Origin of the sequence: Aureimonas sp. ME7 (assembly GCF_903970965.1) — a bacterium.
GTDB lineage: Bacteria > Pseudomonadota > Alphaproteobacteria > Rhizobiales > Rhizobiaceae > Aureimonas.
The window spans coordinates 1-57,324 of sequence record NZ_CAJCKW010000006.1; the positions used below are offsets into that span (position 1 = coordinate 1).

At 65.4% G+C, this 57,324-nt stretch carries 52 protein-coding genes, 1 tRNA gene and 1 pseudogene; 34 read left to right on the forward strand and 20 right to left on the reverse strand.

From position 1 onward, the window contains the following. Positions 1–2,400: family 16 glycosylhydrolase (locus tag H7A85_RS11690; protein ID WP_182086129.1), on the forward strand; the 2,400-nt coding region annotated here is incomplete at its 5' end. A gap of 591 nt (positions 2,401–2,991) precedes the next feature. Here H7A85_RS11690 and H7A85_RS11695 read toward each other — a convergent pair. After that, positions 2,992–3,294, reverse strand: coding sequence for a hypothetical protein (locus tag H7A85_RS11695; protein ID WP_182086130.1), 303 nt, complete (start codon positions 3,292–3,294; stop codon positions 2,992–2,994). A 228-nt stretch (positions 3,295–3,522) separates the two neighbouring features. On the opposite strand from H7A85_RS11695, the gene H7A85_RS11700 reads away from it, so the two are divergent. Then, entirely contained in the window at positions 3,523–3,894 is a 372-nt protein-coding gene (locus H7A85_RS11700) for a hypothetical protein (protein WP_182086131.1), read from the forward strand. Between the two features lie 365 nt (positions 3,895–4,259). Next, on the forward strand, positions 4,260–4,430 hold the full coding sequence (locus H7A85_RS11705) for a hypothetical protein (RefSeq protein ID WP_182086132.1): 171 nt from the start codon (positions 4,260–4,262) through the stop codon (positions 4,428–4,430). A gap of 24 nt (positions 4,431–4,454) precedes the next feature. On the opposite strand, the gene H7A85_RS11710 is transcribed toward H7A85_RS11705, so the two are convergent. After that, positions 4,455–5,054 (reverse strand): hypothetical protein, encoded by a 600-nt coding sequence (locus H7A85_RS11710; RefSeq protein WP_182086133.1) that lies wholly within the window; start codon positions 5,052–5,054, stop codon positions 4,455–4,457. 139 nt (positions 5,055–5,193) lie between these two features. Beyond that, positions 5,194–5,484 carry a YggT family protein gene (locus H7A85_RS11715; RefSeq protein WP_182086134.1) on the reverse strand — a complete coding sequence of 97 codons (291 nt, stop codon included), beginning with the start codon at positions 5,482–5,484 and terminating at the stop codon, positions 5,194–5,196. Positions 5,485–5,887: 403 nt separating this feature from the next. On the opposite strand from H7A85_RS11715, the gene H7A85_RS11720 reads away from it, so the two are divergent. Both H7A85_RS11720 and H7A85_RS11725 read left to right on the forward strand, forming a co-directional pair. After that, a tRNA-Ala gene (locus H7A85_RS11720) sits at positions 5,888–5,963 on the forward strand. A 66-nt stretch (positions 5,964–6,029) separates the two neighbouring features. Further along, entirely contained in the window at positions 6,030–7,688 is a 1,659-nt protein-coding gene (locus tag H7A85_RS11725) for a site-specific integrase (protein WP_182086135.1), read from the forward strand. A 196-nt stretch (positions 7,689–7,884) separates the two neighbouring features. Here H7A85_RS11725 and H7A85_RS11730 read toward each other — a convergent pair whose 3' ends face one another. From H7A85_RS11730 to H7A85_RS11745, 4 genes and pseudogenes are all read right to left on the reverse strand, one after another. Then, positions 7,885–8,154: a hypothetical protein gene (locus H7A85_RS11730; protein WP_182086136.1), complete on the reverse strand. Its 270-nt coding sequence runs from the start codon at positions 8,152–8,154 to the stop codon at positions 7,885–7,887. A 278-nt stretch (positions 8,155–8,432) separates the two neighbouring features. Further along, entirely contained in the window at positions 8,433–9,068 is a 636-nt protein-coding gene (locus H7A85_RS11735; protein WP_182086137.1) for a recombinase family protein, read from the reverse strand. Between the two features lie 774 nt (positions 9,069–9,842). Further along, positions 9,843–12,275 carry a protein kinase gene (locus tag H7A85_RS11740; RefSeq protein ID WP_182086138.1) on the reverse strand — a complete coding sequence of 811 codons (2,433 nt, stop codon included), beginning with the start codon at positions 12,273–12,275 and terminating at the stop codon, positions 9,843–9,845. Between the two features lie 457 nt (positions 12,276–12,732). Then, positions 12,733–13,476, reverse strand: a pseudogene (locus H7A85_RS11745) (SDR family oxidoreductase). Positions 13,477–13,610: 134 nt separating this feature from the next. Here H7A85_RS11745 and H7A85_RS11750 point away from each other — a divergent pair. Then, on the forward strand, positions 13,611–14,486 hold the full coding sequence (locus tag H7A85_RS11750) for an AraC family transcriptional regulator (protein WP_182086139.1): 876 nt from the start codon (positions 13,611–13,613) through the stop codon (positions 14,484–14,486). A gap of 205 nt (positions 14,487–14,691) precedes the next feature. Here H7A85_RS11750 and H7A85_RS11755 read toward each other — a convergent pair whose 3' ends face one another. Then, positions 14,692–15,585: a helix-turn-helix domain-containing protein gene (locus H7A85_RS11755; protein ID WP_182086362.1), complete on the reverse strand. Its 894-nt coding sequence runs from the start codon at positions 15,583–15,585 to the stop codon at positions 14,692–14,694. A 100-nt stretch (positions 15,586–15,685) separates the two neighbouring features. Here H7A85_RS11755 and H7A85_RS11760 point away from each other — a divergent pair, with 100 nt between their 5' ends. The 17 genes from H7A85_RS11760 (at position 15,686) to H7A85_RS11840 (ending at position 36,297) form a co-directional block, all read left to right on the forward strand. Beyond that, on the forward strand, positions 15,686–17,002 hold the full coding sequence (locus H7A85_RS11760; protein ID WP_182086140.1) for an alpha-glucosidase/alpha-galactosidase: 1,317 nt from the start codon (positions 15,686–15,688) through the stop codon (positions 17,000–17,002). A gap of 182 nt (positions 17,003–17,184) precedes the next feature. Further along, positions 17,185–17,979: a DeoR/GlpR family DNA-binding transcription regulator gene (locus H7A85_RS11765; RefSeq protein ID WP_182086141.1), complete on the forward strand. Its 795-nt coding sequence runs from the start codon at positions 17,185–17,187 to the stop codon at positions 17,977–17,979. Continuing rightward, complete coding sequence (locus tag H7A85_RS11770; protein WP_182086142.1) at positions 17,976–18,962, forward strand: BadF/BadG/BcrA/BcrD ATPase family protein; 987 nt, start codon at positions 17,976–17,978, stop codon at positions 18,960–18,962. Before H7A85_RS11765 ends, H7A85_RS11770 begins: the two co-directional genes overlap by 4 nt. Positions 18,963–18,966: 4 nt before the next feature. Then, the gene (locus H7A85_RS11775; protein ID WP_182086143.1) at positions 18,967–20,223 is read left to right on the forward strand and encodes a sugar ABC transporter substrate-binding protein; all 1,257 of its coding nucleotides are present in this window, start codon (positions 18,967–18,969) and stop codon (positions 20,221–20,223) included. After that, positions 20,220–21,137, forward strand: coding sequence for a sugar ABC transporter permease (locus H7A85_RS11780; protein ID WP_182086144.1), 918 nt, complete (start codon positions 20,220–20,222; stop codon positions 21,135–21,137). Before H7A85_RS11775 ends, H7A85_RS11780 begins: the two co-directional genes overlap by 4 nt. Continuing rightward, positions 21,137–21,994, forward strand: coding sequence for a carbohydrate ABC transporter permease (locus tag H7A85_RS11785; RefSeq protein WP_182086145.1), 858 nt, complete (start codon positions 21,137–21,139; stop codon positions 21,992–21,994). The genes H7A85_RS11780 and H7A85_RS11785 overlap by 1 nt, the downstream gene beginning before the upstream one ends. Before the next feature lie 12 nt (positions 21,995–22,006). Then, positions 22,007–22,960, forward strand: coding sequence for an SIS domain-containing protein (locus H7A85_RS11790; RefSeq protein ID WP_182086146.1), 954 nt, complete (start codon positions 22,007–22,009; stop codon positions 22,958–22,960). Next, the gene (locus H7A85_RS11795; RefSeq protein WP_182086147.1) at positions 22,957–24,261 is read left to right on the forward strand and encodes a D-tagatose-bisphosphate aldolase, class II, non-catalytic subunit; all 1,305 of its coding nucleotides are present in this window, start codon (positions 22,957–22,959) and stop codon (positions 24,259–24,261) included. Before H7A85_RS11790 ends, H7A85_RS11795 begins: the two co-directional genes overlap by 4 nt. A gap of 58 nt (positions 24,262–24,319) precedes the next feature. After that, complete coding sequence (gene ugpC, locus H7A85_RS11800) at positions 24,320–25,390, forward strand: sn-glycerol-3-phosphate ABC transporter ATP-binding protein UgpC (RefSeq protein ID WP_182086363.1); 1,071 nt, start codon at positions 24,320–24,322, stop codon at positions 25,388–25,390. An 844-nt stretch (positions 25,391–26,234) separates the two neighbouring features. Further along, positions 26,235–27,794, forward strand: coding sequence for an ABC transporter substrate-binding protein (locus tag H7A85_RS11805; RefSeq protein WP_182086148.1), 1,560 nt, complete (start codon positions 26,235–26,237; stop codon positions 27,792–27,794). Between the two features lie 5 nt (positions 27,795–27,799). Beyond that, the gene (locus H7A85_RS11810) at positions 27,800–28,861 is read left to right on the forward strand and encodes an ABC transporter permease (RefSeq protein ID WP_182086149.1); all 1,062 of its coding nucleotides are present in this window, start codon (positions 27,800–27,802) and stop codon (positions 28,859–28,861) included. Beyond that, complete coding sequence (locus H7A85_RS11815) at positions 28,858–29,808, forward strand: ABC transporter permease (protein ID WP_182086150.1); 951 nt, start codon at positions 28,858–28,860, stop codon at positions 29,806–29,808. The genes H7A85_RS11810 and H7A85_RS11815 overlap by 4 nt, the downstream gene beginning before the upstream one ends. Then, positions 29,808–31,532, forward strand: a complete 1,725-nt coding sequence (locus tag H7A85_RS11820) for an ABC transporter ATP-binding protein (protein ID WP_182086151.1) — start codon at positions 29,808–29,810, stop codon at positions 31,530–31,532. Before H7A85_RS11815 ends, H7A85_RS11820 begins: the two co-directional genes overlap by 1 nt. Continuing rightward, positions 31,529–32,737, forward strand: a complete 1,209-nt coding sequence (locus H7A85_RS11825) for an acyl-CoA dehydrogenase (RefSeq protein WP_182086152.1) — start codon at positions 31,529–31,531, stop codon at positions 32,735–32,737. The genes H7A85_RS11820 and H7A85_RS11825 overlap by 4 nt, the downstream gene beginning before the upstream one ends. 64 nt (positions 32,738–32,801) lie before the next feature. Continuing rightward, positions 32,802–34,052, forward strand: coding sequence for an acyl-CoA dehydrogenase (locus tag H7A85_RS11830; protein ID WP_182086153.1), 1,251 nt, complete (start codon positions 32,802–32,804; stop codon positions 34,050–34,052). A gap of 14 nt (positions 34,053–34,066) precedes the next feature. After that, complete coding sequence (locus tag H7A85_RS11835) at positions 34,067–34,906, forward strand: isocitrate lyase/phosphoenolpyruvate mutase family protein (RefSeq protein WP_182086154.1); 840 nt, start codon at positions 34,067–34,069, stop codon at positions 34,904–34,906. A 23-nt stretch (positions 34,907–34,929) separates the two neighbouring features. After that, complete coding sequence (locus H7A85_RS11840) at positions 34,930–36,297, forward strand: NtaA/DmoA family FMN-dependent monooxygenase (RefSeq protein ID WP_182086155.1); 1,368 nt, start codon at positions 34,930–34,932, stop codon at positions 36,295–36,297. Between the two features lie 142 nt (positions 36,298–36,439). On the opposite strand, the gene H7A85_RS11845 is transcribed toward H7A85_RS11840, so the two are convergent. After that, the gene (locus H7A85_RS11845) at positions 36,440–37,033 is read right to left on the reverse strand and encodes a TetR/AcrR family transcriptional regulator (RefSeq protein ID WP_182086156.1); all 594 of its coding nucleotides are present in this window, start codon (positions 37,031–37,033) and stop codon (positions 36,440–36,442) included. Positions 37,034–37,106: 73 nt separating this feature from the next. Here H7A85_RS11845 and bdcA point away from each other — a divergent pair, with 73 nt between their 5' ends. Beyond that, a complete protein-coding gene (gene bdcA / locus H7A85_RS11850) occupies positions 37,107–37,820 on the forward strand; it encodes an SDR family oxidoreductase (RefSeq protein ID WP_182086157.1) in 714 nt (237 codons plus the stop codon). 189 nt (positions 37,821–38,009) lie between these two features. Here bdcA and H7A85_RS11855 read toward each other — a convergent pair whose 3' ends face one another. Then, entirely contained in the window at positions 38,010–38,843 is an 834-nt protein-coding gene (locus H7A85_RS11855; RefSeq protein ID WP_244631149.1) for an alpha/beta hydrolase, read from the reverse strand. A gap of 195 nt (positions 38,844–39,038) precedes the next feature. Between H7A85_RS11855 and H7A85_RS11860 the strand changes: the two genes are divergently transcribed. Next, a complete protein-coding gene (locus H7A85_RS11860) occupies positions 39,039–39,629 on the forward strand; it encodes a TetR/AcrR family transcriptional regulator (RefSeq protein ID WP_244631178.1) in 591 nt (196 codons plus the stop codon). A gap of 234 nt (positions 39,630–39,863) precedes the next feature. Here the strand turns inward: H7A85_RS11860 and H7A85_RS11865 are convergent, their stop codons facing one another. Beyond that, complete coding sequence (locus tag H7A85_RS11865; protein ID WP_182086159.1) at positions 39,864–40,979, reverse strand: NADH:flavin oxidoreductase; 1,116 nt, start codon at positions 40,977–40,979, stop codon at positions 39,864–39,866. Between the two features lie 98 nt (positions 40,980–41,077). On the opposite strand from H7A85_RS11865, the gene H7A85_RS11870 reads away from it, so the two are divergent. Then, on the forward strand, positions 41,078–41,443 hold the full coding sequence (locus H7A85_RS11870; protein WP_182086160.1) for a helix-turn-helix domain-containing protein: 366 nt from the start codon (positions 41,078–41,080) through the stop codon (positions 41,441–41,443). Positions 41,444–41,725: 282 nt separating this feature from the next. On the opposite strand, the gene H7A85_RS11875 is transcribed toward H7A85_RS11870, so the two are convergent. Continuing rightward, positions 41,726–42,223 carry a helix-turn-helix transcriptional regulator gene (locus tag H7A85_RS11875; RefSeq protein ID WP_210270249.1) on the reverse strand — a complete coding sequence of 166 codons (498 nt, stop codon included), beginning with the start codon at positions 42,221–42,223 and terminating at the stop codon, positions 41,726–41,728. 70 nt (positions 42,224–42,293) lie between these two features. Then, positions 42,294–42,485, reverse strand: coding sequence for a hypothetical protein (locus H7A85_RS11880; protein WP_182086161.1), 192 nt, complete (start codon positions 42,483–42,485; stop codon positions 42,294–42,296). A gap of 522 nt (positions 42,486–43,007) precedes the next feature. Here H7A85_RS11880 and H7A85_RS11885 point away from each other — a divergent pair. Continuing rightward, positions 43,008–44,270: an MFS transporter gene (locus tag H7A85_RS11885; RefSeq protein ID WP_182086162.1), complete on the forward strand. Its 1,263-nt coding sequence runs from the start codon at positions 43,008–43,010 to the stop codon at positions 44,268–44,270. Positions 44,271–44,274: 4 nt separating this feature from the next. Here H7A85_RS11885 and sthA read toward each other — a convergent pair whose 3' ends face one another. The 7 genes from sthA to hemC all read right to left on the reverse strand — a co-directional run bounded on the left by sthA (position 44,275) and on the right by hemC (position 52,196). After that, a complete protein-coding gene (gene sthA, locus H7A85_RS11890) occupies positions 44,275–45,687 on the reverse strand; it encodes a Si-specific NAD(P)(+) transhydrogenase (protein ID WP_182086163.1) in 1,413 nt (470 codons plus the stop codon). 124 nt (positions 45,688–45,811) lie between these two features. Next, positions 45,812–46,573, reverse strand: coding sequence for a glutamine amidotransferase (locus tag H7A85_RS11895; protein ID WP_182086366.1), 762 nt, complete (start codon positions 46,571–46,573; stop codon positions 45,812–45,814). Between the two features lie 5 nt (positions 46,574–46,578). After that, positions 46,579–47,043 carry a TerB family tellurite resistance protein gene (locus tag H7A85_RS11900; RefSeq protein WP_182086164.1) on the reverse strand — a complete coding sequence of 155 codons (465 nt, stop codon included), beginning with the start codon at positions 47,041–47,043 and terminating at the stop codon, positions 46,579–46,581. Positions 47,044–47,225: 182 nt separating this feature from the next. Then, positions 47,226–48,653 (reverse strand): heme biosynthesis HemY N-terminal domain-containing protein, encoded by a 1,428-nt coding sequence (locus H7A85_RS11905; protein ID WP_182086165.1) that lies wholly within the window; start codon positions 48,651–48,653, stop codon positions 47,226–47,228. 1 nt (position 48,654) lies between these two features. Further along, on the reverse strand, positions 48,655–50,352 hold the full coding sequence (locus tag H7A85_RS11910; protein WP_182086166.1) for a hypothetical protein: 1,698 nt from the start codon (positions 50,350–50,352) through the stop codon (positions 48,655–48,657). Between the two features lie 212 nt (positions 50,353–50,564). Then, positions 50,565–51,254 (reverse strand): uroporphyrinogen-III synthase, encoded by a 690-nt coding sequence (locus tag H7A85_RS11915; protein WP_182086167.1) that lies wholly within the window; start codon positions 51,252–51,254, stop codon positions 50,565–50,567. Between the two features lie 9 nt (positions 51,255–51,263). After that, complete coding sequence (gene hemC / locus H7A85_RS11920) at positions 51,264–52,196, reverse strand: hydroxymethylbilane synthase (RefSeq protein ID WP_182086168.1); 933 nt, start codon at positions 52,194–52,196, stop codon at positions 51,264–51,266. A gap of 139 nt (positions 52,197–52,335) precedes the next feature. On the opposite strand from hemC, the gene tsaD reads away from it, so the two are divergent. From tsaD to H7A85_RS11955, 7 genes are all read left to right on the forward strand, one after another. Continuing rightward, positions 52,336–53,457: a tRNA (adenosine(37)-N6)-threonylcarbamoyltransferase complex transferase subunit TsaD gene (gene tsaD / locus H7A85_RS11925; RefSeq protein WP_182086169.1), complete on the forward strand. Its 1,122-nt coding sequence runs from the start codon at positions 52,336–52,338 to the stop codon at positions 53,455–53,457. Further along, on the forward strand, positions 53,454–54,437 hold the full coding sequence (locus H7A85_RS11930) for an NAD(P)H-dependent glycerol-3-phosphate dehydrogenase (RefSeq protein ID WP_182086170.1): 984 nt from the start codon (positions 53,454–53,456) through the stop codon (positions 54,435–54,437). Before tsaD ends, H7A85_RS11930 begins: the two co-directional genes overlap by 4 nt. A 46-nt stretch (positions 54,438–54,483) precedes the next feature. Beyond that, entirely contained in the window at positions 54,484–54,774 is a 291-nt protein-coding gene (locus H7A85_RS11935) for a YciI-like protein (RefSeq protein ID WP_182086171.1), read from the forward strand. A gap of 5 nt (positions 54,775–54,779) precedes the next feature. After that, on the forward strand, positions 54,780–55,217 hold the full coding sequence (locus H7A85_RS11940) for an EVE domain-containing protein (RefSeq protein WP_182086172.1): 438 nt from the start codon (positions 54,780–54,782) through the stop codon (positions 55,215–55,217). 49 nt (positions 55,218–55,266) lie between these two features. Continuing rightward, positions 55,267–55,488 (forward strand): DUF3072 domain-containing protein, encoded by a 222-nt coding sequence (locus H7A85_RS11945; protein ID WP_182086173.1) that lies wholly within the window; start codon positions 55,267–55,269, stop codon positions 55,486–55,488. A gap of 257 nt (positions 55,489–55,745) precedes the next feature. Then, on the forward strand, positions 55,746–56,405 hold the full coding sequence (locus tag H7A85_RS11950; RefSeq protein WP_182086174.1) for a methyltransferase: 660 nt from the start codon (positions 55,746–55,748) through the stop codon (positions 56,403–56,405). Between the two features lie 95 nt (positions 56,406–56,500). After that, a complete protein-coding gene (locus H7A85_RS11955) occupies positions 56,501–57,310 on the forward strand; it encodes a TIM barrel protein (protein ID WP_182086175.1) in 810 nt (269 codons plus the stop codon). Positions 57,311–57,324 lie beyond the last annotated feature (14 nt).

Here is a 57,324-nt window from a genome sequence, read left to right on the forward strand (position 1 = left end):
CACGACGGCGCGGGCGGGCGCACCCACGACGTCCATGCCGAGCTCCAGTACTACATGGAGGAAGGCCACGGCGGATACGGGGTCAACCCGTTCAAGGTCGAGAACGGCGTTCTGACCATCCACGGTGCGAAGGCCGATCCGACGGTCGCCTCGGGCACGGGCTACGACTACACGTCCGGCATGCTGTCGAGCCGAGGGGAGTTCTCGCAGCAATACGGGTATTTCGAGATCCGCGCCGAAGTTCCGGCCCAGACCGGCACCTGGCCGGCCTTCTGGCTGATGCCGGCGCACGGCGAGGGTGGGCAGGAACTCGACGTGTTCGAGCAGATCGGCTCCAACGCCGGCAAGGTCTACACGACCATGCATACGTCCAGCACCGGCGCCCCGACCAAGAGCGGTATTTCGTCCTGGGTCGGCGATGCGGGCGCGGGCATGCATACCTACGGTCTCCTTTGGACCAAGACCGAACTGGTGTGGTACGTCGACGGCGCCGAGGTCTACCGCCTGGCCACGCCCGCCGACATGCACCAGCCGATGTACATGGTCACCAACCTGGCGATCGGCGGAGATTGGCCGGGAAGCCCGGACGCCGGTTTCGTGGGCGCCGACTACAAGATCGACTACATCCGCGCCTATCAGTTCGAAGGCCAACTCGTGAACGAGGCGCATCGCAATACCATCGCCGGCGAGAAGTGGTCGATGACGCTGGACGCGAGCGCCGACGACATCGTCCTGAAGGGCTCGGCCCACATCAACGCCACCGGCAACGCCAAGGACAACGTCCTGACTGGCAACGATGGCAACAACACGCTGGACGGGCGCGAAGGCGCCGACACGATGTCGGGCGGCAAGGGCGACGATACCTACATTGTCGACAATGCCGGCGACGTCGTCATCGAGAAGCCCGGCGAGGGCACCGACCGCGTGATGGCGAGCGTTTCCTACAAGCTGACCGACAATGTGGAGAACCTGATCCTCACCGGCACCGCCGACATCAACGGCACCGGCAACGCACTCGCCAACGTGATCAACGGCAATGCGGGCAACAACGTCATCGACGGGGGTCTGGGCGCCGACACCATGGCCGGCGGCAAGGGCGACGACATCTACTATGTCGACAATGCCGGCGACGTCGTCATCGAATGGTCGGGCGAAGGGACGGACACGGTCTACGCGTCGATCTCCCACGCACTCGCGTCCCAGGTCGAGAACCTCGTCCTCACCGGCAAGGCCGATCTGAACGGCACGGGCAACTGGCTCGACAACAGGATCACCGGCAACGACGGCAACAACGTCCTGAACGGCGGCTCGGGCGCCGACACGATGATCGGCGGCAAGGGCGACGACATCTACTATGTCGACAATGTCGGCGACGTGGTGGTGGAGAAGGCCGGCGAGGGCATCGACACCGTCTACACCAATCTCAGCAATTACCGGCTGGGCCTCAACGTGGAGAATCTCGTCTTCACCGGCGCTTGGGGCACGACGCTCACCGGCAACGAACTGGCCAACAGCCTGACCGGCGGCATCGGCAGCGACACGCTGGACGGAGGGCTGGGCGCCGACACGATGATGGGGGGTATCGGCAACGACACCTACGTCGTCGATCATATCGGCGATCTCGTCATCGAGAAGGCGAACGAAGGCATCGACCGGGTCAATGCCAGCATTTCCTACAAGCTCACCGACAATGTCGAGAATCTCACCCTGACCGGCACCGCCCATATCAACGGCACCGGCAACGCGCTCGCCAACGCGATCAACGGCAATGCGGGCAACAACATCATCGACGGGGGTCTGGGTGCCGACACCATGGCCGGCGGCAAGGGCGACGACATCTACTATGTCGACCATGCCGGCGACGTCGTCATCGAATGGTCGGGCGAAGGAACGGATACGGTCTATGCCAGCGTTTCCCATACGCTCGGCAACCAGGTCGAGAACCTCTTCCTCACCGGCAAGGCCGATCTCAACGGCACCGGCAACTGGCAGGACAATCACATCACCGGCAACGACGGCAACAACGTCCTCGTCGGAGACGGTGGCAACGACACGCTGGAAGGCGGGCTCGGCGCCGACACGCTCTTCGGCGGCATCGGCAACGACGTCTTCGTCTTCCGCTCGATCGCCGACTCCCGCCCCGACGCGTTCGACACGATCAAGGATTTTTCCGCCGGCGATCGGATCGACCTGTCCCAGCTCTACGACGGCACCCTGAGCTTTCTCCACAGTGCTGCCTTCACGGGACACGCCGGCGAGGTGCATCTTGCGGCGGTGAAGGGCGGCGGCGTGATGATCGAGATCGACGTCAACGGCGATGCGGTCAGCGACAGCAGCATCTTCGTCGCCAATGCGAGCCTGTCGAGCTTCGCCAAGGATGGAAGCGCCTTCCTGCTCTGAGAGCGAGCGCCGGGGGTTTTGCCGGGCCACGGCGCCCGGCGGACCAACTCGGGTGACGAGGCAGGGGCCCGCCGAAACGAGGCGGGCCCCATGCATTTCAGCCGGACGGCGCGCGAAGGAAGAGTTCGATCAGCGGCGGCGCCCTTGGAGAACGAGGCGCAATCCGATCCCTGTCGCTCCGGTGAGCACGATCCGGGCACCGTCGGCATCGAGCCCTGTCAGCGGTACGTGGGCGCTGGCCGAAGTGGCACGCGCCGCCCCCAAACCAACGCCGCAGCCCCATGCGCTGATAAGGCCGCAGCCGATCCCCGGCATCAGGCTAGCCCCCCGAGGGTATCGGTCCCGCCATGCCGGCCGGAACCCACGGCGGAGCGGACGGGAAATCGATGATGCTCGGATAGGCCGACCACGATGTGGCCGCTGGGGTGTCGGACTGTCATGGGCGTCTCCTTTCGAGGCACCCGATGGTAGCGACCCGGTCGATCGGCGCGGACAAGTTCGGGACAACGGCGAAGCGGCCTTTCCGCGCTTCGCCGCGTCTCCGCAAGACACGGGGCCCCGCCGATCCGACGAATTCCCGCCCCCTCCCCTTTACTGCGTGACCACGACGCTGGAGCGGTTGGTCTTGGGCATGATGGGCGTGCTGCGCAGGCTGCCGACCGCGTTGTTGCGCTGGCGTAGGAGGATGCGCCTCCGGGCTTCGAGGTCGCTGTTGTAGCGCTCGATGTTGCGCTCGCCCGCCGTTCGCCGCTGGTCCGAGCGGTCCGCATCCAGACGCTGGCGCAGCGTCTGGCCGGAATCGGGGGTCGAGGTCGCCGTCTGCGCATGGGCCGAAAGCGAGGCGCCGCCCAGCATCGCCGCCCCGAGGGCGACCCGAAGAAACATCTTGCGCATGCAGCCTCCTGGCGGTTCGTTGTTCGACGATAGCACGATTACCCCCTTCCCCGCATCACGCATGCGGGACGGGCACGATGCGGTGCGTCAACCTCGGCGAAAAAGCCCACCCCCTGCCAAGTTTGGTCTTGTCATCCGGGCGTGCTAGGGAGGGCACCACCCCCAACGAAGCTGCGAGGCTTTGGCGACATGCATTCGTCCCGTTCGGCGTGGCGGGATCGCGCGGCGATGTCCGCGTCCGCCCTCGTCCTCACCGTTCTGGCGGCCATGTCGGGCGCGCCGGCACAAGCACGCGACCGCCAGGTCGAAGTGCACAACACGACGAGTTTCCCCGTCTACACCTTCTACGGCTGGCCCCAGGATTTTCTGCCGGGAACCATCAACCTCGCGCCCCTGGCCATCCAGCCGAACGAGCGGCGGACGATCGAGATCGACGACCCTTACGACAAGTGCATGTTCAGCTTCATCGCCGAGTTCCAGAAGCCGCGTGACAAGCAGCGCATTCTTCCCCGGTTGAAGCCGCGCAAGGTTCCCAATCCCACCTGGGTCCGTGGTTTCAACGTGTGCGCTGCGCAAAAACCGGTCGTAGAGGTCAAGTAACGTAGGCCCCAGTCATTGCCAGGGCGAACGACGGGCGCCGGGACGGGCGAACGGGAGCGCACCCGCGGTTCCGTCGCCTCCAGAACTTGCGGTCGATCTTCCCCTTCCCGGCCAGCCCACGAAACTCCCCTTCGATCATCCGCACCCCGCCGTGGGACGGGCATGCCGGACATCGTCCAAATCGCAGCCCGTTCGCCGTGAGGACTGGTGCGTCTCGCGTATCGACCGAGAATCGGACCCAAAGGCCTCTTCGCTCCCCGACCGCCCAAGGTTCCGACCCGGCGATGGCAACACAACGTGAAGTCGCAATAGCTTTACGTAAGCCTTATTATGACCAATATCATGGGTGGATCGGAGGAGACCTCATGTGGATCAGTACGGACGCTGCGAGACGGGCGGCTGAAGCCGCTGAAAGTGCCGTTCGCGACAGGCTGCCGGTACGCGAGGAGATGCGCCCGGCACGCGGTCTTCTGATTGGTCTGACGCTTTCGGTGGTGTTCTGGCTTGCACTTCTCGTGGTCTGGCTGGCGCTCTAGTCCCATGCCCTGGACGCGTATCGACTAGCGTGCCGGCTGGTTCGAACTGGCGCTCAGCTGTTCCACCCAGGCCGCCAAAGCCTGCCCCGCCTGGCTTGACGCGCTTCCCATGAGGCTTGGCGCATCCGTCCCGCAACGAAACGATACGGCGCGCCGATCCGCATAGCTCGCCGCTGCCTCGAGCCCGTCGCCCGGGATCTGGCGCAGGACACCCACCACGCAGCCCGGTCGCGCGTCCCGGCCCGGTTTGATGACGACGAGATAGCGTGTCCCGCCCTCGCTCCCCTCCGGCAGTTCGTAGCCGACGATCCCCGCGATCGGACGGCCTTCGAGAATCCGCCAGGTCACGCTCCGGCCCAGAACGCTTCGACCCGGTGGATCAGCCTGGAAGACCGGGGTGCCGAGAGCCACCGCCCGCGCGTCGGCGCCGCCCAGGAACACGTCGGTTCCCACCAATCCGGCGCAGCGCAGAACGCCCCGGCCCGCGTTCGGCTCGTCGACGCAAAGCTTGGGCAGGAGGGGGGAAGCGGCCGAGGAGATGTCCGGTGGCGGATCGGTTCGACCGGCGCCATCCCCTCCGGTTGCCGCAGCCAATCCCAGAAACAGCATCAGAGCCGAGTGCATGAGAGCTTCCCAACCCGTTCCGTTCGACGAGAGCCGACCGCGTGTTGCCGGAGGTCGGGTATGCGAGCCTTATCTGGGACACGTCGTGCCATCGGGGCAAGGGATGGTGGGCCAGATCGGCGAGCGTCGCAACGCCCGTTCAGCGCAGGAGGTAGGGTCCGTACTGGTAGATCAGCTGCTGCAGGAAGAAGATGATGACGAGCACCACGAGCGGCGAAAGGTCGATGCCGCCCAGATTGGGTAACACGCGGCGCAAGGGCCGGTACATCGGCTCCGTCAGACGATAAAGGGCATCGGCCACGGTTCGCACGAAGTTGTTCCGGTAGTCGAGAATGTTGAAGGCGAGAAGCCACGAAAGAATGGCCGACACCACCACGATCCACCAGACGATGTTGAGGACGAAAACCAGCGTGTTGAGGATGGCGAGCATATGCGGCGGCGGCCTTTCGTTGAACGCGAAGCCGAGGGCACGGATTCGTGGGGGCACTTTCGCAGGACGAGATGGGGATTTTCCTAACGGATGCCAGCCGGCCGCGATCAACACATCGTTCTCCGGCCTCCGGCACAGGATCGCAGAGAAGGCGTGCTCCAAATCGGCATCGGCCGAGGCGAACGGACTTCAAGGCGAAGGCCGTGCGCGCTGGAGTTCGAACACGGGCCGCCCCATCGCGCGATCGGGGATCGGGCACCTCCCCTGAAGCCTAGGATTTCTCGGTTGCCGGATGGTACGAGACGCGCCCTCGTGGCGCCCTGCGCACGACCCACGATCGGCATCCTCACAACACACTTGACACCCCACCCGCCCCCATCCTAAATGCCGCCCACCGGTGGACGGGGCTGTAGCTCAGTTGGGAGAGCGCGTCGTTCGCAATGACGAGGTCAGCGGTTCGATCCCGCTCAGCTCCACCAGTCCGTTTCAGAACAAGCACTTAGCCGTTGGTTTCCCTTGGTGGGACAACCGAGTGAGACATTCGCTTGTTCAATCCGACCTATCTTCAGCTATCCCGCCACGGCATCTTCTATTTTCGCTGGCGCATCCCGACCGAATCAAAGGGCCTCACTGGAAGCCTTCGGGTCTCTCTCAGGACTAGGGAGCCCCGCCAAGCGTTGCAGTTGGCCATGCCGCTCAGCTATCTGGCGAGGACCGTGACGGTACAGGGCCTACGGAGCAGCATGGATCACAAGCAGCTTAGGATCGTACTCAGAGAGCACTTCGATCGCTTCCTCACTCAGAAGAAAGCGGCGATTGACGCAGACGGGCCTTTGTCACCATCGGAGCAAGAGCTGCTGCGCAATACGGCAGCGCTGGCAGAACTCCAGCTCAGAGACGGCCCTATCGATGCCGATGAATGCGAGGCCGAGACAACCGCATTCAACAATCTGTACGGGCTCGGCATTGAACCGCGAACTTCGAAATTCGAAGCGCTGAAGCGCTCGCTGCTTCAGGCTCAACGAGACTTCGCGCATGCGTCCCTTGATTACAGTGCTCAATCTGAAACCTTCGACTACTCAGAGAGGGGGGCTTCACATCCCATCCCCAAGGCGACGAAGCAGACCGGCCTCACCCTATGTGCCCTGGTTGCCGAGTATCAGAAGGTCGTAGAGCGGGAAGGCCGCTGGGCAGAGAAGACCGGGCAGGAACGCCTTGAGCACCTGAATCTTCTCTATGAGCGGATCGGGAAGGACATTCCAGTTCACGCTGTTGGACGCGAACAAGCGAATGACATACGCGATGTGCTCATGTCTTATCCTGTCAATAGACATAAATCGGCGCGGACGAGGGGCAAGCCACTTGAGGCTGTGATTTCAGACCAAAGCTTGAAAAAGCTTCACAATCGTACGGTCAATAAGTACCTGAATACCTACAACGGCCTTTTCAATTGGGGTTGTAGGTCTGGGCATTGCCAGATGAACCCTTTCGAAGGTTTGTCATTGCGACCGGACAAGAAAGAAAAGGAAGCGCCTCGCCTTCCATTTCAGCCTAACCAGTTGGAGCGCATCACTTCAGCTCTTTTAGATGAAACGGTAGATCGGCACCCCCATCACAAGTGGGGCACGCTTCTAGCAATCTACTCGGGAGCAAGACTTAACGAGATTGCCCAGCTTCACCTTACTGATATCCGCGATGTTGACGGAATATGGTGCATCGATATCAACGAAGACAAAGGCACTCTGAAGAAACTTAAGAACCGAGCCTCCAAACGTGTTGTTCCGATACATCCGAAGTTAATATCCTATGGCTTCCTGCAGTACGTTGATTCGATAAAATCGAACCCACAGGAGGATCGGCTATTTCCGAAATTAACCTACAGCAAGTCTGACGGATACGGTCGCAATCTCGGACGTTGGGTGAACGAGACGCTTCTCCCCGGTCTACAGATCAAGACCAAGCAGCTAACCTTTCATAGCTTCCGGCACACCGTTGTCGGAGCATTATTCAACGCGAACGTTTCAGAGCCTCACGTAATGGCTATCGTTGGCCATGAGCCAGGCACCACCACACTGAAAACCTACAACCGCAATGGGTTCGCGATGCACATTCTGCTGAGCGCTATCCAACGTATTTTTGATGACAAAGCCGAACCAATGACGCTCGGCCACCCAGCCTCCAACGTTGACATATCCCTTTCCTGAGCTGAGATAGCGGTTAGAGCCGTACGTGCGGCTTCGGGGCGTGGAAACCCCTAATGGATCGGTACAGGTGCCCACCGGAAGGGCGCCCACTCCTTGACCTATGGTCGGGGAGCCTGTGGCGTATGCAACAGGTTCTCTGAACTAAAGGCTACAGGGACCGTATCCATTCGGTTTTCCAACTCCCCGATCACCAAGATCAAGGGCCTTCGCGGGGACGCACCGCGACAACAGCCCGCAGTTGGAGTGACATGCCGTGGGAACGATCCTTTTCCTTCTGGCTGCCGGTTTCGGCATCTACAAGCTCGTAGCTTTCAACACTCGGAATGGACGCGAGACCGTCCGAGCCTTCATGTACCTTCGCATGCTGCACAACGGCGTCGAGGCCGAGCAGGCACAGGCAATGGTCGATGTCGGCATTGAGGATGTCAGCCCGGATGTCGTACGCAGTGCGAGGGCTTTCGTTCAATCCAAATTCGGGGGACGGCAGTTGCCGCTGATCCGACTTGCATACGAGAACGGAATGTCAGCTCGCCTTTCGGGCTGGCAACGTCTTCTCGTATCTCGTGCATAGCTAAGGCCAGAAACCTCATACAGATACGCGCACAAGTCCGAGGCGGGAGATAGCGAAAACCGCCTCGGAGGACTCTGGGCGGCCGGAAGCTGCCCACCAGCCCAGACTAAGCCGGATGGCGATGGATCGCCTCAGCGGGGCGCTACGGCCGATTGTGGACCTACCTCCCCTGCCTACATACCCCAGCTCGCCAGCACGCGCTCAGCCTCTTGTGGTGCATCGCGAATCCGTAGCACCGTTTGGCGCGTAAGGCCTGTTGCTCGTGCAATGGCGCTCGTACCGGCTTGCTGCGTAAGCATGTCCTGCACGAGCCGAAATTCCGCGCGGCTGTAGCTGGGCTTTCGTCCTCGATATCTGCCGTCCTCTGCCGTCCGGGCATAGGCAATCCCAGCCTTCTGCGCTTCCTTCGACGCCTCAGCTTGTGCCTGAGCGGTAGCAGCCATGAAAGCTATGAGGGCGTCCCGAACTGCCTTCTGTATCGGGTCACTCGTTGATCCATCGAACGTCATCCCGTTGATGACCGTCCTGATTGTGACGCCCCGGTCAAGGAAATGCCGGATGGCATCGCACACATCCTGATAGTTCCTGCCGAGCCGATCCACCCATCGAACGACGAGCGTATCACCGGAGCGAAGGAGATCGTACAGCCGCCTTCCATTCGGCCGGTCAGTCAAGCGGACATTTAAGCCCGATACGCCGTGATCCTCGATAACCGTATCAATGTGGAAGCCAGCAGCCTCAGCCTGCCGCCTCTGATGATCAAGCGTTTGGTCAGAGGTCGATACGCGTGCATACAGGATCGTAGCCATAGGAGCCCATTCAGATTGTACGTAAAGGTGATGACCATACAAATACCTGTACGTACGACTGTGTCAACCCTTATGGACACCCTAATGGCTATAGATATCACTGACCGCTAGGCTATACCTATACGGTCATATACAGCTATCCTAATAGCTCATTGGAATTTAATATATTACCTAGGGATGCATGTGTTGATCATGTATCCATCCTGTCTCCAACCTGCAAAACTGATACAGTGATCCGCATCAGCAGGTTGGAAACACGATCTAAATGAGCCGTTCGTCTGCATTACCTGAGGGCATGCATCGCGCGATCATCGTAGTGCCATCCTATCTCCATATAAGCAGGGCGCTCCCCTCCCCCTCGCCATCGTCCCAGCCGGTGTAAGCCATCGACTTTGCACTGCATTACGCTTCAACACGAACATGTAGAAAGGCAGGGGGGGGTATGGGGGGCAACGGTAGCCCTGGTATGATTAGATAGGTCCGCATAATTTTTTGCCGATTTTTTCGATCAGCCTGCGGCGCCGAAATTAGCCAACGAGATGATGGATTCGACGGACCGAAGCTACCACCAAAATTTTTCGAACGGATTTCAAACAACCTATAAATTATTGTACAAACTAAACCATTTTCAACATGCCTCGATCCTAAATCACAGATTACCTAAATTAAAAATCAAACATATCCCAATCTTTGATATTGGAATACATATCACTCCTCAATACAACTCTAGCCAATTCCGTACTCACATTTGTTAGCAGAGATAAAAAATACCAACTACTCGATCTGGCGAAGATAGCTCACTGATGTCTGCATAGCTCTACAGACAATTCCAACATTCTCGACCGTAGGGGTTTTCTCTACAAGAACCGAACTTTCGAACGAGCCGTGATACACGTTTAGCCTATTCAATCCGAACGACTCGGCCGCACATGTCTTTTCGAGAGCACGTCTCGACTGACCAATCAACTCATTTCGACGTTGATACTGCTTCGCACCAGGATCTTGGTAAGATATATCTATGCGAGCACCGAGAGTTTCCTCATCAACAGATACGGCAATACGAACACCGCCAACCAGAATGAAGTGCCCCTTATCTTCAACATCGTCCCATTCGTAAGGCCGACCTTCCGCCAAGGTCGCTAAAATCTCTTCACAGAATACATCGTGTTCTAGAACCGTTGAGGCACTTGAAATAGTAGAACGAATCTTTTCTATACGGACATAGAATGACGAAAAAGCTATACGATCGTGTTGATGATGCTGGGTTGCATCAACGATTAGCCTTGCCAAACGGTTTGGCAGACAAATCCATTTTAGATTATAACCTTGCCTCGTCGCAAAGTATACCGATTTAGCGTAATCACTTGCCAACGACATATTTGATATTGGATGCTTTGACTTTAATAGCGCGAGTGTCGTCATTCCCAGGCCGAATGAATCAACCTTCGTAGAACGCGATGTATCAACGAGCGACGCATCCGTTTGCTCGGGCGCTAGGTATCCAAAATCATCCCGCGATTCAAACACTACATCTTTCTCGCTTGATCCTTTGTGCCATGACATGTCAAAGTCGAGAAGCGTTACTGACTCGTACTCGTAAGTATCGTAGTCCAACCCACTTACCATAATGTTCGAGGGTTTCAGATCACGATGTAGGACTATTTCCTCCAAATTATGGCATCCGTAGACGACCCGCGCTACCTCAGCAATTATCTCAATCTTCCGTACCCAAGGGATCAAACTTGATACTGAGAACAATTCCTGCAGACTGTTCCCATGCACAAAGTTCATAACAATCGTCGGTGGCATTTCATAGGATTTTTTAACAGGAACGATTCCCGAGACCTTTTGAGCCGTAAGAATATCCATGGAACGACTACCCCTTCGGAAGCCACCCACCATTTCCGGTATCTGTAATATGTTATTGTGCATGACTTTGATGGCAACCTCATCCCCGCCATCACTCCTGGCATGATAGACTGTTCCGAAGTTTCCCATGCCAAGCGCAGGGAATGTAAGCTCATAGCCAAAGAACTGCCGATTTCCCTCTTTTGGACCGCGATAAAACGACCTCGTCTGTATAGGGTAGTCGTACTCAGCCACGATTTGATTGAATTTGCTGTACTTGTCTGTTTCAGGAACCAATGAAAGTTCATGATTGACAAGACGATCAAGGTACGTACGTACCTCCTCAGGTTTTTTAACTGCCAACTCTTCTGGATCGATACGGTCGATTAGGAGCGTGCCGGCACCCGACGGATCAACCTTCGGAGCTATTTTCAACTGGTCGGAAGATTTATATCCGGTTATGTCATCCACTAAAGCATTGAGGGCAGACGCATGTGTTTTCCCATCAGCAGCAGAATACGTAATTAACTGGACAGAACACTGCTTAGCCCACTCTTTCGTGTCGGCATCCGTTCGCGACGTAAACCAAAATACGCGGTTCACGTCTATTTGCGAGTTTTTAAGAGAAATCAAAGGTGATGATATCGAAAGGTCATCAGCGCTTATACCAACGAATAGCACCGTATGATTCACAAATAGGGAGGTCAGAAAAAGAGAATGAGCTTGACTTCTCGTCAGCGCATCCAATTCATCCTGACCTAGGACCCATGTATGAGGCTCACTTACATGACCGTGCATGTATACAAGAAAGCGCTTTTCGTCTGAGATCAGCTTCCATTTCTGATTCAGATCAAAGCCATAGATCGGAATAACCATCGAACCAGGATTGTATTCACTGAATACATTTCCAGCTATCGGATCTAAGTTTAGGGTCACGACTCCCTTTGGGCTCAACTTCAGTAGTTGACGAAGTCCAAGCCCACTTTCAGTGCCTTCGCCTTTAGCATTGCTTCTGTTTCCCAGAATATTGCTTATTATATGATTATATGTAGGCCTGGTTAGAGACTCCTTCGCATCTCTGAAAAAGTGCCAGTAGTCACGCTGCCCAATAGCATTCTCGATTGTACTAACATCTGCTTTAGGATCAGCATCCAGTTCAGCGATCCGCTTTTGTCGCAGTGCGGTCTCTACCTCACTACGAAGACCTTTCCAGTCCGGGTAGCCGTCTGAGCGACTCAAACCAGACCCGACCACGACAACGAGCGGAGCTACGTCTTCGCTTATCGCTTTCCGAAGATACTTATATGCTGGATGCTCAAGGAACCCAAAGTTTGAAGCGACGCCGTCGTTACGCGACATGCTAATATCCTACTGTCGTAGTCACCTTCTCAAATTGGAGGTTAAAGGCGCGGATTGCACGCATCAAGAGCGGATTGCTCAAATGCGATCAAACGCGACAAGCAATTGCACTTTCTACAGCTTTTGACGTAAGAGGCTGTGAAGTGGGACATTCCGTCCCTGCTTTCCAACTAAGGTACCGCGGGTGCAGCGCTTCGAAACGCTGGTGGACGCCCCGCTCAGCTCCACCAGTACCCTTCTCAAACAGTCGTCGATGCTTCCACACCCTCGTGTGGCCACGGGATACGATCTTCCACGCCGAAGCCTTTGAGATCGGAATGCCCTGTCAGCCCCTGCCCTTCGTCGCAGGCAAGGCGATCGGGAATGCCAAGGACTGGGAAGCACCCGATCGCAAAAGCGGATCGGGTGCTCGATGTCGGCGAGGATCAGGAAACCGTGGATCAGGCCTGAGCGGCGCTCAGACCACGTATCCGCCGGAGACCTCGATCGTCTGGGCGTTGACCCAGCGATGGTCGTCGGACAGGAGACCCGCGATCAGGGAACCGACATCGTCCGGCTCGCCGATCCGGCCGAGGGCGGTCTGTCCGGCCAGCAGCGTCTCGAACTCCCGGTTGAGGCCGCCGCCGAGCTCGGTGCGGATCGCGCCCGGCGCGATGGCGTTGGCGCGGATGCGACGTTCGCCGAACTCCTTCGCCATGTAGCGGGTCATCACCTAGAGCGCGCCCTTGAAGGCGGCGTAAGGCGCGACGCCGGGGGTTGCGACGCGGGCCGTCGCGCTCGCGACGTTCAGGATCTGCCCTCCGTCGGCGATCAGCGGCAGCAACGCCTGCGTCAGGAAAAACGGCCCCTTGAGATGAACGCGGTAAAGGCCGTCGAACTCGTCCTCGCTCACCTTTTCGATGGGTCGAAAGAGACCGTAGCCGGCATTGTTGACGAGGGCATTGAAGCGCTCGCACCCCCAGGTCTCGGCAAGCGCCGAGCGCAACGTCTCGCGGAACGCTGGGAAGGACGCGCTTTCGGCAACATCGAGCTTCAGCGCGACCGCCTTGCCACCGCCGGCCCGGATCGTCCGCACGATCCCGGCGGCGGCATCCGGGTTATTGTTGTAGGTGAGAATGACGCCCATGCCACGCCGGGCGCATTGGATAGCGGCACTGGCGCCAAGGCCCCGGCTGCCGCCGGTGATGATGACGATACTCATTGCAGAACTCCTTCGATCTCGATGACCGAGGAGTAGGCAAACGCTGGGAGGGGCGCTCGCCCGATCCTCCTCGCTTCTTGCCCATTCGTACTTTGCGCTTGTTCCCCAGCCGTGATCCGTAGATCCCTTTGTTGATGGACGAACAGCTTCATGAACTCCGCATGTTGGCGTCGCGGGCCGAGAACCGCCGCACGGAAACGGGTATCCCTCGCATCGCGATGGTGCGGGGTGCCATCCCCGAGCACCAACTCGCCGCCGTCTACGATCCGATGGTCAACCTGATCCTGACGGGATCGAAGACGATGACGGTCGGGAATCGGACGCTGCACTACGATCCGGCCACCTACTTCGTGATGTCGGTGGATCTGCCGGCCGTCGGCGCGGTGCACCCGGCGCCGAGCGGCGAGCCCTATCTCGCGATCAGCCTGACGCTGACGCCGGCCATCGTCGCCAACCTTCTGGCCGACCTTCCCCGGCCGACCGGCGGCGCGCTCTACGCCCTCGGTTTCTCGGTCGCCCCGGTGACGCGCGAACTCCTCGACGCTTGGGTCCGCATGATGCGCCTCACCGAACGACCGGACGAGGTCGCCGCACTTGCCCCCGTCTTCGAGCGCGAGATCCTGTTCCGCGTTCTTCAGGGGCCGATGGGATGGATGCTGCGCGACATCGGGATGCCCGATACGGCACTCTCCCGGATCGGAGTTGCCATCCGCTGGATCCGGGAGAACTTCGCCCAGCCTCTGCGTGTCGAAGCGCTGGCGGAGATGGCAGCGTTGAGCCTGTCCGCCTTCCACCGTCACTTCAAAGCGGTGACGGCGCTCAGCCCGCTACAATACCAGAAGAACGTTCGCCTGCTGCATGCTCGCTCGCTTCTCGTCGCCGGAAACGGCAACGCCACGACCGTCGCGCTCAGCGTCGGCTACGAGAGCCCGACCCAATTCAGTCGCGAATACGCCCGCCAGTTCGGTTTGCCACCATCGCGCGATGCGGCGAGGTTGCGCCAAGGGTGATGGCCGCCCGCTGCCGATGGCTCAACCCACTCTGCAGGGCAAGCCGCGATCGCGGCGTCCGAAACCAAGAGCGCGAAAGCCGGCCGACTGCTTTTCTGCATCGACCATGCCAGTTTCTTGTTGGGTCACGGGGCGCAGCTCTGGGCGGGATGCCGAAACGCGGAACGATCGCCGAGGATGACGTCGCGGTCCGGCGTTCCCTCCCTCATTCCCTATGCAGTTTTCTGCTGTCGCCAGTTTTCGGAGGCTTGATCGAGCCGATGGACTCGCGAAACTGGCGTGGCGTCGTCCCGGTCTGGGACTTGAAGACATCATAGAAGCGACTGCTCGAGCCGAATCCGCAGTCGAAGCCGATCGTCATGACGGCCGTATCGCTATCGGTCAGAAGCTGCATCGCCCGGGCAACCCGGTAGCGCGTCAGATACTGATTGACCGACAAGCCGAGAACGTTCCGGAAAGCCGTATTCGCCGTGCTGGGATGGATCGACGCGAGATTGGCCAGATCGGTGACGTTGAGGGGCTCCGCGTAACGATCGCTGATCAGCTCGGTCAGCGCTTCGACGTGGCGGATCGCGGCTCCAACCGACGGGGCGACGGATGTCGATGGCGCCATCTGTTCCGTCTCGGCATGGTCTATGATGAGACGCCGTACGCGCAGCCGGATTTCCTCCACGACCAGCCGCCGCCGCGCGGCGCTGCCGGATCGCCATTCCCGCTCCCAACGAGGCACCTGTGTCGCGTCCTGCGCCTCCGTCGCGATCTCGGTCAGGAATTGCCCCTGCATGATCGACTGCCGGTCCTGTTTTTCGAGCGGCAGGGCGAGAAAATCGGCCAGCGGCAGGTAGATGCACACCAGCGGGGCCGGCCCGGTCACCTCGATCGTCTGGTGCGGGATGGCGGCCCAGAACAGAACGAGGCGTCCCGCCTCGACCGCTTCCCGCCTGCCGTTGAACAGATAGGTCATCCGCCCTTCCAGCAGCAGATTGACCTCGACGTGATCATGCCAGTGGGCGGAGGCCATGGCCGTCGCCGCGTGCCGTTCGATCAGGAACGTGCCCGTCGGCCCGGCCCATTCGTCGCCTCCGTGCTCTCTTTGCATCGTTACCATCACTCGGATCCGGGAATGAATAGTCGATGACCCGGAGGAAAATCTGATTTGGAAGACGTATCCATCCGGTATCAACCGATGGGAGATTGCAATGGCGAAGATTTGCCTCGTGGGTGCGGGGAGCACGGTGTTCGCGCAAAATATCCTGGGAGACGTCCTGTCGTCGCGCAGCGGCTGCGACTATGTCATCAGCCTTTTCGACATCGATCCCGAGCGCCTGAAGACGTCGGAGATCGTCGCGCGTCGGATCTGCGAGACCCTGGGCCTCGTCCGCGTCCGCATCGAGGCGACGCTCGACCGACGGGAGGCGCTGCGCGGCTCGGACTTCGTAATCCTGATGATGCAGGTCGGCGGCTACAAGCCGGCAACGGTGACGGACTTCGAGATCCCCAAACGCTACGGCTTGCGCCAGACGATCGCCGACACGCTTGGCATCGGCGGCATCTTCCGCGGCCTGCGCACCATTCCCGTGCTGGAATCGATCTGCCGCGACATGGAGGAGGTCTGCCCGCGAGCGATCCTCATGCAGTACGTCAACCCGATGGCGATCAACTGCTGGGCGATCAAGGAGCTGGCGCCCGCGATTCGAACCGTTGGCCTGTGCCACAGCGTCCAGCATACCGCCGCCCATCTGGCGGCCTGTCTCGGCGAAAACGTCGCCGACGTGAACTACGTTTCGGCCGGCATCAACCACGTCGCCTTCTTCCTGACCTACGAAAAGATCCATGCCGATGGACGGCGCGAGGACCTTTATCCGAGGTTGAAAGCGCTTGCCGCGGAAGGCCGTGCGCCGGCGGACGATCGGATTCGCTTCGACGCGCTGAAGCGGCTCGGCCATTTCGTCACCGAATCGAGCGAGCACTTTTCGGAGTACACCGCCTGGTACATCAAGGAGGGCCGGGAAGACCTCGCGCGCCAGCTCAATATCCCGCTCGACGAATACATCCGGCGCTGCGAGGTGCAGATTTCCGAATGGCATGCGCTGCGCCAGGATCTTGAGGGCGGCAAGCCGATCGAGGTGTGCCGCAGCAACGAATACGCCGCGGGCATCATTCATGCCGTCGTCTCTGGCCAGCCGGCGCTGATCTACGGGAATGTGCCGAACGAAGGCCTGATCGAGAATCTGCCGAGAGAATGCGTCGTCGAGGTGCCTTGCCACGTCGACCGGAACGGCATCCAGCCGACGCGCATCGGTCGCATTCCCTCGCAGCTGGCGGCGGTCATGAACCTCAGCATCAACGTGCAGCAGCTCACCGTCGAGGCGGCGCTGACCAGGAGCCGCGAACGGATCTACCAAGCCGCGCTGCTCGATCCTCACACATCGGCCGAGCTGTCGCCGGACCAGGTGTGGGGCCTCGTCGACGACCTGATCGAAGCGCACGGCGACCTCCTGCCGACCTATCGCTGAACCCCGCGCACATCCGAGAGGATGGTGGGTCTGATGAGAAAGGCGGCACCCTTGCGATGCCGCCTTTTTGACAATCACGCTCCCGCATTAAATCATCAAATCGTCATCAATATGATTGACCTTAATCTTATCAGATGAAATTATGATCATAGTTTGAAGATTCGCGGAAGGGAGGTGGGCTGGTGAAGGAGTTGTTGGGAGCCAAGGTCGAACGTCTCGATGCGATCCGCAGCCACCTCTACGCCCATGGATTCTCGACCAGTCAGGCCATTGCCGACGCCGTCGGAACCTCGCTCGCCACGATCCGGCGCGATCTTCTGATCCTGGAGCAGAACGGTGCGATCGACCGCGTGCATGGCGGCGCGCGGATCGCCGACGGATCTTCGGTCGAAATGGCGTTCCAGGAGCGGGAAAAGCGCCATCTGGCGGAGAAGCGGGCGATCGCAACGGCGGCCTACGATCTCCTGCGCCCACGCTCGGCGATCTTTCTGGATGCGGGAACGACGGTCCTCCAGCTGGCCCGGCTGATCCGCATCAACCCCATGCCGCTGCGGATCTTCACCAACGGGCTGACGGTCGCGCAGGAATTCCTGAACATCGCTCACATGGAAATCACGCTTCTGGGCGGCCAGTTGCGCAACGAGAACGCCTCCATCGTCGGGCCGCAGGCGGAAGCCATGCTCAACACCCTATGGTTCGATCAGCTGTTCCTGGGCGCCAGCGCGATCGGTGCGGACGGGGCGATCTACAGCGTCGATAGCGCCGAGGCGAGCGTCAACCGATGCATGCTGGCTCGCTCGGCCAATCGTTTCGTCCTGGTGGATTCGTCGAAGTTCGGAACGATGGCGACCCACAAGGTGGCGCCCTTGAACAGCGCGCGGGTGGTGACCGATGCCAGACTGACGCCTCACTGGCGCAAGGAGCTCGGCAATCTCGGCGTCGACGCCGTCCTGGCCCCTATGGAGGGGAAGACGTGAACGAGGAGCTGATCCTCGGCATCGACGGCGGCGGCAGCAAGGTGCTGGTGGCGCTGGCCGACCGCAGCGGCCGGATCCGGCGCACCGCACGCGGCGGCGGCGTCAACCCGATGGACAATCCCGGCTGGCGGGACGAACTGGAGCGGCATCTTCTGCCGTTTCGAGACGAGCCGAACCTTTCGGCAGTCGCTGCGGCGCTGCCGGCCTATGGCGAGGTTGCCCGGCTGTCGGCGCTGCAGCGCGACGCGATCGCGCAACTGTTTCCCAAGGTCCGCCACGCAGTTCTCAACGACGTCGAAGGCGCGCATCTCGGCGCTTTCGCTGGCCAGCCGGGGATCCTCGTCCTGTCGGGAACGGGCTCGATGTCCTGGGCCCGAGACGCCGCCGGCGTTTCGGCTCGGGCCGGTGGCTGGGGACACATCCTCGGCGACGAGGGCAGCAGTCACTGGATCGGGCAGAAGGCGCTGAACCTCGTCGGCCAGAGCCTCGACGCCCGCGCGCCCGAAACGGCGCTGGCGTCGATCCTGTTCGATCGGCTGGGGCTCGACCGGAGCGATCCGATCAACGCGCTGGGGGACTGGGTCACCACGCTCGGCAATCCGCGTGCCGAGATCGCGGCGATTTCCGTGATCGTCGACGAGGTCGCGCAAGGGGGCGACGCCGGCGCGATCGGGCTGATCGAAGAGGCCGCACACGAGCTCGCCAAGCATTTCCATGCCGTTGCCAGCCATTGCGGCGCGCGCGCCGACTGGACCCATGCGGGCGGCACCTTCGCCAGCGCGCTTCTTCTGGAAGCCGTGGCGCGCCGGATCGGCCGCCCTCCGGTCGCACCGAAGCTTCCCCCCGTCGGCGGCGCCCTCGTGGCTGCCGCCCGGCTTCTCGACTGGCAGGTCGACGAGCGTTGGCTGACGCATGTCGCCGCCAGCGCCCGGAGCGTCCCCGCAGAGCATCGTGAATCCAGTTTCAACAGCGACGAAGGATAAGACCATGCATCAACTGATCTTGCCTCTCCTTGCCTCGGTGGCCCTGGCCATCGCCTCGCCCGCCTTCGCCCAGGACAAGCCGCTCGCCGGCCAGTCCATCTCCGTGCTCCTGCCCTCGCCGCAGGATCCGCGCATCGCCGCCGACTTCGAGGCGGCGACCGGCATTCGCGTCGACCTGCAGACGCTGTCCTGGGACGATATCCGCCCCAAGCTGGTGACCGCTCTGGTGGCCGGCACGTCGCCGGCCGACGTGACCGAGCTCGACTGGTCCTGGACGGGGCAGTTCGACGCCGCCGGCTGGTACGTGCCCTTGAACGACATGATCGATGCCGAGACGATCGCCGACATCGGCGTCTCTAAGAGCTTCATGGTCGACGGCAAGCTTCTCGGCGTTCCCTATTCCAACGACTTCCGCGTCATGCTGGTCAACAAGAAGCACTTCGCCGATGCCGGCGTCGCCGAAATGCCTAAGACACTGGACGACGTCGTCGCCGCGGCCCGTACGATCAAGGAAAAGGGCATCGTCGACTATCCGATCGGCCTGCCCCTGTCGGCGACCGAGGGCACATCGACCAGTTGGTACCTTCTGACCAAGGCCTTCGGCGGCGAATTGTTCGACAAGGACTTCAACCCGCTGTTCACCGCCCCGGATTCGGCCGGCTACAAGGCGCTCGAATTCGAGCTGATGCTGCTCAAGGAAGGGCTCGTCGATCCCGCCGCGACCGGGCTGAAGGACAGTCAGATCAACGAGACCATGTTCTCGCAGGGCATCACCAGCATCATGATCTCCGGCGAGCCGGGCCGTCTGGGCTCCATGGAGGACCCCGCCAAGTCGAAGGTCACAGGCCAGACCGGTGCGATCCTCGCGCCGACCGCGAGCGGCGTCACCCGCAGCTTCGGCCTGCCCGAAGCACTGGGCATTCCCGTCACCTCGACCAAACAGGAGGCCGCCTTGGCCTTCGTGAAATGGTTCACCGGCAAGGAGTTCCAGAAGCGGAACCTCATCGGTAACGGCATCCTGCCGACGCGCACCTCGGCGCTGGGCGAGTTGAACGAGGAAGGCAAGCTGTTCAGCGGCGACACGCTGGTCGCCCAGTCCAAAACGGTCGAGGCGCTGTTCCCCCAAGGCACGCCGAGCTGGTATCCGCAGTTCTCGAGCGGCGTGAATACCGCGATCAACAGCGCGGCCAAGGGCCAGATGAGCGTCGATGAGGCGATGCAGGCGATCGCCTACGCCGCCAAGGAAGCCATGGCGCAATGACGGCGAGCGTCTCGACGGGAGCGACGCGCAGGCATGGGGTCGGCGCGCGCGCCGATGCCGCCCTCGGCCTGTTGCTGGTGACACCGATCGTCGTCACCATGGCGGCCTTGGTCTTCTACCCGATGGGACGAACCGTCTTCGACAGTTTCCATCGGGTCAACCCGATGCAGGCCGGAACGCCGTTCGTCGGCCTGGCCAACTACGGCCGCATGCTGTCCGATGGGCAGCTTGCGGCCAGTTGGAGCAACACGCTCCTCTACGTCCTGATCGCCGTTGCCGCCCAGACCATCCTGGGCGTCCTCGCCGCCGCGCTGATCAACCAGGTCAAGGTCGGTCGGCAATGGGTCCTGGCGGCCGTGATCCTGCCTTGGGCGCTGCCGGGCGTCGTCAATTCGGTGATCTGGTTGTGGATCTACCAGCCCGGCGCCGGCCTGCTGAACGGCGTCCTGACGGCCATGGGGCTTTCGTTCGAGAACCACGTCTGGTTCAACGATCGCACCAGCGCCATCATCGCCGTCAGCGTCGTCCACATCTGGCGGATGATGCCGCTGACCGTGGTCATCGTCCTGGCGGCGATGCAAAGCATTCCCTCGCATCTCTACGAGGCGGCGCGGATCGACGGCGCCACGCGCGTGCAGATGTTTCGGCTGGTGACCCTGCCGCTGGTGCGCAGCGCCATCGCCGTGGCGATGACCAATGCGACGGTGAACGCCTTCAACCTGTTCGACGAGGCCTGGGTGCTGGGCGGCGCCAGCCTCGAAACGCGCCCGGTAATGGTGCAGATCTATCTCGAGACCTTTCAGAACCTGCGCTTCTCCTACGGCATGGCGCTGTCCGTGGTGGTCACCCTCGTCTCGCTCCTGATTTCGCTGGTCTACGTGCTTCGCGTCTACCGCAACACGAGGTTCGACTGATGAAGGACACGCTCGCCTACAAGGTCTTCATCCGGATCGGCGTCCTGGTTCTGCTTCTGTGGTCGCTTGGCCCGGTCTATTGGACGGTGGCAAGCTCGTTCACGCCGACCGCGGACTTCTCGATCCGGCCGATCAACTTCTTTCCCGAAAATTTCACGCTGGACCATTATTCCCGGCTGTTCGGCATCGACATCGCCCGGATCGGCGGCGTCGCGGTGTTCGAGCAGTTCCGCGCCGCCCTGCTCAACAGCGTGGTGACCTCGCTCGGTGCCACCGCGCTTTGCGTCGCCATCTCGGCCCTTGGCGCCTATGCCTTCACGCGGCTTCAGTTTCCCGGCCGCAAGGTGTTGTTCCTGGCGGTGGTGGCGACCTTGGCCATTCCCGCCTACGGCGTCCTGATCCCGCTGTATCGGATCATGATTCAGCTGCAACTGGTGGACACCTATCTCGGGGTCGCGCTGATCTACGTCTCGGCCTACCTGCCGTTGTCGCTCTGGCTGCTGCGCAGCGTCTTCGAGGCGCTGCCGGTCTCGCTGGAGGAAGCCGCCCAGCTCGACGGCGCCGGCCGACTCTACATCTTCTTCCGGATCGTCCTGCCGTTGACGGGCCCGGGTCTCACCGCCGCCGCGATCCTCACATTCCTCGGCGCCTGGGGCCAGTATCTCGTTCCCCTGATCTTCTCGCCGCAGGCGACCAAGCCGCTGACGGTGCTCGTCCCCGAGTTCGTCACAAAGAACTTCATCGATTACGGGCTGATCACCGCCAGTGGATCGATCGCGCTCGTCATTCCCGCCCTGGTGGTGATTTTCCTGAACCGATACCTCGTCAGCGGCTTGCTGGCCGGTTCGGTGAAATAAGTTGGAGACGTCATGAACACGACCGAAAAGGTGATCGTCGAGCAATTCCCCTACTGGGAAGCTGCCCTGGGCTCGAACACCGCCGACCAGCGCGCCGACCTCCTCGTCTTCGTCGGCTGCGGCACGTCCTACAACCTGGCGCTGTCGCTTGCGGCCTATGCGAACCTTGCAGGGCGCAAGGCGATCGCGGCCCCCGGCTCCGACTGGACGAACCGCCCCGAGGCGCTCTGGGCCGACTGGAAGAACACTCATGTCGTAGCGCTTTCGCGCAGCGGCGAAAGCACCGAAACCGTCGCCGCCGCCAAGGCCAGCCGCGCCGCCGGCGCCTTCGTCACCGCCATCACCATGGAGCCCGACAGCGCGCTCGCCAAGACCTGCGACCAACTCGTGGCGACCCCGACGCACCCCGAAGAGGGGATCGTCATGTCGGTCTCGGCCAGCCTGATGGTGCTGCTCGGGCTGCAGATGATCGGACAGGACGTCCCCCCTTCCGCCATCGCCGGCGCGCGCGCGCTGATGGAGGCGCTGGATACCGGCGTGTCGAGGGACGTGCTCGATCGCTCTCATTTCGTCTTTCTCGGCGGCGGGCCGCTGTTCGGAACGGCCCTGGAGGGGGCGCTGAAGCTCATGGAAATGAGCCAGGTGACCACGCAGGCCTTCCACCCGTTGGAATACCGCCACGGACCGATCAGCCTCGTCGACGACGGGATGGGGGTGGTCGTGCTCTACAGTTCGGACCAGCGCGAGGCCGAGGCCAGGCTGGTTGGCGAACTCAGGGACAAGGGCGCCTTCGTGGTCGGCATCGGCGGGCCGGGCGATCTCGAACTGCGGATCGACGTCGATCTGTCGCTGGCTGGCCTCGTCGCCCTTCCCGCGCTGCAGATCCTCGGCGAGCGCGTCGCGCAGGCCCGAGGGATCGACACCGTTTCCCCGCGCCACCTCACCAAGGTGGTGAGTCTGGCATGACGGCGATCGATCACAACCGCGACGTTGCCCTGCGAAAGCTTTTCGGAAGGCGGGACCTACCGCCGCCCCGGGGGATCACATCGGTCTGCTCGGCGCATCCGCTGGTGATCGAGGCGACGCTCCGGCAGGCTGCGGCCACGCCCGGAGCCGGAGCGGTTCTGATCGAGGCGACCTGCAACCAGGTGAATCAGGAAGGCGGCTACACCGGCATGACCCCGGCGGACTTCCGCCGGTTCATCGAAGGCATCGCCGCCGGGATCGGCTTTCCCGCCGACCGCATCATCCTGGGCGGCGATCATCTCGGGCCCAATCCGTGGCGGCGGCTGCCGGCCGAGGAGGCCATGACGCGCGCCCAGACAATGGTCGCGGCCTTCGTCGAGGCGGGTTTCGAGAAGATCCACCTCGACACGTCGATGGGCTGCGCCGGTGAGCCAGCGGCGCTCGCCGATGACCTCACCGCTGCCCGCGCCGCCCGGCTCGCGATGGCGGCCGAGGACGCCGCGCAGCGCTCGGGACGCCCTGCGCCGGTCTACGTGATCGGCACCGAGGTGCCGCCGCCCGGGGGCGCAACCCATGCGCTCGACGAGATCGAGATCACCCGCGCCGACGCGGCCTGCAAGACCCTGGCGGTTCACCGGGCGGCCTTCTCCGAGGCCGGCGTCGAGCAGGCGATGGAGCGGGTCATCGCGATCGTGGTGCAGCCCGGCGTCGAGTTCGGCAATGCGAACGTGGCGATCTACCAGCCGGAGCGTGTGGCAAGCCTCACCGCCGCGCTGGACGACATGCCAGAGCTCGTCTTCGAAGCGCATTCCACCGACTACCAGCCCGCGGATGCGCTGTCGGCGCTCGTGGACGGTGGCTTCGCCATCCTGAAGGTCGGACCCGGCCTGACCTTCGCCCTGCGCGAAGCCTTCTACGCACTCGAAGCCATCGCCGACGCTTTGTCGGGAACGCCGACCGAGCCCGGATTGCGGGCGACGCTGGAAGCCGTCATGCTGGATCAGCCGTCGCACTGGGCCGGGCACTACGGCGGCGGCGCCGGCGAGGAGCGGCTGCAGCGACATTTCAGCTACAGCGACCGCATCCGCTATTACTGGCCCGATCCGCGCGTTGCCGCAGCGCTCGAAGCTCTGTTCGAGCGGCTGCCCCGAGATATTCCCGAAACTCTCATCAGCCAGCATCTCGGTCGAATCTACCCTCACGTGGTCGCGCGGCGGGTTGCGCCGGAGGCGCGCGCGCTCTGCCTTGCGGCGATCGACGATGCATTGGCGCCCTATTGCGCCGCAACGGCCGTGCGCTGACCACACCGCCGCCGCTTCGAACGGCCGCCAGCCTTCCCTCTTTGTGCCGGAGAGCCTCATGGCATCTGTAAGCGTATCCAAGGCCCGCAAGAACTACGGCGGCTTGAAGGTTCTACACGGGGTGGACATCGATATCGCGGATGGCGAGTTCCTGATTCTCGTCGGTCCGTCCGGCTGCGGAAAATCCACCTTGTTGCGGATGATCGCCGGCCTCGAAGAGATTTCCGATGGCACCATCTCGATCGACGGCAAGGTGGTCAACGATGTTGCGCCGAAGGCACGCGATATCGCCATGGTGTTCCAGTCGTATGCGCTTTATCCGCATCTCACGGTCGAGGCGAACATGAGCTTTTCGCTGAAGCTGGCCAAGGCTCCGGCATCGGCGACGAAGCAGCGGGTCCGGGAGGCGGCCGAGATCCTCGGCCTCGAGAACCTCCTCGACCGCTACCCGCGCAACCTGTCCGGCGGCCAGCGCCAGCGCGTGGCCATGGGCAGGGCGATCGTGCGACAGCCGAAGGTCTTCCTTTTCGACGAACCGCTATCCAACCTCGATGCGAAGCTTCGCGTCCAGATGCGTTCCGAGATCAAGCAGTTGCATCAGCGGCTGAAGACGACGATCGTCTATGTCACGCACGACCAGGTTGAGGCGATGACCATGGCCGATCGGATCGTGGTGATGCGCGATGGCTTCGTCGAACAGATCGGTACGCCACTGGATCTCTACGATGATCCTGCCAACCTCTTCGTCGCCGGTTTCATCGGATCGCCGGGCATGAACCTGATCCGCGGGACCATCGACACCGCTTCCGGCACGCCGACCTTTGCCGCGGATGGCGGCGGCCATCTGCCCCTGCCGGACGGAGTATCCCTGACGCAAGGCGCCGAGGTGGTCTACGGCATCCGCCCGGAGCATCTTGCGATCGGGCCGGGACCGGTTTCGGGGGAGGTCGTGGTCGTCGAGCCGACCGGCGCGGAAACCCAAGTCACAGTGAAGTTGGGCTCCGGTCAACTCGTCGCGACGGTGCGGGAAAGATTGGCCTTCGGCGCTGGCGAGGCCATCCGTTTCGCGCCGGATATGACCAAGGTCTATCTGTTCGACGAAAAGACCGGAGTGCGACTGGCCGCATAGGAGCGCAAGGGCGTCGCTTCCGACTCAGCGTTTCGCGACCGCTCCCTTCACGACGTCACCAACTGTCGCAGGAGGGGTCACGTGGGATAGCCGAACTTTCGCAAATTCATGGGCTCCGCGCTCTGCTTGCGAACGCAGGCGTGGATGAGGGCTCCTGCTCCCGGCCTCTCGAGTGCCGCAATGGGTTTGCTGTCGAACGAACCAGGGCCCAAGGAGCCGACCGTCCGAGGCATCATAACCTGACAAGGAGATCGGGATCTTTCGAGCCGACCCCACCGGGGCCAGCAGCCTACAACGGCTGCATCGGCAGGCGGGAAGACGACCGCATTCGAGGAAAGCTCCGAAACGTCGGATCGCATGGCAACGCGAGCGCCATCCACTATGGTCGCAGGCCCCGATCGTGCCGGTCCCCGACATCGAAGCGACCGTCCCTCGCAGCGATGTCGCCGACATGTCTTGCAGGCGAAGGGCGCCAAGCCCCGCATCCCGGACGCGAGCTTCCGCATGAACCCTTGGCGTCGCGCCAAGAGCCGACGGCGAGGACGCGACCGCCTCGGGATCATGTTCGGGCGACGGAAGGACGCTAGACCGATCGCCGTCCACCCAGGTCGATGCCCGACTGTCTTTCCCGCATCGCTCTGGCGGCCACCGTCCGGGTTTCCGCCAAGAAGCGCAAGCCGGAGTTCTGCAGCGACCAAGGGTCGAAAATTCCCGTGGGGGCCCCGAACTTTAGAAGCCTGATCTACCGCAGGGGATGACCGTTCCTCTATTAGTCCACTTGATTGGTATATTTTGTCGAAGATCGCATCGACGGTTTCGACGGGTCGGACAGGGGACTGGTGCGGTGAACATCACACGTCGGAGCTTCAACATCCTGGCGGGCGCGGTCGCGGCAGCCGCTCTCGTGCGTCCTACCGCATCCTTTGCACAGTCCGCCGGAACGGTGATCGAATACGCCCTCGAGCCGGCGGTTCTGACCCAGATCGACCGCAACGGTCCGGAGTTGATCGCCGCCAAGATACTGGACGGGCTGATCGACCACGACGCCGATCTCAATCCGGTTCCGAGCCTCGCCTTGTCCTGGGAGACGAGCGCCGACGCGCTGCGCCATACCTTCAAGCTGCGCGACGGCGTGAAATGGCACGATGGCGAGCCCTTCACCTCCGCCGACGTGGCTTATTCCCTCCTGACGCTGAAGCAGACCCATCCGCGACGCAAGGCGACCTTCGCCAATCTCGTGGATGTGGAAACGCCCGACGCGCTGACGGTCGTTCTCGTGTTCTCCAAGCCCGCGCCCTTCCTTTACGGTGCGCTCGGAGCCGGCGCTCCCATCTTCCCGCGCCACCTCTACGAGGGTGTCGAACTCGCCACGAACCCGGTGCAGAGCGCGCCGATCGGGACCGGACCGTTCGTCTTCCGCGAATGGGCCCGCGGCAGCCACGTCGTCCTCGAGCGCAACCCGGACTACTGGGGCGGGACCGAACCGCAGGCCGACCGCATCGTGATCCGGTTCATCCCGGACCTTGGCGCGCGCGTCGCGGCTCTCGAGACCGGAGAACTCGAAATCGGCGGCCCCGGCGTGCCGCTGACCGAGATCGACCGTCTGACCACGTTGCCGAACCTGACGGTGGCGACCGATGTGAAGAACTTCAGCGGGGCGCAGATCCAGTTCTTCTTCAATCTCGACATCGAGATCCTGAAGGACATCCGCGTGCGCCGGGCGATCGCGCACTCGCTCGATATTCCCGAGGTGATCTCCACCGTGTTCCGCGGCCATGCCAAGCCGGCCCCTTCGGCGATCGGGCCGAACCTCGCCGCCTTCCACGATCCGAGCATCAAGCCCTACGCCTTCGACATCGAGCTCGCGAACCGTCTTCTGGACGAAGCGGACCATCCGCGCGGCGCCGACGGAACGCGCTTCGAGCTGCGGATCCTCGCCAACCCGTTCTCCGACCAGCCGCCCAAGGTCGCCGAATACCTTCGCTCCGCGCTGGAGCGCATCGGCATCCGCGGCTCGGTGGTCGCCTACGACTACGCGACCTACGTGACCAAGGTCTACACCGAGCGCGCCTTCGACATCGAGGTCGAGCAGCTGGCGAACGGCTACGACCCGACCGACGGCGTCCAGCGCGGCTTCTGGTCGAAGGCCTTCAAACCCGGCGTCCCCTGGTCCAACGCCGCGCACTACAGCAATCCCAGGGTGGACGCGATCTTCGAGGAGGCGAGTGCCGAGCCCGATCTCGAGAAGCGCAAGGCGCTTTATTTCGAGTTGCAGGCGATCGTCTACGCCGAACTGCCATCGGTCGGCGTCGCAGCCCCGGTCGCCTTCGAGGTCTACAACGCACGGCTCGACGGCGTGCTCGACCGCCAGTCGCAGTCGCGCGCGAAGCTTCGGCTGGCATAGCGGCGATGAGCGCGCCGAGAGAGGCATCCACCGCCGCGCACACGGCCTCGGGCGACGAGCGGGCCGCCCTCGGCCGGCGCCGTTCGCAGTTGCGCCCGGTCCGCTTCGTGGTTCGGCGGACCGTGGCCGCCGTTCCCACCGTGATCGGCATCGTGATCCTGAACTTCCTCCTGCTTCAGCTCGCGCCCGGCGATGCGGCCACCGCCATCGCCGCCGAATCGGGCGCCGCCACGCAGGAGATGATGGACAGCCTGCGCACCCAGTTCGGGCTGGACCTGCCGGTGCTGCGCCAGCTCGCGCACTATCTCCGGGATCTCGCGCATTTCAGCCTCGGCGTTTCGCCGCGCTTCAACGTGCCCGTGGTGCAGCTCATCCTGGACCGGCTTCCCGGCACGCTGCTTCTGATGGGGGTGGCGCTCGCGCTCGCGCTCGCGCTGGGCCTTCTGGCCGGCACGACGATGGCGAGCTTCGCGGGACGGCTTCCCGATCGGCTGCTTTCGATCGCCGTTCTCGTCTTCTACTCGATTCCGGCCTTCTGGATCGGGCTGATGCTGATCGTGGTCTTCTCCGTCAAGCTCGGCTGGCTTCCGAGCGGCGGCTCGGGTCCTGTCTGGTCCGACAAGACGGGCTTGGCCGCCCTTCTCGAAGGCGCGCGCTACATGGTGCTGCCGGCGACCTCGCTCGCCCTGCTCTACGTCGCGATCTACAGCCGCATCACGCGCGCCTCGATGCTCGAAATCCGCTCGCAGGACTTCGTGCGCACGGCGCGTGCCAAGGGTCTGCGCTCGCGCGAGATCACCGCCCGCCATGTCCTGCGCAATGCGCTGATCCCGGTCACCACGCTCGCCGGGCTGCATATCGGCGGCATTCTCGGCGGTGCCGTCGTGATCGAGACCGTCTTCAACTGGCCCGGGCTCGGCAGGCTCGCCCTGGAATCGATCATGGCGCGCGACTTCAAGGTCCTGATGGGAATCCTCTTCCTATCCTCGCTTCTGGTGATCGCCGTCAACATCGCGATCGACCTCGTCCACTCGGTCCTCGATCCCCGCGTCGAGGCGAGCCGATGAGCGCGATCGAAGGCAAGGCCGAGCTCGCCACCCCGGGCGGCTGGGTCAACGTCCATGCCGCGGAGTCCACCCGCACGCTCGCCAGCATTCCGGTTGCGCAGAAGGTGTCGGGCCGGCAGGCCCTGGCGACCCTCAAGCGCAACCCCGCCGCGATCGCGGGGCTGGTCTTCCTGGCCGCGATCGCGGTTCTCGCCGTTCTGGCGCCCGTGATCTTCCCGCGCGACCCCTTCGCGATCGTCGGCGCGCCGCATCAATGGCCGGGAGAGAACGCGGCGTTCCCGCTCGGCACGGACGGATACGGCCGCGATGTCCTGATCGGCCTCGTGCACGGAACGCGCGTGTCGCTTCTCGTGGGTCTTCTGGCGACCGCCTTGAGCGTTGCGGCCGGCATCCTCGTCGGTTCTCTGGCGGGCTACTTCGGCGGCTGGACCGATGCCGTGCTGACGCGCCTCACGGAAATCTTCCAGACCATGCCGTCCTTCGTCCTCCTGATCGTGCTGGTCGCGATCACCTCGACCTCGATCGGCGTGATCATCGTGGCGATCGCCCTGATCAGCTGGCCGAACATCGCGCGTCTCGTGCGCGCCGAGGTCCGCGTCCAGAGCCGGGCGGAATACGTCCTGGCCGCCCGGAGCCTCGGCTACGGACATGGGCGCATCATGTTTTCCGACATTCTGCCCAACGTCCTGCCGCCCGTGATCGTGACGGCATCGGCGATGGTCGCCTCGGCGATCCTGATGGAATCGGCTCTGTCCTTCATGGGGTTCGGCGACCCCAACGCGATCTCGTGGGGCACGATGATCGGGGCGGGCCGCGAGTATCTGCGCTCGTCCTGGTACCTCACCGCGCTTCCGGGCCTGGCGATCGTCCTGACCGTGATGGCGGTGAACCTCGTCGGCGATGCCCTGAACGATGCGCTCAACCCCCGCTTCTCGGAGGATCGCTGATGCCCGCCGCCGCGAACGACGTCCTGCTCGCCGTCGAGGATCTGACGATCCGCTTTCCCGGCGCCGAACCCGTGACGCGGATCGGCTTCAGCGTCGCGGCCGGAGAAACCGTGGCCGTGGTCGGCGAATCGGGGTCCGGCAAGTCGCTGACCGCCTTGGCCGTGATGGGGCTGCTTCCCGCTTCGGCCCGCATCGCGCAGGGCAGTATCCGTCTGGGCGGCACCGAACTCGTGGGGCTCGGCGAGCGCCGCATGGCGGATCTGCGCGGCGACCACGTCGCGATGATCTTCCAGGAGCCGATGACCTCGCTGAACCCGGTGATGAGCATCGGACGGCAGATCGCCGAGGTGGTCCGACGTCACCGGACCGTCGGGGCGGCGGAGGCCTGGAGGCAGGCGGTGGAAGCGCTCGACCGCGTCCGCATTCCCGATGCCCGAAACCGCGCCCACGACTTTCCCCATCAACTGTCGGGCGGTCAGCGCCAGCGCGTGATGATCGCCATGGCGACCGTTCTTCAACCGAAGCTGCTGGTCGCGGACGAGCCGACCACGGCACTCGACGCGACGGTGCAGGCGCGCGTCCTCGAACTCCTGGACGACCTGCGGCGGGATCTGGGCATGGGCCTCCTCCTGATCACGCACGATCTCGGCGTGGTCGGGCGCTGGAGCGACCGGGTGATCGTGATGCATCGAGGCCGGACGCTGGAGGCGCTGCGCACGTCCGACCTCGGCCGCCCCGGCCGGCACCCCTACACGACCGGCCTTCTCCAGACCTCCGTGCGCATCGAGGACGGGGTGCACTACGCGGCCTCCTCGCTGGCCGAGATTCGCCCGTCCGCCCGGCCGGACGGCACCTACGACTATGCGATCCGCCCCGCGATTCCGCGCCGCATCGAGCCGCACCCGGCATCCCAGCCCATTCTGGAGGTGAAGAACCTCACGGTCGACTACGCGACGGGAAGCGGCGCCACGCGCGCGCTCGACGACGTGTCGATCGTCTTGAAGCGCGGCGAGACGCTCGGCATCGTCGGCGAGTCCGGCAGCGGCAAGTCGACCCTGTCGAAGGCGATCATGCAGCTCGTTCCCTCCACGGGAACGGTCCGGTTCCGCGGCAAGACCCTGTCCGCCTTGCCGGAGCGGGCGATGCGGGTTGAGCGACGACACGTCCAGATGATCTTCCAGGATCCGTTCGGATCTTTGAACCCGCGCAAGAGCGTCGGACATCTCCTGGAAACGCCGCTGGCCGTGAATGGCGTCGGCGACCGGCATGAACGCGCCAGGCGCATTCGCGAGATGCTCGACCATGTCGGCCTGCCGCAGGCCTCGCTCGCCCGTCATCCGCACGAGTTCTCCGGCGGCCAGCGCCAGCGGATCGGCATCGCGCGCGCCTTGATCCTGCGCCCCTCGCTCGTGATCTGCGACGAGCCGGTCTCGGCGCTCGACGTTTCGATCCAGGCCCAGATCCTCAATCTCCTGGTCGACCTCAAGCAGGAGTTCGGCCTTTCCTATCTCTTCATCTCGCATGACCTGGCGGTGGTTCGGTTCATCTCCGATCGCGTCGCCGTGATGCGGGAAGCGCGCATCGTCGAGGAGGCGGACCACCGGGACATCTGGCGCGCCCCGAAGACCGACTACACGCGAATGCTGATTGCGGCAGCGAGCGGATCGGGCCGCGCCCATCGCGCTTCGCCCGATCTTGCGACGGAAGAAAGGGCGGTCGCGTGAACGCCTTTCATCCGAACGAAGCGCGGTTGCCCGGAGCCGATTTCAAGCGCACCTGCGCCGCGATCGTTCGGCGCTCCGCAGCGCGCGACCAGGAACGCGAGCTTCCGTTCGATGCGGTAGAGGAGCTGAAGGCGCTGCGGTTCGGCGCCATACGCCTTCGGCACGAGGACGGCGGCGGGGGCGGATCGATCCGCGCGGTGCTGAAAGCGCTTCATGCCCTTTCCGCCGCCGACAGCAACGTCGCTCACATCTGGCGCAACCACTTCATGCTGACGGAACGGCTTTGCCTGCACGCGACGGCGAACCCCGCCCTCGCCAGGCTGCGCCGCGAAGTGGCCGCGGGCGCGCTGATCGGCCTCGCGGGGGCCGAGGCCGTGCGCACGCAGGTCGGCGGCGCGTCGGCGGGCAGCTCCCCCGTCGTGCCGGACGGCGCCGGTTTTCGATTTTCGGCCCGAAAGGTCTATTCCACCGGCTCGATCTTCGCGGACTGGATCGTCACCTACGGCGAACTGCCGGACGGGACCCGCGTCAATCTGGTGATTCCGCGCGATCGTCCGGGCCTGACCCTGCTCGACGACTGGGACGGAATGGGCCAACGCCTGACGGGCACGGGCACCACCTTGTTCGACGATGTCCTCGTCCATGCCGACGAAGTCATCCGCCCGGACGAGTTTCGTCCCCACCTCCCCTTCTTCTCTTCCACGATCGCGCAGATCGTTCTCACCACGGTGGTCGCCGGCATCATGGAGGCGATCGTGCGCGATGGGCGCGAGACCTTGGAGGCGCGAGACGCGAACTTCTACTTCGCGCCGTCCCCCCAGCCGAAGGACGATCCGCTGCTTCTTGCAGCGCTCGGCGAACTGTCGGCTTCGGCCTTTTCCGCCCATGCCACCGTGATGGCTGCGGCCGACCGCCTCGACATCGCCGCCCTTGCGATCGCGGGCGACGACGCGTTGCCGGCGGTGGAGGCGGCTGCGATCGCGGCCGCGAAAGCCAAGGTGGTGGTGGACGCCCTGGCCCAGACCGCCGGATCGCGCCTGTTCGACGTCGCCGGCGCATCCGCCACGCGGCGCAGCCTCAACCTCGACCGGCACTGGCGGAATCTGCGCACCGTGATCTCGCACAACCCGGCCAGCTACAAGGCCTTCGCGATCGGGGCGCACGAATTGAACGGGACGCCCGTACCCGCGTCCGGCTTCTTCTGACGTGGTCCACCACCGAGGCCGATCGCCCGCGCATGCGCCGTTTCCACCGGAACGATAGAGACCCATGTCCAGTGCCGCCGAGACCATCCACGTTGCGCCCGACGAAGGCCATCCGCCCCGCAGGCCCCCGGAGCGCCTGTCGCAGGACCTCCTGAACCACATCCGGGCCGACGCCGGCGTGCGCGACAGGGAACGCCGGCTCCCCTACGATGAAATCCGGGACATGAAGACACGGCGCTTCGGCGCCCGTCGCCTGCCGGTCTCGGCGGGCGGAGCGGGGGCGAGCATCGTCGAGGTGGTGGACGACATCATCGCCCTTGCGGACGCCGATCCCAACATCGCCCATATCTGGCGCAATCACGTCATGCTGATGGAGCGCGTCGGCATCGCGCCGACCACGCATCCCACGCTCCTGCGGTTGCGGAGCGATCTTGCGAACGGCGACCTTCTGGGTCTTGCGGCCACCGAGCTCGACCGCGCGCAAACGGGGGGTGCGAGCAGCTTCTCCTCCGTGTTCCGGCGCAGCGGCGATCACTTCCGCTTCTCGGGACGCAAGTTCTACTCGACGGGCGCCCTCTACGCCGACTGGCTGCTTGTCGCCGGCTCGCTGGAGGACGGCACCAATGTCAGCGCGATCCTGCCGGCGACACGCGAAGGCATCGAGATCGTCGACGACTGGACCGGCATGGGACAGCGCCTGACGGGCACGGGGACCACCGTCTTTCACGACGTGCGGGTGGAGGCGGACGAGATCCTCGGCGCGGACGCGGTGCCCGCCGAGGCGCTTCCTCTTTCCTCCACGCTGGCGCAACTGGTGCTGACGGCTACGATCGCCGGCATCGTGGAAAGCATCGCGCGGGAAGCGGCGTTTCTGATCGAGGAGCGCAGGCGGACCTACTACTTCGCCCCGGCCGGCGAGGCGCGGCACGACCCCATCCTTCTGCAGGAACTCGGCGAACGCGAGGCCGCGGCCTTCGGCGCGCGCGCGGCCGTGCTGGCCGCCGCCGCCACGCTGGACGATGCCGCCGAAGCCATCTCGGCGTTCGCACCCGAAGCCGAACAGGTGCGCCTGACGCAGGGCGCGGCGGCGGCCACCGCAAAGGCGAAGATCGTGGTGGATCGCATCGCCCACCTCGCCGGCTCGGCGCTGTTCGACGTGGCCGGCGCATCCTCGACGCTTCGGGAAAAGAACCTCGACCGGCACTGGCGCAACATCCGCACGATCTCCAGCCACAACCCCGCGAGCTACAAGGCCTACGCGCTCGGAAACCGCACCGTGAACGGCGAGGCCCTGCCGCGCCTCGGCTTTTTCTAAAAAGGACCCCCGACTTGTCCCTCAAGCGCACCAGCAAGGCCGAAACCCTGCACGAGCTCCACCAGTCCTTCTTCGTCATGCCGACGATCTGGGATCCGCTTTCCGCCCTCGCGGCCGTCGAGGCCGGCTACGCCGCCGTCGCGACCTCAAGCGCCGCGCTCGGACAGGGCCTCGCGATCCAGGCGAGCGAACGCATTCCCTTCGACACGTTGACGGCCCAGGTGGCGCGGATCGCCGCGGCCGTGCCCGTACCGATGGTGGTGGACATGGAGGACGGCTACCCGGAGGTCGCGGGCGGCGTCGACGCCTCCATTCGCCGCCTGATCGGGGCCGGTGCCGTCGGCGTGAACATCGAGGACAGCTGGCATGGACATGCCCGGCCGCTGGCGAGCGCCGAGGATCATGCGCGGCGTCTGGCGCAGGCGCGCCGGGCCGCCGACGCCGAACTTCCAGGCTTCTTCCTGAACGGGCGCACGGACCTGTTCCTCCAGAATCCGGGCGTCGAACCCCACGTCTCGCTGCGCGAGGCCATTCGCCGGGCGAAACTCTATGTCGAGGCCGGCGCCGATGGGATCTACGTCACCCTGCGCGGCGCGGCGGCCGACGACGTCCGGGAACTCGTTTCGCAGATTCCTGCCCCGCTCACGCTGGTCGCGGGCGAGGGGCAGGATCTCGGCGAGTGGCGCGATCTCGGCGTGCGGCGCGCCTCGCTCGGCACGATCCTGATCCGCAACAGCTTCGACGCGCTGAGCCGGCAGCTGATCGCAATCCGAGACGATCGCCGCATCGCGCCCAATGCCCCGACCGACATCGACGGCGCCATCTCCCGCAACCGCCCGGCCGCAGTCGCGTGACCGCCGCACCGAAGGAAGCCGAAATGGGCACGCGAAAGCAGCTGAAACTCGCCGGGTTCCTGTTTTCCGGTCAGAATTCGCAGTCCTGGCGGGTGGAACGGTTCACCGCCCACGACAGCCTGGATATCGACTACTTCATCGACTATGCGCAGCTCGCGGAAAGCGCGGGAATCGAGACCCTCTTCCTCGCCGACGGCGCCAGCTTTCCGTCGGGAGCCAGGGAGGTGACGCAGGCGATGTGGTCGGTCTCGGTCTTCGAGCCGGTCACGCTGATGGCGGCGCTCGCCGCACGAACCAGCCATATCGGCCTGATCTACACGGCCTCGGTGGCGGACAACGAGCCGACGCACCTGGCGCGCCAACTCGTTTCCCTCGACCATATCAGTCGCGGGCGGGCGGGCTGGAACGTCGTGACGACGCCGGGTCCGGGCGGCCCGAACCTCGGGATTGCCGAGCCCGACGCGGCCGACCGCAAGTACGATCGCGCCCGCGCCTTCCTTCAAACCACGACGGCGCTCTTCGACAGTTTCGAAGACGACGCGCTCCCGCGCGACAAGCGGACGGGCGTCTATGTCGATCTCGACAAGGTGCATGCCCCGCAGATCGACAACGGCTTCTATCGCGCGAGCCAGCCGCTCAAGATCGAACGCGCCCCGCAGGGCCATCCGGTGATCGCCCAGGCCGGAACCTCGGAGGAAGGCCTCGCCTTCGGAGCCGAGACCGCCGACGTCATCTATTGCGCGAACTATTCGATCGCCGACGGCCAGCGCACATGGCGCGCGATCAAGGACCGCGCGGTCGCGGCCGGCCGGCGGCCGGAGGACGTCGTGCTTCTCACCGGCGCAGCCGTCGTGTGGGGCGAAACGCAGGAGGAAGCCGAGGCCAAGCTCGACGAGGTCGCCTCGCTCTGGCCGATCGAGGTCGCCATGCAGAACATGGCGATCGACTTTCCCGGCTATGATCTCGACGACCTGTTTCCCGAGGACTACGTGCCGCGCTTCTCGAAGGGGCGCTCGAGTGCGATCGCCCGCGACGCGCTGGCGAACGGCCTCACCATCCGCCAGGCCGCGCATCGCGTTTCCGTCGGCCTCGGCCACAGGCCCGTCGTGGGGACGACCCAGTCCATCGCCGACGATTTCGAGGCGTGGCTGGAGGCGGAAGCAACGGACGGGTTCGCGCTCATTCAGCCAAGGCTCATCGACGGTCTGCATGACGTCGTGAACCATGTCATTCCGGAGCTCAAGCGTCGCGGAATTTTCCTCGGCGAATATCCGGGAGCGACACTTCGGGAGAATCTCGGTCTCCGACGCCCGGTGAACACGAACGTTCGCCTTCGAGGTGAATCGGTAGGTATCACCGACAAGAGGCATTCGAGCTCCCGCGCCGGTTGATCGGCGCTTGGCGGCGCGCGGATGCGGGTCGCCAAGCGCCGACCGAACCGGTACCGCGGCTGATGCTCGGGCGCTGAAGGAGCGTCCGCTCCGTATGGCCTTCTGCCGATAGCGCATCGGGCGCATACGTTCTGCCCAAGTTCTAGTCTGGCAGCGCCAAGCCGATCGCCGATGCCGCCAACCGGGACGTCGCCAGGAGTTGGTCGAGGCTGTGCCCGTTGCGCGCCTTCGCCGACAACCCGAACATGGTGGTGGCCACGAAGTCCGTGACGACCGCCGCGTTCTCAGGATGGCGCGCCGCGACATAGTCCCGGATCCTCGTTTCCACGGCGACGTTGTAGGCGAGAGCCGCCTGCCGGGCCTCCGCATCGCTGCACCGGGTTCCTTCGACGACGAGACAACCGGCGGCCTCCGCGTCGGCCGAGTAGTGCCGAGCGGCCTCCTCCAACAACGTCGCCAAGCTTTCGGCGACCGGGCGGTCCTGCCGTAGGATGTCACTGAGCGGTATGGCGCCGACGACGGCATAGCGTTCGAGAACGCGGGCGTAGAGGCCCTGTTTGCTGCCAAAGGCGGAGTAGAAGCTCGGTGGGTTGATCCCAAGGGCTTGGGTCACGTCCGCGACGCTCACGGCATCATACCCACGGGAATGGAAAAGCCGTGCGGCCACTCCGACGGCGTCTTCGAGATCGAAGCGACGAGGGCGGCCACGGGAGCGCGGAATTTTTGTATTTTCCACTACACATCTCGTTGACGATCGGGAACCGTCGATTTATGTAGTGCATCATAAGATATTTCTCAAGGATGCCAGCATGACGACGTTTCAGGGTAAGACGGCTTTGATTCTCGGCGGAAGCCGCGGGATCGGTGCCGCCATCGTTCGGCGTTTCGCGGCGGACGGCGCGCACGTGACCTTCACCTATGCCGGCTCGCAGGGTGCGGCCGAGGCGTTGGCGTCGGAGACCGGCAGCAAGGCCGTGCGAACCGACAGCGCCGACCGCGATGCCGTGATCGCGACCGTACGCGACAGCGGGCCGCTCGACATTCTCGTGGTGAATTCCGGTTTTGCGATCTTCGGCGACGCTCTCGATCAGGATCCCGACGAGATCGATCGCCTTTTCCAAGTCAACGTTCACGCGCCCTACCACGCCTCGGTCGAGGCGGCACGGCGGATGCCGGAGGGCGGACGGATCGTCGTGATCGGCTCGGTGAACGGCGACCGCATGCCCGTGGCCGGCATGGCATCCTACGCGCTCAGCAAATCGGCGCTTCAGGGACTGGCGCGGGGTCTGGCGCGCGATTTCGGCCCGCGTGGAATCACGATCAACATCGTCCAGCCCGGTCCGATCGACACCGATGCCAACCCGGCGGACGGCCCCATGCGGGAGCTGATGCACAGCTTCATGGCCATCAAGCGCCATGGCCGGCCCGAGGAGGTTGCGGGAATGGTGGCCTGGCTCGCGGGGCCGGAGGCCAGCTTCGTGACCGGTGCCATGCACACGATCGATGGGGCCTTCGGCGCATAGGCCTGCCGCTTCGAGCAATGTCGGAGCGAACCGCTTCCCGGGACGATCGTCGGGAAGCGGTCCAGCCGGCAACGATCGTTCCGGAACGGTTCGGGCGCGTCATCCGAACCCCACAACCCGATCATCGGGTCCCGAAGGGAAAAACGGCTCCAGCGATCGATGCGCCGTCCCGGCCGGCCGTCGCGTCCGCTACGCCGAAGCTGCCCGATAGGGTTCGAGGAACGGCACCAGGAGGGCCAGCAGTTTCTCCGGCGCTTCCTCCGGCACGAAGTGACCGCAACCTTCGATGATCGCGCAATCGACGTCCTCCGCGACCCCGCGCAATTGCTCCTCGACCGCCCCGGCACAGGCCAGTTCGCCCGCAAAACCGAGGACAGGCATGGTCAGGCGATTTTCCATCCGCTCCCGATTGGCCGGGATATCCTCGTCGATCGCCCGGTAGTAGTCGAAGCTGGCCGTGAGCGTGCGCCGATCCCGCTTGATGAGGTCGATGTAGAAGGCGCGCACCTCGGCCGGGATCGGGTTGGGCACAGGAATCTTGGTGAACTGATAGTCGAAGAAGATGTCCTCGCGCCCCGCCACCAACTCCTCCGTGACGGCGCGCACGCGGCAGAAGTTGTTGTGCCACAGGAAATCGTTGAGGGGACGCTCGTCGGGGATCAGCGGCGGCGAGAGGGCGACACCCGGTATGATCGCCTCGCCCAATGCGATGCGCTCAATGCGTTCCGGCCGGTCCGCGGCCATGGCATAGCCGACCCACATCCCGCAATCGTGCCCGACCATGGCGAACCGTTCGTGCCCGAGCGCCGTCATCAGCGCGAACAGGTCGCGCCCGATCGTCCCCTTGTCGTAGCCCTGCTCGGGCTTGCCGGAAAGGCCGAGGCCGCGGGGATCGGGCACCACCAGGGTGAAGCGCTCGGCCAGCGGCAGCATGACGTCCCGCCAGATGTACCAGTTCTGCGGCCAACCGCCGAGCAGCAGCAGGGGCGGTCCCTTGCCCCCGACGACGGCGTGGAGATCCACCTCGCCCGTCGGGATCCGGTAGCTTTCGAATACCTCAGGAAATCCGTCCGGTAGCCTGGGAACCCCGTGAACGGAGCCGAAGCCGTCGATGGTCGGAAAGGGCAGAGACGTCATGGGATCGACAATCCTTATCTGTATCGATCGCTAAACGATACGAGGTTGCGCCCGCCTGTCAAGCGTAGTTTAGTGATCGCTATGGATAAGCCACGCCAGCGCCGGTCCTCCGGCCCCAGAACCTTCGACCGGGACGAGGCGATCGAGATCGCGATGAGGCTGTTCCGGCGCCACGGCTTTGAGGGCGTGTCCATCTCGGACCTGACCGGCGCGATCGGGATCGCCCCGCCGAGCCTCTATGCCGCCTTCGGAAGCAAGGCGGGCCTCTACCGCGAGGCTCTCGACCGTTACGCAGCGCTTCCCGGCGCACTCGATGGCATGGTGGATGCGGCGACGCTGGATGAGGCCGTTTCCGGTCTGCTCGATGCGGCGATCAAGGCGGCGACAGATGCGGAGCGCGGCTGCATGATCTCGACGGGGCTGGTCGAAGGAGCGGCCGAGCATCGGGAGCTTGCCGACGAGCTCGCGCAGCGGCGTCGCGATCTTCGCGGCCGGATCGCGGAGGGGCTGGGGAGCTGGCTCGGCCCTGAGGAGGCGCAGCACTTGGCCGCATACCTGTTGGCGGTCCAGCAGGGCCTCGCCGTCCAGGCGCGGGATGGTGCCACCGAGGCCGAACTGGCGCTCATCCGGGAACAGGTGATGGTCGGCATCGGGGCGCGGCCACCCCGGTGAGGGCGGCCCCATCGCCACGAAGGGACGGAGACCGATTTCGGAAATCTTCGGACAGCGGGAAGCCGATACCACATGAGATCGGCCGAACGCGGATGCCGGCAGCAACGGTCGATGCCATCGAATTGCCGAGGGATACGACGACGCCGCATCTGCGTCGTCGCGCCTTGATCTCGGCATGCCGAGAAGCGCCCGTCGAAGCCGACCGACCAGTCGGCCCGCCCGAACGAGCGTCGCCTACACCAGTTCGGCAAGCGCGGCGGCGTCGAAGCCCCGCAGCCCGGCTTGGTCGCCCGACCGGACCTTCTCGGCCCAGGCCGGATCGCCGATCAAGGCGCGGCCAACGGCGATCAAGTCGAACTCCTCGCGCTCCATCCGTTCCACCAACCCGTCAAGCCCGTCTGTGGTCGACCCCTCGCCGCCGAAAGCCGCCATGAAGTCGCCCGACAGGCCGACGGATCCGACGCTGATCGTGGCTGCCCCGGTAAGCTTCTTGGCCCAGCCGGCGAAGTTCAGCCCGTTCGCGCCGTCGGTCTCGGGGAATTCGGGCTCCCAGAAGCGCCGCTGGGAACAGTGCAGCACGTCCACTCCCGCCTCGACCAGCGGAAGCAGCCAGTCGCTCATCTCCTCGGGTGTTTCCGCCAGCCGCGAGGCAAAATCCTGAACCCTCCATTGGCTGAGACGAAGAATGATCGGGAAGTCGGGGCCGACGCTCGCCCGGACCGCCGTGACGACCTCCGCGGCGAACCGCGAGCGCTCACCGATCGTGGCCCCGCCGTAGCGATCGGTTCGCCGGTTGGTGGCAGCCCAGAAGAACTGGTCGAACAGGTATCCGTGCGCCCCGTGCAGTTCGATCGTGTCGAAGCCAAGTCGCTTTGCGTCGCCAGCGGCGCGGGCAAAGGCCGATATCGTCTCGGCGATGTCGCTGTCGTTCATGGCGACGCCCCGATCGACGCCCGGCGCCTGCAGACCGGACGGGCTTTCCACGGGCGATCGCGGCACCCACTCCGTCAGAAAGCTCTTGAGCGCTCCGGTATGCCAAAGTTGCGGGCCCATCTTGCCACCGCCCTCATGGACCGCGTCGACCACGCCCTTCCAACCCGCCAGCGCGGCGTCGCCATGAAAGAACGGGACGCCCGGATCGTTTCGCGCCGCCGGCCGATCGACCACGGTGCCCTCGGAAAGGATCAGCCCGACGCCGCCTTCGGCTCGCCGACGGTAGTAGTCGGCATGGGCTCGCCCGGGGATGCCGTCGGGCGCGAAGCTGCGCGTCATCGGAGCCATGACGATGCGGTTCGCCAGCTCCATGGAGCCGATACGGAAGGGTCGAAACAGAATGTCGGTCGAACTCATGGCATTGCCTTTCCCGTCGAATGGCGGGGAAGGTATACATATGCTACTAGGGCACAAGAACGCACTTGTGATCGCCTAGGTATCGTCGAGGAAACGGGATGTCCGCCTGCCAGCATTTCGACGGGAACTGCCCCACCCGCCAACTCTTCGACCAGATCGCCGACAAGTGGTCGATGATGGTGTTGACCGTCCTAGAAGGGGGGCCAACCCGTTTCAACGGCATCAAGCGGCGGCTGGAGGGCGTGACCCAGAAGGCCCTGACGCAGTGCCTCCGGCGACTGGAACGCAACGGCCTCGTTTCCCGCAGGGTCATCATGACCTCGCCGATCGGGGTCGAGTACGCCATCACGCCGCTCGGCCTGTCGCTTCTCGGTCCGTTCCACGCTCTGCATGCCTGGACCATGGAGCATCTGGACGAGGTGGAGCGGGCGCGCCAAGCGTTCGAGGAGCGCGCTGTCACATGAAGGACCGAGGCCGCCTCCCGCCGCTCTCTTCGTCGATCGCTGCGACGATGGCATGAGATCCGCGCTCCGGATCCGCGCTCCGGAGCCGCATCCGGATCGCCTTTGGGGTCCCCATCAACGGCCGCGTTGCCAAGCCCGACATGGCTGCGAAGTGCCCCCTTCAGACGGTGGCGCCTGAGGGTGCGGAGAAAATCCATCTCGCCGACCTAGCGAGGCCTGCGAGCGGATAGCCTTCGCTGCCCAAGCATTCGAGGTTAAGGCGCAATGGACGCCTCGATCGCCTCAGCCTTCGTCCTGGCGTCCGAGCGCATGGATCAGGGCGGTCAGGTTCTTGCGGATGTCGGCAGGAAGACGGCTCATCTTGACGGCATCCTCGCCGCCATCCCTTCGATCGGCGACCTCCGGCGCAGGCCCCGCGGAATCGTGCAGGCCGTCGAAGACGTCGCCGAGGCCGATCCCGAGAATGCCGATGATCCTGTAGAGGGTGCTGGCCGAAACCCGGTTGGCACCGGTTTCATACTTCTGGACTTGTTGGTAGGTCACGCCGATGGCGGCTGCCAAAGCCTGAAGCGAAAGACGCTTCTTCTGGCGAAAGTAGCGAATCCGCTCCCCAACATGCTGGTCGATCGCCTCGTTCGACAGCGAAACCACGGCATTCGACATCGAGGCGTCCCTTCCACAATCCTGACGAGGATGTAGAAGCGCCGACCGGTCGGCGTAAAGCGGAATCACCGAGCTATTCACACCTGCGTGATGCGCTCTGCGTCGAACCCCGCTCACGCACGCGCGGACGTCCAAGAGCGCCCCAGAACCCGACCGAAGTGCCCATCGAGGATTGCGGAACCGCTCCTTAGTGGATCGTGCCGGCGGCACGCGCGGGCGTGCCCTCGGCGAGACAAGCCTGCAGCGCCTTGGATGCAGCGCTGGCGGCCAAGGCCTCCAAAGCGACCGACAAGTGTCGGGCCACTTCCGGCTCGTTCTGCAACTGGGCCTCGTTCTGCGCATAGCGGAGAAGAGAGCGAAGGGCTTCACCGTCGGTCATGTCGTGGATCCGCTTTTTGCGTACCGGAAGAATGTCCACTCAGTTCGACAAAACATGGCGTGACAACACCGTGACAAAGCGTGGACTTTCCCCTCGCGGACGGGAGCGCCCCGCTTTGCAACCGTCTCTCCCGGCCGGCGCCGGCGGGATGGATCGCCGACCCGCCGGAGCGGGAAACCGTCACTTCCCTGCCCCCAACAGGGGTCTCGCGTTGGCGACGTGATCGAAGCCGGATCGGCGAAGGCGAGTACCGCTCCGCTGCGACCTTCGATCCCAGGGGCACGGAAAACGCGCCTTCGGCGCTTGCGCGCCGGGAGAAGCCCCTGATGCGCACGATCCGACCGGTTTTCGCATGGGGAAAGGATTGCCACCCCCGGCCGGCTCGTGTCACAGGAAAATGATCAGTCTGGCGGACCTTCCCGAAACCCGACCTTCCGGCGAAGCGGCCCGCTTTCCCCTCGACCTCGCGGCGGATCGCCGGCCGGCATCCCGGCCGGGGGGCGGCGCTGGAACCCATGCACCATGCCGAGCGACGATCTCCGGACCGAACCGCCCATCGAGACCCCGGCGGAAGATCGGTTCGCCGCGTTCCGCAACAGCCGTTTCCTGCGCTACTGGCTGTCGCGCTTCCTATCGGCCTTCGCCGTGCAGATCGTGGCCGTGTCGGTGGGCTGGCAGATCTACGACCTGACGCGCGATCCGCTCGATCTCGGCCTTGTCGGCCTGTCGCAGTTCCTTCCCGCCCTCGTTCTCGTATTCGTCACCGGCACGGTGGCCGATCGGTATTCGCGCCGCCACATCATGGGCACGGCCATCGGGGTGCAGACGCTGGGCGCGGCCCTTCTCCTGTTCCTCACCTATCGCAACCTCGTCACCCCCGTGCCGATCTTCGCGATCCTGGTGCTGCTCGGCGTCGCGCGCGCGTTCTTCACGCCGGCCGCCTCCTCGCTGGTGGTCAACCTCGTGACCAAGGACGAGCTGGCCAACGCCATCGCCTGGAATTCCTCGTCCTGGCAGATCGCCTCGATCGTCGGCCCGGTGGCGGGCGGCCTTCTCTACGGCTTTTCGCCGCACGTCGCCTACGCGAGCGCGCTGATCCTGTTTCTCCTGGCCGGCGCGCTGATCCTGACCATCCCCGCGCCCGCGCAGCACACCTCGCGCGAGCCGGCGAGCTTTTCGACCGTCGTCGCCGGCTTTCGCTACATCTGGCACGAGAAGATCGTCCTGGGCGCGATCTCGCTGGATCTCTTCGCTGTGCTGCTCGGCGGCGCCGTCGCGCTGATGCCCGTCTTCGCGCGCGATGTCCTGGAGGTCGGCCCCTGGGGCCTCGGCATGCTGCGCGCGGCGCCCGGCGTCGGCGCGATCCTGACCGCGATCTGGCTCGCCGCCCATCCGGTGAAGGATCACGCCGGCCTCGTGATGTTCGCCTTCGTCGCCCTGTTCGGCGCCTTCACCGTCCTGTTCGGCCTGTCCACCCTGCCCTGGCTGTCGATCCTGGCGCTGGCGCTGATGGGCGCGGCCGACATGATCTCGGTCTATATCCGCGAGATCCTGCTGCAGCTCTGGACGCCGGACGAGGTGCGCGGGCGTGTCAACGCGGTCAACAGCGTGTTCGTGGGCGCATCCAACGAGCTCGGCGAGTTCCGCGCCGGGGTCATGGCGGCGCTGATCGGCGTCGTCCCGGCCACCGTGATCGGGGGCTTCGCGACGATCGGCGTCGCCGCCGTCTGGGCCTGGGCCTTTCCGCAGCTGCGCCGGGCGCGCAGCCTCGCCGCGCGCGAATGATCGGTCAGACGATCGGCGCCGAGGCCGGGCCGAAGGCCCGGTTCCAGGCATCGAGCGAGGCGATCTTGTAGGCCTCCGCAAGCGTCGGGTAGTTGAACGTGTTCTCCATGAAGTAGTCGATCGTGCCCTTCAGGTTGAGCACGGCCTGGCCGATATGGATCAGCTCGGTCGCGCCCTCGCCGACGATGTGGACACCGAGCAGGCGACGGGTCTTCTTGGAGAAGATCATCTTCATCATGCCGCTCTGGAGGCCCATGATGTGGCCGCGCGAGGTTTCGCGAAAACGCGCGACGCCGCACTCGTAGGGGATGCCGCGCTTTCGCACATCCTCCTCGCTCATGCCGACGGTCGAGATCTCCGGCACCGAGTAGATCCCGTAGGGAAAGAATTCGGGTGCGGGGGGCGTCGGAATGCCGAAGGCGTGGCAGGCGGCGATGCGCCCCTGCTCCATGGAGGTCGAGGCAAGACTCGGAAAGCCGATCACGTCTCCGGCCGCGTAGATATGCGGCACCGCGGTCTGGAGCGTCTTCGGGTCGACGGTGATGCGCCCGCGATGGTCGGTTTCGAGGCCGGCGGCGGGAAGGTTCAGCCCGTCCGTCGCGCCCATGCGCCCGGCGGCGAAAAGGAGGACGTCGCTGGCGACGTCCCGCCCGCTCGACAGACGGCAGAGCGGACGACCGTTCGCGTCGAACTCGATTTGCGTCACCTCGGCACCGAGCCGCAGCGCGACGTTGCGGTCGCGAAGCTCGTGCACGAACTCTTCCATCAGCTCCTTGTCGACGAAGTCGAGGAAGCTGGAGCGCGGCTCGATCAGCGTGACCTGCACTTCGAGGGCGGAGAAGATCGTGGCGTATTCGACGCCGATGACGCCCGCGCCGATCACGGTGAGCGAGCGGGGAAGCTTCGGGATCTCGACGATCTCGTCGGAATCGAAGACGTTGGTGCCGTTGAAGGGCACGTAGCCCGGGCGGAAGGGGCGCGTCCCGACCGCGATCAGGATCGCCCCGCCCTCGGCGGACACGATCTCGCCGCCGGGCGTCTGGACGTCGATCTCGTAGGGTGAGCGGAACGCGGCGCGCCCGTGCAGCACCTTGACCCCGTTGCGCGAGAACTGGTGGTCGAGAACGTCGACCTCGTGCTCCAGCGTCTTCACCATGCGAGCCTGGATGTCGGCGCTGGTGATGTCCTGCTTCACACGGTAGGCGCGCCCGTAGAAGCCGCGCTCGCGCCAGCCCGACAGGTTGAGCACGGTCTCGCGCATCGTCTTGGAGGGGATCGTCCCGGTATGGACCGACACGCCGCCGACGCGGGCCTGGCTTTCCACCACCAGGACCTGGCGCCCGAGCTTGGCGGCCTGGATCGCGGCGCGCCGGCCCGACGGGCCGCTGCCAATCACGATCATGTCGTAGCGCTGCATGAGTTCTCTACCGTTTCGCGCGAAAGCCTTCGGGACCGGATGACGACCCCATTCCCGGGGATGGATACAGGCAGGAGCTTTCGCGAGGCGCGCGAACACCGCCGCCGGTCGCCTTTCGGGACTGCTAGCCGGCGGGGCGCCCGAAGATCCGCGCCAGGAACTCGCCGAGCCAGCGCTTCACGGGCGCATCGTGGATGGCGCGGCCGGTGAAATGCTCGCGGCGTCCTTGAGCACCGGGAAGCGACAGGCGGGCATGGCCGTGCGTCGTCCAGCGATGCATCATGGCGAGCGTCAGCTCGGCGTGGAACTGGACGCCGTAGGCATTGTCGCCGTAGCGCATCGCCTGGTTGGCGAAGCGCTGTCCCCGCGCCAGAAGCGTCGCGCCAGCGGGCAGGCTGAAGCCCTCGCGGTGCCACTGGTAGACCATGGGCGGCCAGTCGGGAAGGACACACCGGCCCTCGTCGGTGGCTTCCAAAGGATAGTAGCCGACTTCGACGAGCCCTTCAGGGTGTGGGCCGACCGTGCCGCCGAGGTGTTTCGACAGCATCTGCGCGCCGAGGCAGATTCCGAGGAACGGCCGGTTCTCGCGCAGAGGCACGTCGAGCCAGTCGATCTCGTGGCGCAGATGCGGGTCGGGGTCGTTGGCGCTCGGCGGCCCGCCGAACAGGATGGCGCCACGATGCGCATCGAGCGTCGTCGGCAGGCGCTCGCCCAGCACCGGGCGGCGGATATCGATGGCGACGCCTGCGGCCTCCAGAACCTGGCCGACGCGCCCCGGCGTCGAGTTCTCCTGGTGGAGGACGACGAGAACAGGCCGCGTGTCGGTTCGAGCGTCGAGAACGAAGCGCCGGGTCGGCTCGGAGCCCGTCCCGGTCGCAGAAGCCAGATGGTTCAAGGATCGACGCCCTGCGTCTGCAAGGCCGCCTCGCGCTTGGCCAGCATCCGGTCGCGCCCGGACACGCCCAAAAGCTCCGAAATGCGCCACACGACGTTGTCTTCCAACTCGTGCACCGTGCCGTCCACGAGCGCCACCTGCCACAGGAACTCGACGAAGCGCACCCGCTCCCCTTCGTCCAGATGACGCAGGAGGACACTGGTGAAGCGGTAGAGATCGACGGCTTCCGCATCGGCCTCCTGCCCCGCGCGCTCGATCCGGCGCGCCGTGTCGGCATCCAGCGAGAACTGGCGGGCGAGAACGCGCCGCAACGTCTCCTCCTCGCGTTCGGAGGCACGCCCGTCGGCTTCCGCCACATGGAACAGGAGGGCGGCGGCGGCCACGCGCGGGTCGTCCTCGTCACTCGAATGGGGCGAGGCGCCCGTCAGGGTGGAGAAAAAGTCCTTCAAACTGTCCAGCATGGGAGCGCCCGCTCTTGGAAACCGTCGACCGGCGGCGGGAGGCTGCCCCGGCCCATCCGTCGCGGGAGGTAAAGCGACGGTCGGGAGCGGGCGTTCCACCCGCTCGGGCAATTTATCGCGCGGCCTTCGCGAAAACGGCGCCCAACCCCATGGACGCCGCCTCGGTTTCGTTGAGACAGCGATCAGGCGTCTACGTGCTGTCCCGCCCGTGTCGCGGCTCCACCGTCGACCGCACCGGTCGAAGCGACGTCGTCCCCATCGCGCAAGGGGCGACTGCCGAGAGCGGGAACGGACCCCTCGTCGCTCAAGGCGCGAACGCTGGGGGGTGCGGGCGGCGCGACCCAGCGGAAGGCGTCGAGCCGCCCGGTCAAGGGCGACACCGGCGACCATTCGGCGCTGGTCACCCCGTCGGCGGTCCAGGCCGCGTCCTTGGGGGCGTGAAGAGCCCGGTTCATCCACTGGCGCACCAGCGCCTCGTTGCCCGACTCGGCATCCTCGATATCGGCCAGAAGCAGATAGGTCGCCTCGCGCGGCTCGCGCTCGGCGGCGGCCAGGGCCTCCGCGCGGGCGGTGGTGAAATCGCGCGCGTCGAGCGCGGCCTGCGCCACGACGAGGTGCGATTCCACGTGCCCCGGCTGCAGCGCTGCGATGATGCGGGCGCGCTTCAGCCGCTCCTCCACCCCGTCGCCAGGGCGAGCGTGGACATAGAGCGCGGCGACTTGCGGATGGGGCTCGATCTTCCAGGAGGCCTGCAGCGCCTTGGAGGCCGAACTCGTGTCGCCGAGCCGGACCGCAGCGCGGCCCGCCGCGACGGCGGCCGGCACGAGATCGGGGGCGAGCTTCTGCGCCTCGCGAGCCGCCGCGCGCGAACCCGCCGGGTCCGCATCGGCCAGCGTCATCGCCTTGCCCGTCAGGAGTACGGCGCGCAGACGCCGGCTTTCCGCCTTGTCGATCAGGCGCGAGTCGCGCTGCGCCTCGAGAATGGCGAGCGCGCCGTCGTAGTCGCCTTGCGCCGCCTTGAGATCGAGCACCGCGCCGCCGGCCCAGCCGACATGGGGTGCGATGCGCACCGCGCGCTCGGCAAAGCCGCGCGCCGCCGACCGATCGCCCAGCCGCTCGGCTTCGAGATAAAGGCCTCGCAGGCCGACGAGCCGGGTTTCCGGCTGGGCCTCCAGCTCCTCGAAGATCGAGCGCGCGCGGCCGTTGTCGCCCTCGATCAGCGCGGTCTGGGCGTCCAGGAAGCGCAGCATCGGCTCGGACCGGTTGGGCAGGGACTTGGCCGCCTGCTTCGTCATGCGGCGCGCGGTGACCGCATCGCCCGCCCCGACCGCGATGATGCCCGCCGAAAGCGCGCGGTAGCCCTTGTCGCGCCGGCGCGTGGAAAAGAAGCGCGATACGCGGTCGGGCGCCTTGAAGAAGCCGCGCACCAGCCAGAACAGGAGGATCGCCGCGACGACGAGAAGAATCTGCGCCACCACGAACACGGTGAAGCTCGTTCCGACCTCCTGCCCCTGCCAGACGAGGGACACGGTGCCGGGATGGTCGGCGAGCCAGGCGAAGCCGAGACCGGCCGCGAGGACGACGAGGAAGAAGGCGAGAATTGCCAGCATGTCAGCCCTGCGACGCCGAAGCGCCGACGGCGCCGTTGATCGTATCCTGAATGACGCGGTCCGCCTCGACGCGCGCGCGCACCTGCGCCGCGAACTCGGCCGAAGCGGTCTTGGCGGCCTCCGGCAGCCCATCCCATTCGCGCAGCCAGGCCCCGTAGTCGCCGGCCTCGACCGCCGCGTCCATGCGTGCGACGGCGGCCTGCGGCCCCGGTGCGTCCGGCGCGACGCTCGCCCCTTGCGGGCGAACGGTCACGAGCGAGCGCAAGCCCGACAGGACCTGGGTGCCGACATCCTCGGTGGAGGTCGCCGGGCGCACCGCATCCAGGATCGCGGCTTCCGCCCCCTGCCAGCGCGCGGCGAGCGTCGAGGCCGTCGGCACGCCGCTCGCCGCGAAATCGCGCAAGGGGGCGACGGCGTCCGTGCCGTTCGAGGCGCGCGCGAAGCTTTCGAGCTCCGACATGAAGGGCGTGCCGCGATCGATCGCGGCCTTGAGGCCGGCGGCCGAAAGCGCCACCGCCGCCTGCCGGTTGGCCGTCTCGATGGCGGCGAGGCGCGTTTCGAATCCGTCGATCGCGCCGCGCGTCTCGTTGGCGGCGGTCTGGGCGTTCTGGGCCGCCTGCTGGGCAGCGCTCACCCCGCCGCGCGCCTCGTCGGCCGCCGCCTGCGCGGCCGTGGCCGCCTCGCGCGCGGCGTTGGCGGTGGTCTCAGCGCTCGCCGCCGTTTCGCGCGCCGTGTTGGCGGCGTCGCTGGCACCGGCGGCGGCGGCGGCGGCATCGCCCGTCGAGCTTCCCCCGCTCTGGATGGCGCGCTCGGCCGCCGCCACGCGGTCGGCGAGCTGCGTGAAGTCGGCGGTCGCCACCGTGCCCGACCCCGCGCCTCCGGCGGCCTGGGCGGAGCGGACCTGCTCCACCGCCTCGCGCAGCGACTGGACGTCGCCGTTCAGCTGCTGGACCTCGCCGGCCTGGGCGAACTGCTGCGGGTTGACCTGTTCCGTCCGGCTCGGCGGGGGCGGCAGGAGGCCGCCGTAAAGCGCCGTGCCTCCCAGAAGCAGCGCGATCGCCGCGCCGAGTGCGCCCACACCCAGAAGCCCGCCGAAGCCGGCTCCCTTCGGTTCGGCCGCGTGGCCAGCGTGATAGGGACTGGTGTCCGACACGGTTCCGGGCGAGCGTGCCGCATCCGCCGGCGTGTGCTCGTCGTCCTCGAACTCGCCGAAATCGCGCGGCGGGGCGGCGCCCGTAGCACCTGCGGCGGCGAAGCCTTCCTCGCGCGCGAATTCCTGCGACGGCGCTTCCGAGGTCGTCTCGTTCGAAAGGCTCGCCGCCTCGCCGCCGGGCAGCGGGCGCTCCTCCACGGGGTCGACCGTCTCGACGGTCTCCGGGGCGGGCCCGGTCACGGCATCGTGGACCCGCGCTTCCTCGGCCGCATCGACCGGACGATCGAGAGCATCGCCCGGTTCGCCTGCGACATCCGTCGTCAGGGCTTCGCCGCCCGTCACCACGGGCGCTTCCGGCTCGAGGCGAAGCGGTTCCTTGGCCTGCTCGGGCGCGAATTCAGGCTCGGAGCCCCCGGCCGGCGGCGTCTCGCCGAGCGTCGTCGCCGTTTCGCCGGATGCGCCCGCCCCCTCGATCCGCTCGGCATCGCCGTCGATGATGGTTTCGGGTCTGCCGCCAGTCTTGGGCCGGCGCGGGCGATTGGCCATCCGGGAGCTCCTCGAGTCGCATCGGGACCCCAACAACGGGGCCATATTCTTCGTTCCGGCGCAGGGCCGCGAGCCACGCTTCGCCGATGCGAAACGAGGCTTCCCGTGATTTAGCGTCTCCAGCCCAAGCTGCAACGCAGTTTGTGACATGGGGCGAGCATCGGGATGGCAACAAACAGGAATCTGCGTGACTTTCCCGCGAGCACGGGCGCTCAGCCCAGTCGATCGAGGAGCCGGGCCAGCACCGGCTCGTCCGGCCATTCGGCGTGCTCACCAGCCGGCAGGCAGGCGGCGATCCCCGCCGAAAGGCACAAGCAACGGAGCGTTTCGGGAAAGGCATGGCCGTGACGCGCCCGCAGATCGGCGAAAAGCTCCGCCTGCCGACGGGACAGGAGGAGCACACTGTCGGGCGCCCCATCTCGCAGAACCGCAGCCACGTCCTCGGCCGTTATCGCGCGATCCACCATGTCGTAGATTTCGGCCACGCGGAAGGGCAGGCCGGCCGCCGCCAGCCCCTCCTCCAGATCGGGCAGGCGCACCCGGCCGGCCGCATAAAGGAACGGCTGCTCCCCTTCGATCATGTCCGCTGCCAGTGCGACGAGGTCGCTCGCCCGGCCGGGTCCCGTCACGACATTTCGGGCGCCATGGGCGCGCAGCGCCGCCGCCGTCCGCGCCCCGACGGCCAGGATCGGAAACGAGGAGCCCGACGCACGGCCCGCAGCCCAAGCGGCCGCATGGGCGCTGGTGACGATAAGGCCGGAAAGCGGCTCCGATCCCGCCGGCGGATCCAAGGGTCGAACGCATTGGAGCGGCAGGATCAGCGCCTCGTGGCCGCGCGCGCGCACGTCAGCCGCCGTGCGGCGAGCGTCCGCTTCCTCGCGCAGGATCAGGACGCGCGCCACCGGAAACTTTCAGCCGAACCAGCCGGCGAAGAACTCCGAGCCCGCTTGCCGCACCAGTCGCCGCGCGGCTTCCGCCGCCGCTTCCACCACGGCGCTGCGCTCGGTTTCCTCGCGCGCTTCGTGGCAGCGCACCCCGTCCGGAGTCAGGATCATGCCATGGAAGCGGAAGCGCGGACCGTCCGCCCGGGCGAGTGCGGCGATCGGGGTCCGGCAGGAACCGTCGAGAACCGCCAGGAACGCCCGCTCCGCCAGAAGCGCCAGATGCGTGTCGGCATGGTCGAGCGGGGCGACGAGCCCGGCGGTGCGCTCGTCGGCGCGCCGCTGCTCGATGCAGATCGCGCCCTGCCCCGGGGCCGGGGGGAAGTGCTCGGGGTCGAGAATTTCTGTGGCGACACCGGCCGCGTCCAGCCGGTTGAGCCCCGCCAGCGCCAGAAGCGTGCCCTCCACCTCGCCCTCGGCGAGCTTGGCGAGCCGCGTCTGGACGTTGCCGCGAAAGATCACGAGGTCGAGGTCGGGCCGAAGGCGTTTCAGAAGCGCCTGCCGGCGCAGCGAGGCCGAGCCGACGCGCGCGCCGTGCGGCAGGTCCATGATGCCCCGCACCCGGCGCCCGATGAACGTGTCACGCACGTCCTCGCGCGGCAGGAAGGCGGAAAGCATCAGCGCGTCCGGCACGGCGGTCGCCATGTCCTTGGCCGAATGCACCGCGATGTCGATCCGCCCGTCGAGAAGCGCCTCCTGGATCTCCTTGGTGAAGAGCCCTTTGCCGCCGACCTCCGACAGGGCGCGGTCCTGGATGCGATCGCCCGCCGTCGAGATTACCACCACCTCGAACGCCTCCTCCGGCCAGCCGTGGGCCGCCATCAGCCGGGCGCGAACCTCGTGCGCCTGCGCCAGCGCCAGGCGGCTGCCGCGCGTGCCGATGCGAAGCGGGGTGGATGTCATGGCAATGGGCCTTTCCGTCGTGCCCGAAGCGCCTCGCGGCGCCCGGACGTCGGCGGCCCTTACACCACAAGACGCCGCGCGCGGCCACCCGTCGCCGGGGCGGTGGCGCAACGGCGCGCGTGAGGCTATGTCAGCATCCATGTCCGCCACGCCCGCTCAACCCGCTTCCCGCCCGCCGTCCGGTCTCGTTCTCGGCATCGAGACGAGCTGCGACGAGACCGCCGCCGCCGTGGTCGGGCGCGACACGGCGGGCGCTCCGCGCATCCTGTCCAACGTGGTGCTCAGCCAGATCGAGGAGCACGCGGCCTTCGGCGGCGTCGTCCCCGAGATCGCCGCGCGCGCCCATGCGGAGGCGATCGGCGGCATCCTGCGCGTGGCGCTGGAGGAGGCCGGCGTGTCGCTGGGTGAGATCGCGGCCATCGCCGCCACCAGCGGCCCCGGCCTCGTTGGCGGGCTGATCGTCGGCGCGACGGCGGGCAAGGCCATCGCCCTGTCGCGCGGGCTGCCCTTCGTCGCGGTCAATCATCTGGAAGGCCACGCGCTCACTCCGCGCCTGACCGACGGGCTCGCCTATCCCTATCTTCTGCTGCTCGTCTCGGGCGGCCACACGCAGATTCTCCTCGTTTCCGGCCTCGGGCGCTACGAGCGCTGGGGCACGACGATCGACGACGCGCTCGGCGAAGCCTTCGACAAGACCGCCAAGCTCCTGGAACTGCCCCATCCCGGCGGCCCAAGCGTCGAGCGCATGGCGGCCGGCGGCAATCCCGCCCGCTTCCCCCTCCCCCGTCCCTTGCGGGGCGAGAAACGGCTCGACTTCTCGTTTTCCGGCCTGAAGACCGCCGTGCGACAGGCGGCGGAAGCGAACGCCCCCTTGAATGAAGGGGATGTGGCCGACCTTTGCGCCGCGTTCCAGCGGGCGAGCGCGGAAAGCGTTCGCGATCGCGTCTCCCTCGCGCTTGCCCGTTTTCGCGAGCGCTACCCGGATCTGCCCGATCCGGCGCTGGCGGTGGCCGGCGGGGTCGCCGCCAACGGCGAGATTCGGCGCGCGCTCGGCGACGTCGCGGGCGAGCACGGCGTTCGCCTCGTGTCCCCGCCGCACGCCCTGTGCACCGACAACGCCGCGATGATCGCCTATGCGGGCCTGGAGCGTTGGGAGGCGGGCGAGACCGACGCGCTGTCGGCCCCCGTGCGCCCGCGCTGGCCGCTGGACGAGACCGCCGTGCCGCTCGTCGGCTTCGGCAAGCGCGGAGCCAAGGCATGAGCGTATGCGTGGTGGGCGGCGGCGCTTGGGGCACGGCGCTGGCCGCGGTCGCGGCGCGGGGCGGAGAGCCGGTTCGGCTTCTCCTGCGCGATGCGGCCGTCGCGGCCCATATCAACGACGCGCACGAAAACCCCGCCTATCTTCCCGGTCTCATCCTGCCAAAGACCCTGCGCGCCGAACTCGACCCCGGCGAAGCGCTGCGGGGCGCGGCGATCGTTCTCCTGGTAACGCCCGCCCAGACGCTGCGCACCGTGTGCCGCACCCTGAAACCCGCGCTGGAAACCGGCGCGACGCTCGTCCTGTGCTCCAAGGGGATCGAGCGGGACACCGGTCTCTTCGCCTCCGCCGTGGTCGCGGCCGAGCTGCCGGGGCACCCCGTCGCGGTTCTGTCCGGCCCAAGCTTTGCCACCGACGTCGCCGCCGGCCTGCCGACCGCCGTCACCCTCGCTTGTCCTGACGCCGCCCATGCCGACCGTCTCGCCGAGCGCCTGTCCGGCCCGGCGTTCCGCATCTATGCCGGAGACGACGTGGCGGGCGTCGAGGCCGGCGGCGCGCTGAAGAACGTGCTCGCCATCGCGGCGGGTGCGGCCGCCGGCCTTCGCCTCGGCGCCTCGGCGCAGGCCGCGCTCGTGACGCGCGGCTTCGTCGAGCTATCCCGGCTCGGCGCGGCGCTCGGCGCCCGGCCGCAGACGCTGATGGGCCTGTCGGGCCTCGGCGACCTCGTTCTCACCTGTTCGGGCACGCAGTCGCGCAACTTCGCCTATGGCATGGCGCTCGGGCGGGGCGACGATCTCGCCGGGCTGAAGCTCGCCGAGGGGGTTCATTCCGCCGCCATCGCCGCGCGCCTTGCCCGCGAGCGCGCCATCGAAGCGCCGATCATCGAAGCCGTCGCCGGTATCCTCGACGGCTCGCTTGCCGCTGCGGACGCCGTCGCCGCCCTTCTCGCCCGCCCCTTGAAGCGCGAGTTCGAATCGGCTTGATCGGCGGAAACGTCCCCCCCCCCCTTTCCCACCCAACGGAGGCTCCATGCTGTTTGCCCTTCTTTGTGAAGACCGCGCCGATGCCGGCTCGCTTCGTGCCGAAACCCGCCCCGTCCACCTGGAACACCTGAAGGCGCTGGGTCCGGTCCTGAAGTTCGCCGGCCCGTTCCTCGGTGCGGACGACAAGCCGAACGGCAGCCTCCTCGTGGTGGAGGCCGAGTCGGCGGAAGCGGCGCGCGCCCTCGCCGACGCGGACCCCTATGCGGTGGCCGGTCTCTTCGGCTCCGTCACGGTGCGGCGCTGGAACTGGACGGTCAACAATCCCGAAGGCGCGTGAGCCCCATGGCCTTCTGGCTGTTCAAATCCGAACCGTTCAAGTGGTCCTTCGCCCAGCAGAAGGATTGCGGCGCGGCGGGCACCGAATGGAGCGGCGTGCGCAACTACCAGGCGCGCAACTTCATGCGCACTATGCAGATCGGGGAGCGCGGTTTCTTCTACCATTCCAACGAGGGCAAGGCGGTGGTCGGCGTGGTGGAGGTGTGCGCCCTCGCCCATCCCGATTCCACCGCCGACGACCCGCGCTGGGAATGCGTCGATATCCGGGCGGTCTGCGACATGCCCCGCCCGGTCGGCCTCGACACGGCAAAGGCCGAGCCGCGGCTGAAGGACATGATCCTCGTCACCAACTCGCGCCTGTCGGTGCAGCCGGTGCGCGAGGACGAGTTCCGGGTGATCTGCGAACTCGGCGGTCTCGATTGGGCCCAAGCGTCGGGAACCTGAGGGCGGATGGAACGTTTCGCGAACATATCTGATGATCGCGGAGCGCTTCATGACCAACAGCCAACCTAAGGTCGACACCGGTTCCAACACGGAAAAGGATCCGGACGACTGGACCACCGGCGACGAGCCGATGACGGGCGCGCAGGCCTCCTATCTCAAGACCCTGTGCGAGGAAACGGGCCAGCCCTTCGACGACAAGCTGACCAAGGGCGACGCGTCGAAGCTGATCGACGAATTGCAGGGCAAGAGCAAGCGCCTGAAAGACGGCTGACACTTATCCCCGCCACAAACGAAAGGGGCCGCGTTCTCATCCGAACGCGGCCCCTTTCGCATGAGTGGACGAAATTTCTTCCGCCCAAGCGCCGACTAGTGCAGGAAGCCGAAGATCCAGAGAAGAAGAATGATCGGAATGGGAATGCCGATCAGCCAGAGAAGGCCACCCTTGAGCATCGCAGTCGGTCCTTTGCATTGGTTTCATCAAGAACCGCCGAAGGGGGCTTCCGGTTCCCAAATTGTCGCAGGGGCGTCGTGACCGAGGCCGATCGTCGCCGGGACTTCGTTCTGGCCAACACGGCGCCGCTTCGCCCACCTCACGTGCCCGAGATCGAACTGCGGCTGGCGGACGAGGCGCACGATCTGTGGCTTCGAACCGAAGAGGAGTTGGAGGCGATCGGCCTGCCGCCGCCGTTCTGGGCCTTCGCCTGGGCCGGCGGCCAGGGCCTCGCGCGCTTCGTGCTCGACCATCCCGCAACGGTACGGGGCCGCCGCGTCGCGGATCTGGCCACCGGCTCCGGCCTCGTCGCCATCGCGGCCGCCATGGCCGGCGCGAGCGAGGTGACGGCGCTCGACATCGACCCGTTCGCGGAAGCTGCCTGCGGCATCAACGCGGCGCGCAACGGCGTCGATCTGCGTTTCTCGTGCGAGGACCGGATCGGCTCAGGTCCGGATGTCGACCTCCTTCTGGCCGGCGACGTCTTCTACGATCGAGGCTTCGCCCGCCGGCTCGAGCCCTGGTTCGATGCGCTGGCGACGGCGGGAACGGACGTGATCGTCGGCGATCCCGGCCGCGCCTATCTTCCCCGAGCCCGCGTCGAGCCGCTCGCGGTTTACGAGGTGCCCGTCACTCGCGCGCTGGAGGATGCCGAGGTCAAGCGAACCACCGTCTGGCGCTGGAAGGCGTGTCCCTGACGCGCCGAGACTTGGCGATCGCAGCCCGGTCGGCTTTAAGTCTTCGTCCCGAAGCGTTCTACGCGGGCGCTCGGAGACTTGGGAGGAGTTGGGGCATGACGGAAACATCGAACGGATCTCCCTTCCAGCTCGCCGTATCGGCCGAACTGGTGTTTCGCTCAGCACCGATCCTCGAGCGCCTCGCGCGTCTGACGGCGGCGGGGTTCCTGGTCGAAATCTGGGACTGGACGCGCCACGACATCGCGGCGCTGAGCCGATCGGGCGCCCGTTTCTCGTCGATGACCGGCTATGTCACCGGGCGTCTGGCCGATGACGAGGGAGCCGAGGAGCTCCTGCGCACCGCCGCCCTGTCCATTCCCGTCGCACACGAACTCGGCTGCCCGCGCCTCAACCTGCATGGCACGGGTCTCGACGCCCACGGCCAGGCCGTGGTGCCGGCCGCAGTCGTGACGGGCCCGATGTGGGTGAAGGCCGCCGATACGCTGCGCCGCCTCGCCGATCTCGGGCAGCGCGAAGGGGTCACCTTCGTTCTGGAAAATCTCAACGAGGCGGTGGACCATCCCGGCGTCCCCTTCGCGAGGGCGGCCGACACGCTGGCGCTGGTGGAGGCGGTGAACCATCCCTCGCTTCGTCTCAACCTCGACCTTTATCACGCGCAGATCGGCGAGGGGAATCTGATCGAGCTGTGCCGCCGAGCGCTTCCGTTCATCGGCGAGATCCAGGTCGCCGACGTTCCCGGCCGTCACGAGCCGGGCACCGGCGAGATCCACTATCCCGCGGTCGCCCGCGCGCTCGCCGCGATGGGCTATCGCGGCGTGATCGGGCTGGAAGCCTCGCCCGAAGGCGACGACGAACTGGCCCTCGCGCGCTTTCGCGACGCGTTCACCGTCGTGCCCCCGTCATGAAGGCGAGCTAGGAG

Excerpts from the sequence above, each read along its gene's own strand:
- H7A85_RS11945 (WP_182086173.1), top strand. The coding sequence starts at position 55,267 with ATGACCAACAGCCAACCTAAGGTCGACACCGGTTCCAACACGGAAAAG.
- H7A85_RS11860 (WP_244631178.1), top strand. The coding sequence starts at position 39,039 with ATGGATAAGCCACGCCAGCGCCGGTCCTCCGGCCCCAGAACCTTCGAC.
- H7A85_RS11785 (WP_182086145.1), top strand. The coding sequence starts at position 21,137 with ATGAAGGACACGCTCGCCTACAAGGTCTTCATCCGGATCGGCGTCCTG.
- H7A85_RS11880 (WP_182086161.1), bottom strand. The coding sequence starts at position 42,485 with ATGACCGACGGTGAAGCCCTTCGCTCTCTTCTCCGCTATGCGCAGAAC.
- H7A85_RS11840 (WP_182086155.1), top strand. The coding sequence starts at position 34,930 with ATGGGCACGCGAAAGCAGCTGAAACTCGCCGGGTTCCTGTTTTCCGGT.
- H7A85_RS11830 (WP_182086153.1), top strand. The coding sequence starts at position 32,802 with ATGTCCAGTGCCGCCGAGACCATCCACGTTGCGCCCGACGAAGGCCAT.
- H7A85_RS11795 (WP_182086147.1), top strand. The coding sequence starts at position 22,957 with ATGACGGCGATCGATCACAACCGCGACGTTGCCCTGCGAAAGCTTTTC.
- H7A85_RS11700 (WP_182086131.1), top strand. The coding sequence starts at position 3,523 with ATGTCCGCGTCCGCCCTCGTCCTCACCGTTCTGGCGGCCATGTCGGGC.
- H7A85_RS11935 (WP_182086171.1), top strand. The coding sequence starts at position 54,484 with ATGCTGTTTGCCCTTCTTTGTGAAGACCGCGCCGATGCCGGCTCGCTT.
- H7A85_RS11820 (WP_182086151.1), top strand. The coding sequence starts at position 29,808 with ATGCCCGCCGCCGCGAACGACGTCCTGCTCGCCGTCGAGGATCTGACG.
- H7A85_RS11775 (WP_182086143.1), top strand. The coding sequence starts at position 18,967 with ATGCATCAACTGATCTTGCCTCTCCTTGCCTCGGTGGCCCTGGCCATC.
- tsaD (WP_182086169.1), top strand. The coding sequence starts at position 52,336 with ATGTCCGCCACGCCCGCTCAACCCGCTTCCCGCCCGCCGTCCGGTCTC.
- H7A85_RS11740 (WP_182086138.1), bottom strand. The coding sequence starts at position 12,275 with ATGTCGCGTAACGACGGCGTCGCTTCAAACTTTGGGTTCCTTGAGCAT.
- H7A85_RS11865 (WP_182086159.1), bottom strand. The coding sequence starts at position 40,979 with ATGAGTTCGACCGACATTCTGTTTCGACCCTTCCGTATCGGCTCCATG.
- H7A85_RS11885 (WP_182086162.1), top strand. The coding sequence starts at position 43,008 with ATGCCGAGCGACGATCTCCGGACCGAACCGCCCATCGAGACCCCGGCG.
- H7A85_RS11905 (WP_182086165.1), bottom strand. The coding sequence starts at position 48,653 with ATGCTGGCAATTCTCGCCTTCTTCCTCGTCGTCCTCGCGGCCGGTCTC.
- H7A85_RS11810 (WP_182086149.1), top strand. The coding sequence starts at position 27,800 with ATGAGCGCGCCGAGAGAGGCATCCACCGCCGCGCACACGGCCTCGGGC.
- H7A85_RS11955 (WP_182086175.1), top strand. The coding sequence starts at position 56,501 with ATGACGGAAACATCGAACGGATCTCCCTTCCAGCTCGCCGTATCGGCC.
- H7A85_RS11930 (WP_182086170.1), top strand. The coding sequence starts at position 53,454 with ATGAGCGTATGCGTGGTGGGCGGCGGCGCTTGGGGCACGGCGCTGGCC.
- H7A85_RS11900 (WP_182086164.1), bottom strand. The coding sequence starts at position 47,043 with ATGCTGGACAGTTTGAAGGACTTTTTCTCCACCCTGACGGGCGCCTCG.
- ugpC (WP_182086363.1), top strand. The coding sequence starts at position 24,320 with ATGGCATCTGTAAGCGTATCCAAGGCCCGCAAGAACTACGGCGGCTTG.
- H7A85_RS11940 (WP_182086172.1), top strand. The coding sequence starts at position 54,780 with ATGGCCTTCTGGCTGTTCAAATCCGAACCGTTCAAGTGGTCCTTCGCC.
- H7A85_RS11815 (WP_182086150.1), top strand. The coding sequence starts at position 28,858 with ATGAGCGCGATCGAAGGCAAGGCCGAGCTCGCCACCCCGGGCGGCTGG.
- hemC (WP_182086168.1), bottom strand. The coding sequence starts at position 52,196 with ATGACATCCACCCCGCTTCGCATCGGCACGCGCGGCAGCCGCCTGGCG.
- H7A85_RS11710 (WP_182086133.1), bottom strand. The coding sequence starts at position 5,054 with ATGCACTCGGCTCTGATGCTGTTTCTGGGATTGGCTGCGGCAACCGGA.
- H7A85_RS11715 (WP_182086134.1), bottom strand. The coding sequence starts at position 5,484 with ATGCTCGCCATCCTCAACACGCTGGTTTTCGTCCTCAACATCGTCTGG.
- H7A85_RS11870 (WP_182086160.1), top strand. The coding sequence starts at position 41,078 with ATGTCCGCCTGCCAGCATTTCGACGGGAACTGCCCCACCCGCCAACTC.
- H7A85_RS11910 (WP_182086166.1), bottom strand. The coding sequence starts at position 50,352 with ATGGCCAATCGCCCGCGCCGGCCCAAGACTGGCGGCAGACCCGAAACC.
- H7A85_RS11750 (WP_182086139.1), top strand. The coding sequence starts at position 13,611 with ATGGACGAACAGCTTCATGAACTCCGCATGTTGGCGTCGCGGGCCGAG.
- H7A85_RS11735 (WP_182086137.1), bottom strand. The coding sequence starts at position 9,068 with ATGGCTACGATCCTGTATGCACGCGTATCGACCTCTGACCAAACGCTT.
- H7A85_RS11760 (WP_182086140.1), top strand. The coding sequence starts at position 15,686 with ATGGCGAAGATTTGCCTCGTGGGTGCGGGGAGCACGGTGTTCGCGCAA.
- bdcA (WP_182086157.1), top strand. The coding sequence starts at position 37,107 with ATGACGACGTTTCAGGGTAAGACGGCTTTGATTCTCGGCGGAAGCCGC.
- H7A85_RS11755 (WP_182086362.1), bottom strand. The coding sequence starts at position 15,585 with ATGCAAAGAGAGCACGGAGGCGACGAATGGGCCGGGCCGACGGGCACG.
- H7A85_RS11780 (WP_182086144.1), top strand. The coding sequence starts at position 20,220 with ATGACGGCGAGCGTCTCGACGGGAGCGACGCGCAGGCATGGGGTCGGC.
- H7A85_RS11790 (WP_182086146.1), top strand. The coding sequence starts at position 22,007 with ATGAACACGACCGAAAAGGTGATCGTCGAGCAATTCCCCTACTGGGAA.
- sthA (WP_182086163.1), bottom strand. The coding sequence starts at position 45,687 with ATGCAGCGCTACGACATGATCGTGATTGGCAGCGGCCCGTCGGGCCGG.
- H7A85_RS11705 (WP_182086132.1), top strand. The coding sequence starts at position 4,260 with ATGTGGATCAGTACGGACGCTGCGAGACGGGCGGCTGAAGCCGCTGAA.
- H7A85_RS11695 (WP_182086130.1), bottom strand. The coding sequence starts at position 3,294 with ATGCGCAAGATGTTTCTTCGGGTCGCCCTCGGGGCGGCGATGCTGGGC.